The following is a 57671-nucleotide window of genomic DNA, read 5'->3' as shown; positions in this document are numbered from 1 at the left end:
CGCCAGCAAGTTGCCGCGCTGGTGGCGCGACGAAATGGGTTTGTCACGCAGCTTCGTGATTCTGCCGCTGATGTTGAATTTTCATCCGGTCGGCTTCATCTACGGCGATTGGGATGCCTCGTTGCCGCTATCGAAGATCGCGCCGAATGAAGTGGCATTGCTCGACGATCTGCGCGCCATCATCGTCAAGGCAATCGAACATCGCTGCCATATGGATCCGACCTGGGCGCGTGCCATGCATTAATTGCACGCGTTTTGTGCAAACCAACCGGAGTCGCTATCATGAGGCCACTCCGGTTTTTCTTTAGCGTGCCATGGCCCGGCTTCCCCGACTTGTCGTTCCCCATCAACCGCACCACGTCATCCAGCGTGGCGTGGATCGGCAGGTTATTTTTCACGACACCGCAGATCATCTGTTCTTCCTCGCCTGCCTGCGGGATGCTGCGCGGCGGTTCCAGGTCGCCATTCATGCCTACGTGCTGATGCCCAACCATCTGCATCTGCTGGTAACGCCCGCCGATCAAACCGGGCTGGCACGCATGATGCAATGGATCGGTCGCCATTATGTGCCGCATTTCAACCAGAAATACCACCGCAGCGGCACCTTGTGGCAGGGGCGCTATCGTACCGCTGTCCTCGATGCCGAGCGTTACCTGATGCTATGCAGTCGCTATATCGATCTGAATCCGGTGCGAGCCGGGCTGGTTGCGCATGCGGGGGAGTATCCGTGGTCAAGTTATCAACATCATGTGGGGATCAAATCCGATGCCTTGGTGACGGACCATGCCCTGTATTGGGCGCTAGGCAATACACCGTTCGAGCGGGAGGCGGCCTACAAACGTTTGATCGAAGAAGGTCTGGACGAGCAGGAAGTGCGCATGCTTAGCGAGGCAACCTTGAAAGGATGGGCGCTGGGGTCGGATCAGTTCAAGAATGGTCTCGAAAAGCAGGCCAAGCGACGGGTTCAGCCATCGCGTCGTGGCCGCCCGGCGAGAGATGTGCTCGTCAAGGCACTTTAATGGCACGTTGATAAGCCATTTGATGAGAATGGTTTTCATCTTCCGTGTTTTCTCGCATCATTATTGGACTTAACTCTGTCCCCAAATAAAATTGCACCAAATTGACCCTTATTTAATTTGACTCTGACCCCTTTTATTCGAGTTGAATTTGCGTTTACGCTGCACTATTCTTCAGGCTCTTGAAAAGTAGTGGAGAAGTATTATGCACGCGCAAGGTTTGTACGATCCGGCCAATGAACACGATGCCTGCGGCGTAGGTTTCGTCGCCCACATCAAAGGTCAGAAGAGCCATTCCATCATCGAGCAGGGTTTGCAGATCCTGAAGAACATCGACCATCGCGGCGCTGTGGGTGCCGACAAGCTGATGGGCGACGGCGCGGGCATCCTGATCCAGATTCCCGATCAATACTATCGCGCGGAAATGGCGAAGCAGGGCGTGACGCTGCCGCCAGCCGGTGAGTATGGTGTCGGCATGATTTTCCTGCCGAAGGAACATGCATCGCGCATCGCTTGCGAACAGGAACTCGAACGTGCGGTGCTGGCGGAAGGCCAGGTCGTGCTGGGCTGGCGCGATGTGCTGGTCGACAAGGACATGCCGATGTCGCCGACCGTGCGCGAAAAAGAACCGATCATTCGCCAGATTTTCATCGGTCGTGGCCAGGACATCATGGTGACCGATGCGCTTGAGCGCAAACTGTTCGTCATCAGAAAGGCTTCCGGTCATGCGATCCAGGCGCTGAATCTGCTGCACGGCAAAGAGTTTTTCGTGCCATCGATGTCGGCACGTACCGTCGTCTACAAAGGTCTGCTGCTGGCCGATCAGGTCGGTGAATACTATAAAGACCTGCAAGACCCGCGTTGCGTCTCCGCACTGGCGCTGGTACACCAGCGTTTCTCGACCAATACCTTCCCGGAATGGCCGCTGGCGCACCCGTATCGCATGTTGGCGCACAACGGCGAGATCAACACCGTCAAGGGCAACTTCAACTGGATGCGTGCACGCGAAGGTGTGATGAAATCGGCCGTGCTTGGCGACGATCTGCAGAAGCTGTTCCCGCTGATCTATGAAGGCCAGTCTGATACCGCCTGCTTCGACAATGCGCTCGAATTGCTGGTGATGGCCGGCTACCCAATCCCGCAAGCGATGATGATGATGGTGCCGGAAGCGTGGGAAAACCACACGCTGATGGATGACAGCCGCCGCGCCTTCTATGAATACCACGCCGCGATGATGGAACCATGGGACGGCCCGGCCGCCATGGCCTTCACCGATGGTCGCCATATCGGCGGTACGCTGGACCGCAACGGCCTGCGTCCTGCGCGTTACATCGTCACCGACGACGATCTTGTCGTCATGGCATCAGAATCCGGCGTGTTGCCGATTCCTGAATCGAAAATCATCAAAAAATGGCGTCTGCAACCGGGCAAGATGTTCTTGATCGATCTGGATGCCGGGCGCATCATCGACGACAAGGAACTGAAAGACACCTACGCCAATGCCAAGCCGTACAAGCAATGGATCGAGTCGGTTCGCATCAAGCTCGACGAACTGAACAAGGAAGAAGTCGAAGCCAAGAATACGACCAAGCTGCTCGATCTGCAGCAGGCGTTCGGTTACACCCAGGAAGATCTGAAGTTCCTGATGTCGCCGATGGCCGTGAACGCTGAAGAAGCGACCGGTTCGATGGGTAACGATTCACCGCTGGCCGTCATGTCCAACAAGGACAAGACCCTCTACAACTATTTCCGCCAGTTGTTCGCGCAAGTGACCAACCCGCCGATCGATCCGATCCGCGAAGCGATGGTCATGTCGCTGGTATCGTTCATCGGTCCGAAGCCGAATCTGCTCGATACCAACAACATCAACCCGCCGATGCGCCTCGAAGTATCGCAGCCGGTGCTCGATTATGCCGACATGGCCAAGCTGCGCCATATCAGCAAGCACACGGGCGGCAAGTTCAAGTCTTACGAACTGGATATCTGTTATCCGGTCGCTTGGGGCAAGGAAGGCATCGAAGCACGTCTGGCATCGTTGTGCGCGCAAGCCGTGGATGCGGTCAAGTCCGGTCACAACATCCTGATCGTGTCGGACCGTCATGTCGGTGAAGATCGCGTCGCCATTCCTGCGCTGCTGGCGACATCCGCAATCCACCTGCATCTGGTCAGCAAGGGCCTGCGTACCTCGACCGGTCTCGTGGTCGAAACCGGTTCGGCGCGTGAAACGCATCACTTCGCGCTGCTGGCAGGTTACGGCGCGGAAGCCATCCATCCGTACCTCGCGATGGATACGCTGAGCGAGATGTCGAAGGACCTGCCGGGCGATCTTGCACCGGAAAAAGCCATCTACAACTTCCAGAAGGCCGTCGGCAAAGGCTTGATGAAAGTCATGTCGAAGATGGGTATTTCGACCTACATGTCGTACTGCGGCGCGCAGATTTTCGAAGCCATCGGCCTCAACAAGGCGCTGGTCGAAAAATACTTCAAGGGCACAGCGTCGAACGTCGAAGGTATCGGTGTGTTCGAAGTCGCCGAAGAAGCGCTGCGTCTGCATCATCTGGCATTCAGCAACGATCCTGTACTGGCCAATGCGCTCGACGCCGGTGGCGAATACGCCTTCCGTATCCGCGGTGAAGAACACATGTGGACGCCGGATGCGATTGCCAAGTTGCAGCACTCGTCGCGTTCCAATAACTTCAACACCTACAAAGAATACGCGCAGATCATCAACGATCAGTCCAAGCGTCACATGACCTTGCGCGGTCTGTTCGAATTCAAGTTCGATCCTGCCAAAGCCATTTCGCTGGACGAAGTCGAACCGGCCAAGGAAATCGTCAAGCGCTTCGCCACCGGTGCGATGTCGCTGGGTTCGATCTCGACCGAAGCGCACGCCACGCTGGCGATCGCCATGAACCGTATCGGCGGCAAGTCGAACACGGGTGAAGGCGGTGAAGATACACGTCGTTATCGCAACGAACTGCGCGGCATTCCGATCAAAGAAGCGACCACGCTGGCTGCCGTGATCGGCAAGGATGTGGTCGAAGTCGACATGCCGTTGCTGGCAGGCGATTCGCTGCGTTCGAAGATCAAGCAGGTAGCGTCGGGCCGTTTTGGTGTAACCACTGAATACCTGACCTCCGCAGAGCAGATCCAGATCAAGATGGCGCAAGGCGCGAAGCCGGGTGAAGGCGGTCAGCTGCCAGGTCACAAGGTTTCCGAGTACATCGCCAAGTTGCGTTTCTCGGTGCCGGGTGTGGGCCTGATTTCACCACCACCACACCATGATATTTATTCGATCGAAGATTTGGCACAGCTGATTCACGATCTGAAAAACGTCAATCCGAAAGCGGATATTTCCGTCAAGCTGGTATCGGAAGTCGGTGTCGGTACGGTTGCGACCGGTGTGGCCAAGGCCAAGGCAGATCACGTTGTGATCGCCGGTCACGATGGCGGTACGGGTGCATCGCCACTGTCGTCGGTCAAGTTCGCCGGCTCGCCGTGGGAACTCGGTCTAGCAGAAACGCAGCAAACGCTGATCCTCAACGGTTTGCGTACGCGTATTCGCGTGCAGGCCGACGGTCAGATGAAGACCGGTCGTGACGTTGTGATCGCCGGCCTGCTGGGCGCGGATGAAATGGGCTTCTCGACGGCACCACTGGTGGTCGAAGGCTGCATCATGATGCGCAAATGCCATCTGAATACCTGCCCGGTTGGCGTGGCGACGCAAGATCCTGTTCTGCGCGCCAAGTTCGCCGGCAAGCCAGAGCACGTGGTCAACTACTTCTTCCACATTGCCGAAGAAGCGCGTCAGATCATGGCGCAACTGGGGATTGCCAAGTTCGACGAGTTGATCGGCCGTTCCGATCTGCTCGACAAATCAAAAGCGATTTCGCACTGGAAGGCCAAGGGACTGGACTTCTCGCGCATGTTCTATCAGCCGGAAACGCGCAATGGCGAAGCACGCTATCACGTCGAAGGTCAGGATCACGCACTGGAGAAGGCACTCGACAACAAGCTCATCGCGCAAGCCAAGGCGGCGATCGACAATGGCGAGAAAGTGTCCTTCATCTCGACCATCAAGAACGTCAACCGTACGGTCGGCGCGATGCTGTCGGGCGAAGTGGCCAAGAAATACGGTCACGAAGGTTTGCCGGATGACACCATTCACATCCAGTTGCAAGGCACGGCAGGCCAGTCGGCCGGCGCGTTTCTGGCGCATGGCATTACGCTGGATCTGGTTGGCGAAGGTAACGATTACGTCGGCAAGGGTTTGTCGGGCGGTCGCATCATCGTGCGTCCGAATACCGAATTCCGCGGTCGTGCGGTCGATAACATCATCAGTGGCAACACCGTACTCTACGGTGCGATCTCGGGTGAAGCATTCTTGAACGGCGTGGTCGGTGAGCGTTTCGCCGTGCGTAACTCAGGCGCTGTTGCGGTCGTTGAAGGCACGGGCGATCACGGTTGCGAATACATGACGGGCGGTACGGTCGTCGTGCTGGGGGAAACCGGCCGTAACTTTGCTGCGGGCATGTCGGGCGGTATCGCATACGTCTACGATCCGGCTGGCGAATTCGCTGCCAAGTGCAACATGGCGATGGTGTCGCTGGACAAGGTGGTCTCGGCGGCCGAGCAGGAAGGCAAAGGCGAGCGCGGTTCGTGGCACAGCCTGACGCGCGGTGGCGAATGCCAGACCGACGAAGCCATCCTCAAGGGCTTGATCGAACGCCACTTCAAGTACACGGGCAGCACACGTGCACGCGCCTTGCTGGATAACTGGAGCAATGAACGCGCGAAGTTCGTCAAGGTTTTCCCGTCCGAGTACAAGCGCGCCCTGGCTGAAATGCATGCGGCCAAGGCCGAGAAGACGGTAGCCACGGCGGCGGCAGTCTGAGCGAACGACACATCGATGTCTGTCACTCGTCGGCTGAGCCAGGCGGTGACAGACAAAGTTTAGAAGCGGTTTAGAAGCGAGAAAAACATGGGAAAAATTACCGGCTTTATGGAATACCAGCGCTTGAAGGAAGCAAGCGAGGAACCCCAGAAACGCCTCAAGCACTACAAGGAATTCACGGTTCACCTGAGCGACGCAGATGCCAAGGTACAGGGCGCGCGTTGCATGGATTGCGGTATTCCGTTCTGCAACAACGGTTGCCCCGTCAACAACATCATTCCTGACTGGAACGATCTGGTTTACACAGGCAACTACAAGCAGGCGCTCGACACCCTGCATTCGACCAACAACTTCCCCGAGTTCACCGGTCGCATCTGCCCGGCACCATGCGAAGCGGCATGCACGCTCGGTATCAATGAAGACCCGGTCGGCATCAAGTCGATCGAGCACTTCATCATCGACAAGGGCTGGGAAAACGGCTGGGTCGTGCCACAGGTGCCTGCTGTCAAAACCGGCAAGAAGATCGCTGTTGTCGGTGGTGGCCCTGCAGGCATGGCGGCAGCACAGCAACTGGCGCGTGTCGGGCACGATGTGACCGTGTTCGAAAAGAACGATCGTATCGGTGGTTTGCTGCGCTACGGCATCCCTGACTTCAAGATGGAAAAATCGCACATCGATCTGCGCGTCAAGCAGATGGAAGCCGAAGGCGTAACCTTCCGCACGGGCGTGTTCATCGGCAAGGACTTCCCTGCCGACATCATCAATTGGTCCAAGGAAACTATTCATCCTGATCAATTGAAGAAGGATTTCGACGCCGTCATCATCACCGGCGGTGCCGAGCAGCCACGCGATCTGCCGGTGCCCGGCCGTGAGTTGAAGGGCGTGCATTACGCCATGGAGTTCCTGCCGCTGCAGAACAAGGTCAATGCCGGCGACAAGCTGAAAGACCAGATCATTGCAACCGGCAAGCACGTCATCGTGATCGGTGGCGGCGATACCGGTTCGGATTGTGTCGGTACGTCGAACCGTCATGGTGCGGCGTCGGTCACGCAATTCGAATTGCTGCCGCAGCCGCCGGAAGAAGAAAACAAGCCGCTGGTCTGGCCTTACTGGCCCACCAAGCTGCGCACATCGACTTCGCATGAAGAAGGTTGCGAGCGCGATTGGGCGGTCGCCACCAAGCGCCTTGAAGGCAAGAACGGCAAGGTCGAGAAGCTGATCGCCGCACGTGTCGAGTGGAAAGACGGCAAGATGGTCGAAGTGCCGAATTCGGAATTCGAACTGAAAGCCGATCTGGTGTTGCTGGCAATGGGCTTCGTTTCGCCGGTGCAGAGCGTGCTCGATGCCTTCGGTGTAGACAAGGATCAGCGCGGCAACGCCAAGGCCACGACAGATGGTGAAGGTTGCTATCGTACTTCGGTGGACAAGGTCTTCGCTGCGGGCGATATGCGTCGCGGTCAGTCGCTGGTTGTGTGGGCGATTCGTGAAGGACGCCAATGTGCGCGTGAAGTCGACGCGTTCCTGATGGGTGAATCGGTACTGCCACGTTGATTGCTGCCCACGTTTTCAGAGAAAACACGAGGCAATAAACAGGGTGACTGGCAATCCAGTCATTTTCAAAAAAGCTGTCGTATCGTGAGATGCGACAGCTTTTTTTATGTGCAGTCGCACCAAAACGATCGGTCCCCGGCGCTAGCGCGCAAGGAGCTGCGCGCCGCTCCCCCTGGTGATCTTTTCATTTGGAAGTTGTAAAAATGACGGCGTGAAATGCGCGCCGCGCATGGGGGCGTTGGGGTGCCGCGTAAATTCATTTTGGGAAATACGTGGTGGGCTGCGCAGAGAGACGATTGCGACCTTCTCGCTTAGCCTGATATAGCAGTCGATCCACTTCTGCCAGCATATCGGTGGCGGATTGCATGGATGGCGTGGTGGATACGACTCCAAGGCTGGCGGTGACCACCTGCTGCGGCGATGCGGCATGAGGGATCGCCAGATTCATGATGGCTTGCCGGATTCGTTCGCCGATGAGAATAGCGCCCTCCAATTGCATGCCTGGAAGAATACACACGAACTCTTCACCGCCGTATCGTGCCGTCAGATCGTTGGGTTGTCTGACCGCAGCAACGATCGCGGCTGCCACGCGTCTCAGACAATGATCGCCGCTCAGATGCCCGTAATGGTCATTGAATGCCTTGAAGTGGTCAATATCGAGGAGAACAAGTGACAACGGTGCATGAAGAAGAGTGGCGCTTTTAAATTCTCTTGCAAGAATGTCGTCGAAGTGCCGGCGATTGGCAATGCCGGTTAATGCATCCGTAATGCTCAACTGATAAACCCGATGGTTCAATTGAATCAGCTCGGTTTCGACGCGTTTGCGGTCAGTAATATTTCTGACAATGGAACAGTTATATTGCTTGCCGTCGAAGCACACAAACGTCGCATTGACCTCAATCGGCAAATTCTGGCCGTTCTTGGTTGTGTTGACGGTCTCGAGCCTGACCGATCCCTGCTCTTCAAGCTCTTTCCAGTGCGCATGCCAGCGCGTCTCATCGAAGTTCGGATCCACATCACACACGCGAAGCTGACGTAACTCTTCGCTGGTGTAGCCAAGAAATTCGGTGGCGGCCTTGTTGCAGAAAACATAGCGACCATCGCGGTCGAGCCATATGATCATGTCCGTCACGGCGTCGAGTGAGTAACGTATCAGCCGGGCATCCAGCTCGTGAACCGTCGAATCCCGAGCTTCGGAGATGGCGGATGCGAGGACATTGGGTGTGGATGTGAGCGACATGCTTGATCTTTATGTTTTGTCGAGGCAATCATCCTGCATTCTGCAGAGCCTTTGCAACGGTGCGAGATTCGGCTTGGGGTGATTTCTGCAAAATTGTTGCAAATAAAGATCAGTGGGACGTTCCGGGTAGCGATTTGGTGCTGGCCCCTAAACGGGAAGTTTGCGCCGGAAGGAAAAGCAATTCTGTAATCTGCACTACAATATCGGCATTCCGTTTTCCGAGTCATCTGTGAGCAACCTCGTAGAAATCCGCAACCTGCACTTCAGCTATGGCGATCGCCCGATCCTGTCGGCGCTCGACATGGTTTTCCCGCGTGGGAAAGTCGTGGCGGTCATGGGTGGTTCCGGTTCTGGCAAGACCACCGTATTGCGCCTGATTGGCGGACAGTTGGTGCCGCAAGCCGGTGAGGTGATGGTCGATGGCGCGCGCGTGGATGCGCACGACACGACGGCTTTGTATCGCCTGCGGCGCAAGATGGGCATGCTGTTCCAGCATGGCGCCTTGTTCACCGACATGTCGGTGTTCGAGAATGTGGCCTTTCCTTTGCGCGAGCATACCGATCTGCCGGAAGAGCTGATTCGCGATCTGGTTTTGATGAAGCTGCATGCAGTCGGTCTGCGCAATGCCGCGCAACTCAAACCGTCTGAAATTTCAGGCGGCATGGCGCGCCGTGTGGCGCTGGCACGTGCGATTGCGCTCGATCCGCAACTGATCATGTATGACGAACCGTTTGCCGGTCTGGACCCGATTTCAATGGGCATGACGGCCAATCTGATTCGTCGTCTCAACGATGCCCTGGGTTCGACGACCATTTTGGTGTCGCACGATGTGCATGAATCGTTTTCGATTGCCGATTACGTGTATTTCCTGTCCAAAGGCGCAATCGTGGCACATGGCACACCGGAAGAAATGCGCGTTTCCAGCGATCTGTACGTGAAGCAATTCGTTAACGCCGAGCCGGATGGACCGGTGCCGTTTCACTATCCAGGGCGTTCGCTGGCGGATGATCTGGGGTTGGGAGACCGCCCATGATTGCCGGCGTATTGCAAGGGCTTGGCCGCAATGTGCGCGAAACGGTCGCCAATGTCGGTTATGCCACGCGCACTTTCTTTGCGTTGATTTTCGCATTCGGCAGCGCGTTTCGCCGCCCACGCCTTGTCACGAGCCAAGTACATTTCATCGGCAACTATTCGCTGGTGCTGATCAGCGTATCGGGCTTGTTCGTCGGTTTCGTATTGGGTTTGCAAGGCTATTACACGCTGAACAAATACGGTTCCGAACAGGCGCTGGGTCTGCTTGTCGCACTGTCGCTGACGCGCGAGCTCGGCCCGGTCGTGACGGCATTGCTGTTTGCGGGACGTGCCGGTACGTCGTTGACTGCGGAGATCGGTTTGATGAAGGCGGGCGAACAGCTTGCGGCGATGGAAATGATGGCAGTCAATCCGCTCAAGCGTGTACTCGCTCCGCGTTTCTGGGCCGGCGTCATTGCCATGCCGATCCTCGCCGCCGTTTTCAGCGCGGTCGGCATCATCGGTGGCTATCTGGTCGGTGTGCAGATGATTGGTGTCGATGAAGGGGGGTTCTGGTCGCAAATGCAGGGTGGCGTCGATTTCTGGAATGACATCGTCAACGGCGTGATCAAGAGCGTGGTATTCGGCTTTGCCGTGACATTTGTCGCCTTGTACCAAGGATATCAAGCGCAGCCGACGCCTGAAGGTGTGGCACGAGCAACCACGCGCACTGTCGTGATGGCGTCGCTGGCGGTGCTGGGACTCGATTTCCTGCTGACGGCCTTGATGTTCAGTTGATGATATGGCGAGCGACATGCGTATCGCTCGCATTGATGTGTTGTGAATGCGCCACGATCAGAGCGATGTGATGCATTTTCCCCTATTTGAGGTATGAGCTTATGCAACGGAAATCATTAGACTTATGGGTTGGACTGTTCGTGCTGTTGGGCGCGGCCGCCTTATTGTTTCTGGCGCTGAAAGCGGGTAACACCAGTTCGTTGTCGTTCCAGCCCACCTACTCGGTGGTGACGCGCTTCGACAATATTGGCGGACTCAAGCCACGCGCGCCGGTCAAGAGTGCCGGTGTTGTGGTGGGTCGCGTTGGCGATATCAGTTTCGATGACAAGACTTTCCAGGCAACGGTAACGCTCAACATCGAGACGCGCTACAAGTTTCCCAAGGACTCGTCCGCCAAAATCCTGACATCCGGTTTGCTGGGTGAGCAATACATCGGTCTCGAAGCTGGTGGTGATCCCGATGATCTGGTCGCGGGCGACAGAATTACGATGACACAATCGGCCATGGTGCTGGAGAATCTGATCAGCCAGTTCCTCTTCAGTAAAGCGGCCGAAGGGAAAGAAGAAAACAAATGAAAAATATCACAAAAGCATTCCTTTTTGCCGCCGCACTTTTTTTGAGCGGCTGCGCCAGCACCAATGGCAACCAGACGGCTGATGATCCGTTTGAAGGTTACAACCGCGCCATGTTCGAATTCAACGATACGGTTGATCGTGTCGCACTCAAGCCTGTGGCATCGGCCTATCGCGATTATTTGCCATCGTTTGTGCAAACTGCCGTGCATAACTTCTTCAGCAACATCGGTGACGTCTGGATCATGGTCAACAACTTTCTGCAAGGGAAAGTGGAAAACGGCGCGAGCGATGTGATGCGCGTGGCCGTGAATACGACCTTTGGCTTGGGCGGCATTCTCGATATCGCTTCGGAAGCCGGCATTACCAAGCACAACGAAGACTTTGGCCAGACACTGGGCAAGTGGGGCGTGAAATCTGGCCCCTATGTCGTGTTGCCATTCTTCGGTCCTTCGACCTTGCGTGATACGGCCGCGTTGCCCTTCGACATTTATGGTGATCCTTGGACTTACACGACGCCAGTCAGTGCGCGCAATACCGGTGCAGCGATTCGCGTGGTGGATACGCGTGCCACCCTGCTCAAGGCCAGCAACCTGATGGACGATGCGGCGCTTGATCGCTATGCATTCATGCGCGATGGTTATTTGCAACGTCGCCAGAGTCTCGTGTTTGACGGTGCGCCGCCACCGGCAAAGTACGAAGACGATTTCTATCAGCCGTAATCGCGGCTACAACAAGGCAATACAGCAACGGCGGGCAGCTACATTCGGTTACAGTTACGCCGGCCCTTGCGCTGAACCTCATTCGGCACAAACAGTCGAAATGTCCTGAAAAGCATCGTCGATAGGCTGCGGATTTTTTACTGCAGAAAACTTGGCGACGGTTTTCAGGCGCGCGTGGCGCAGTTGCCTGCTAACGAACAGATTGGGTATCTCATGAATCAATTTCTGAAAAAGCTTTCCTTTGCCTTTGTGGCACTTTCCTTTGCTGGTTTCGCCTCTGCTGCGGTCGAAGCACCTGATGCGCTGGTCAAGCGCCTGAGTGAAGAGATTCTCGCTACCGCGAAGAGCGACAAGCAAATTCAGGCCGGTAGCCAGACGCGTATCCAGCAAGTTGTGGATGAGAAAATCATTCCGCATGTGGACTTCCAGCGTACGACCGCGCTTGCAGTTGGCCGCTCTTGGCGCCAGGCAACCCCTGAGCAAAAAACACAACTGACGGACGAATTCAAGAAGTTGCTGACTTTCACTTACACGGGGGCAATTTCCCAAGTCACCAACCAGAAATTCGAGTATCTGCCGTTCCGTGCGGCAGCGGATGACAAGGACGTGGTCGTCAATACGCGTGTCGTGCAGCCACGCGGCGAGCCGGTTCAACTCAGCTACCGTTTGATCAAGTCGGATAGCGGCTGGAAGATTTACGATATCAACGTATTGGGCGCCTGGCTGATCGAGAGCTACAAAGGCAGTTTCGCGACTGAAATCAACAAGTCCGGTATTGACGGCCTGATCGCTTCGCTGAAAGACCGGAATGCCAAGCTCGCTGCCAACGTCGCCAAATCGGGTGGCAAGGCTGTGACGTCGCCGAGCAAGGCTGAAGAAATCGCCAAGTAATCTTTGCCTTCGTTATTAAACAGTCAAACCGCAAACACGATGTTTCAAGCCCCTGCCGACCTGACATTCAAGCACGCACGCTTCGCTCTGGAAGCAGGCTTGCGTGCAATCGGCAGCGGCGTTTGCGGTGTGGATCTGGGGGGCGTGACGGCCGTGGATTCATCTGCGGTCGCGGTACTGCTTGCATGGCAGCGTGCTGCAAAAGAACGCGGCGCCATGCTGGCTCTGCATAACATGCCAAGCAGTCTCGACAGTTTGCTGGCGCTTTACGATGTGCGCCCGCTTTTGCAGGCTGGTGCGGCGCGCGTCGATCTGCCGCATCATTGATCCTGTTTCCTCTTCCGTTTTTCGGCGAGATAGTCCTCGTCGGCCTCATCAATCCGGGGTATTTTCCCGGAATCTAATATAATCGAGGGTTTCGCCGCTGGTTGCCGCATTTGCGGCTGCCGTGTTTCCTGCATCATTTCCGCTCAAGTGTGTTCCTGGCCGCCATGGCTGCAATTCAAGTCAATAACGTCGAAAAGCGCTATAAGGCATTGCAAGCCTTGAAAGGCGTCTCGCTGTCCATCGAGGAAGGCGAGTTCTTCGGTCTGCTCGGTCCAAACGGTGCCGGCAAAACCACGCTGATTTCCATCATGGCCGGCTTGAATCGGGCGGATACGGGCAGTGTGAGTGTGCTCGGCCACGATACGGTGACCGATTATCGTCAGGCGCGCCGCCTGCTCGGCGTGGTGCCGCAGGAACTGGTGTTCGATCCGTTTTTCACCGTGCGCGAAACCTTGCGCATGCAGTCCGGGTATTACGGATTGAAGAACAATGATGCGTGGATTGACGAAGTCATGCATCACCTCGATCTGACGGTCAAGGCTGATACCAATATGCGCGCGCTGTCGGGTGGCATGAAGCGTCGTGTGCTGGTGGCGCAGGCGCTGGTGCACAAGCCGCCGGTCATCGTGCTCGACGAGCCGACTGCCGGCGTCGATGTGGAGTTGCGCCAGACATTATGGAAATTCATTTCGCGCCTCAATCGCGATGGCCATACGGTTGTCCTGACCACGCACTATCTCGAAGAAGCGCAAGCGCTGTGCAATCGTGTCGCCATGCTCAAGGCCGGGCAGGTGGTCGCACTGGACTCGACGGCGGCGCTGATTCGTCGCATCTCCGGTTCGCAACTGGTAGTGCAACTGGCATCGGGCAGCTTGCCGGATGGCCTTAAGCCACTGGTTTCCCATCCCGAAGAATTGTTGAGCGGTCGCAAATATACGCTGCGCATCAATGATGTTGCCGAGGTCGAGCCGGTGCTGGCGACGTTGCGCCAGTCGGGCGCGGTATTGGAAGACATGCAATTGCAACAAGCCGATCTGGAAGATGTGTTCATCCAGATCATGGAGGATCAGAAGTGACCGGTTTCCGCACACTGTTCTACAAGGAAATGCTGCGTTTCTGGAAAGTCGCGACGCAGACCGTTGCCGCACCGATTCTGACCGCCGTGCTGTATCTGCTGATCTTTGGCCATGTGCTGGAAGACCATGTGCAAGTCTATCCGGGCGTGAAATATACGGCATTTCTGGTGCCTGGGCTGGTGATGATGAGCGTATTGCAGAATGCTTTTGCCAATTCGTCGTCCTCGCTGATCCAGTCAAAAATCACCGGCAATCTGGTATTCGTGCTGCTGACGCCGCTGTCGCACTGGGAAATGTTCAGTGCGTATGTGCTGGCGGCAGTGACGCGCGGCCTGATCGTTGGCGCCGGCGTGTTTCTCGTGACGGCCTGGTTTGCTGACATGCATTTCGTTGCGCCGTGGTGGATTGCGATTTTCGCTTTGCTGGGGGCCAGTATGCTGGGCACGATGGGCTTGATCGCCGGCATCTGGGCGGAAAAATTCGATCAGCTTGCTGCCTTCCAGAATTTCCTGATCATGCCGGCCACCTTTCTGTCTGGCGTGTTCTATTCGGTGCATTCGTTGCCGTCATTCTGGCAAAACGTCTCGCATCTGAATCCGTTTTTCTACATGATCGACGGTTTCCGCTATGGCTTCTTCGGACAGTCGGACGTGGATCCATTGATCAGTTGTGGCGTGGTGGCCTGTTTTCTCGCCTTGCTGGTTGCTTTTGGCGTGTCGTTGCTGCGCAGTGGCTACAAACTGCGGCATTGATACAGCATTGAACACGTCATCCCATTTATCATTACCCCTTCTTTTGAAAAGGCAGACCCATGTTGCCCACCCCTGAACTGGTAAAAAGCTATATCGCAGCAGGCCTCGATTGCACGCATCTGGAAGTCAGCGGCGATGGTTCGCATTTCGAAGCGGTGATCGTGTCCGAGACATTTGCAGGCAAGCGCCTGATCCAGCGTCATCAACTCGTTTATGCGGCGCTCGGCGATCGCATGAAGGCCGAAATTCACGCGTTGTCGATGAAAACGCTGACGCCCGAAGAATTCCAGAAATAATTCCCCTGAGCGGCATGTTGCCGCTCCGACTTTCCTGCAGGGATTCCAGTCAAGATGGACAAGCTTTTGATACAAGGCGGTCATCGCCTCTCCGGTGAAATCGCCATCGCCGGCGCCAAGAATGCGGCATTGCCGATTCTCTGTGCCGGTTTGCTGACCGACGAAGCGGTCGAACTGCATAACGTACCGCGCCTGCAGGATGTGGCGACCATGCTCAAGCTGCTCGAACAGATGGGTCTGAAGGTCAAGCAGGATGGTGAAACCGTCATCCTCAATGGCGATGCCATCGACAAGCTCGAAGCGCCTTACCAGTTGGTCAAGACCATGCGTGCTTCCATTCTCGTGCTGGGCCCGCTGTTGGCACGGTTTGGCGAAGCACGTGTGTCGCTGCCCGGCGGTTGCGCCATCGGTTCACGTCCCGTCGACCAGCACATCAAGGGTTTGCAGGCGATGGGCGCGGAGATCACCATCGAAGCCGGTTACATCCATGCACGTGCCAAGAAACTCAAGGGCACACGCATCGTCACCGACATGATCACGGTGACAGGCACCGAAAATCTGCTGATGGCGGCCACGCTGGCGGAAGGCGAAACCATTCTCGAAAATGCCGCGCGCGAACCGGAAGTCACCGACCTGGCCAATCTGCTGGTGGCAATGGGCGCGAAGATCGAGGGCATCGGCACCGATCGCCTCGTGATTCAAGGCGTTGACAAGCTGCACGGTGCAACGCACTCCGTTATTCCAGACCGCATTGAAACGGCGACCTTCCTGTGTGCGGTAGCAACCGTTGGTGGCGACGTGACCTTGCGTAATGCACGTGTCGATACACTGGATGTCGCACTCGACAAGTTGCGCGAAGCCGGCGCCGTCATTACCACGGGCGAAGACTGGATTCGCGTGCAGATGGCATCGCGCCCGAAAGCAGTCAGCTTCCGCACCACCGAATACCCGGGTTTTCCGACCGACATGCAGGCGCAATTCATGGCGATGAACTGTGTGGCCGAAGGCAGCAGCCGTGTGGTCGAAACAATTTTCGAAAACCGCTTCATGCACGTGCAGGAAATGAATCGCCTCGGTGCGGCCATCACGATCGAAGGCCACACAGCCATCATCGATGGTGTCGACAAGCTGGTCGGCGCGCCGGTCATGGCAACCGACTTGCGCGCATCGGCTTCACTGGTGATTGCCGCGCTGGCGGCAGAAGGCGAAACCTGCATCGATCGCATCTATCACCTGGATCGCGGCTACGACCGCATGGAAGTCAAACTGTCCGCCGTCGGCGCGCACATTCAACGAGTCAAATCATGAGCAACACTTCGCAACAACTGACGCTGGCGCTGTCGAAGGGCCGCATTTTCGAAGAGACCTTGCCGCTGCTCGAAGCCGCAGGCATTACGGTCAGCGAAAACCCTGAAAGCTCACGCAAGCTGATCCTGCCGACCAACGATCCGAACGTGCGGGTCATCATCGTGCGTGCGTCCGACGTGCCAACCTACGTGCAATACGGCGCGGCCGATTTCGGCGTGGCCGGCAAGGATGTGTTGTACGAGCATGGGGGCGAAGGCTTGTACCAGCCTATCGATCTGAATATCGCCAAGTGCCGCATGTCAGTTGCGGTACGTAGTGGCTTCGATTACGAAACTGCCGTGCGCCACGGGGCGCGTTTGCGCGTCGTGACGAAATATGTGCAGACCGCACGCGAGCACTTTGCTTCCAAGGGCGTACACGTGGATCTGATCAAACTGTACGGTTCGATGGAGCTGGGGCCACTGGTCGGACTGGCCGATGCGATCGTCGATCTGGTCAGCACGGGCAGCACCTTGCGCGCCAACGATCTGGTCGAAGTCGAGCAGATCATGGATATTTCTTCACGTCTGGTCGTCAATCAGGCTGCGTTGAAACTTAAGCGCGAGCGTTTGCAGCCTATCCTCGAAGCCTTCGAGAAAGCATCCAAGCGCAATAGTTGAAAAGATTGCGCGTCGCGCGCTAGCGATTCGCTGCTATTGTTTGCATTACCCTGAGTCTCCGTTTTTTCGTTTTTATTTTTCTTCATGGTCTGAGCGAGAACCAAGATGCCCATACAGATTCGCAAGTTTGATTCCAGTCACCCGGATTTCCAGAAACAGTTGAGCGATGTGCTGGCTTTCGAGGCTTCGGAAGACGAAGCTATCGATCGTGGCGCGATGCAGATTCTGGAGCACGTCAAGCGCGAAGGCGACAAGGCGGTGCTCGAATACACCAAGCGCTTCGATCATTTGGATGCCGACAGCATGGCCGCGCTGGAAATCTCGCAGGCCGAATTGCAGGCCGCGCTCGACCAACTGACGCCCGAACGCCGCGCGGCGCTACAGGTGGCGGCAGATCGGGTGCGCATTTATCACGAGCGTCAAAAAAACGAAATTGGTTCCAACGGCTTTACCTATACCGAAGCCGATGGCACGGTGCTGGGTCAGAAAGTCACGCCACTCGATCGCGTCGGTTTGTACGTGCCGGGCGGCAAGGCAGCGTATCCGTCGTCGGTGCTGATGAATGCTATTCCCGCCAAGGTAGCTGGTGTGCCGGAAGTCATCATGGTGGTGCCGACGCCGAATGGCGTAAAAAATGAATTGGTGCTCGCTGCGGCGGCCATGTCCGGTGTGGACCGGGTGTTCACGATTGGTGGGGCGCAGGCAGTCGGCGCATTGGCCTACGGTACGGCAACGATTCCGCAAGTGGACAAGATCGTTGGCCCCGGCAATGCGTATGTGGCGGCAGCCAAGCGTCGCGTGTTCGGTACGGTTGGGATCGACATGATCGCCGGCCCTTCGGAAATCCTGATCGTCTGCGACGGCACCACCGATCCTGACTGGATCGCGATGGACCTGTTCTCGCAGGCCGAACACGACGAGCTTGCGCAATCGATCCTGATCTGCCCGGATGAAGCCTACCTCGACAAGGTTGCTGCAAGCGTGAATCGCCAATTGGCCGACATGCCGCGCAAGGAAGTGATCACGACCTCGCTGACCAATCGCGGTGCGCTGATCAAGGTGCGCGATATGGACGAAGCCTGCGAGATCGCCAACTTCATCGCTGCCGAGCACCTGGAAATTTCGAGCGAAAATCCACAGCAGTGGGCAGACAAGATTCGTCACGCTGGCGCGATGTTCCTCGGTCGTTTTTCGTCCGAATCGCTAGGCGATTATTGCGCTGGGCCGAACCACGTGCTGCCGACCTCGCGTACTGCACGCTTCTCGTCGCCGCTCGGTGTGTATGACTTCCAAAAGCGTTCGAGCATTCTGCAAGTCAGCGAAGGTGGCGCGCAAACGCTGGGCAAGGTGGCTGCCGAACTCGCCTATGGCGAAGGTTTGCAGGCACACGCCCGTTCTGCCGAATATCGACTGAAGTGATGACGCGACGGATACGCGCATGAGCGACTGGTGCAATCGCATCTTTTGTGAAGATGCGCTGACCGGTCTGGCGCGCATTCCCGATGCCTCCGTCGATCTGATCCTTGCCGATCCGCCTTACGGTCTCGGCAAGGATTACGGCAATGATTCCGACAAGCTCGCTGCCGAAGCCTATCTGCAATGGATGGAGCAGTGGATCGATCTGGCGCTGCCCAAGCTCAAAGCCACCGGTAGTCTCTACATCTTTCTGACGTGGCGCTATTCTCCCGAGATTTTTGTCATGCTGAAAAAGCGCATGACGATGATCAATGAAATTATCTGGGATCGCCGCGTGCCGTCGATGGGCGGCAGCGTGCGGCGCTTTTCATCGGTGCACGACACCATTGGCCTGTTCGTGCGCGCCAAGGATTACTACTTCGATCTCGATGCGGTGCGCGTGCCCTATGATGCGCAAACCAAGAAGGCACGCTCGCGCGCTTTGTTTGCAGGAGCCAAGTGGCTGGAGCTGGGCTACAACCCCAAGGACATCTGGAGCGTTTCACGCCTGCACCGCGAACATAAGGAGCGCGCCGATCATCCGACACAAAAGCCGCTGGAAATCGTCGAGCGCATGATCAAGGCGTCGTGCCCGCCGGGCGGTGTAGTGCTCGATCCTTTCATGGGTAGCGGCACGACGGCGGTGGCAGCGGTGCGGTGCGGTCGCCAGTACGCCGGGTTTGAGTTGAATGCCGATTATTGCGCGTTGATTGAAACGCGTTTGGCATCGCTGGCTGATTCGCAGATTGACGCAGAAGCGTCGGCCAACCCAATAAATCCAACGCTGGAAAAGACCGGATTGTCCTGATGCAATTTGCATGGCGCGGTGCATGCAGAATCGACAAGTTGCCGAGGCGATGCACCAAATTTGCGAAAAAAATGTCTTGCAGATGGCTTTCCAGGCTGGAACGCAAAGTGCTTGCTGAAAATTTGGGTAGAATGCCACTAGTCGCAAGTTATTGTTCTCCGTGTGATCGCTGTGCGGTCCACTGAGGCAATCAACAACCTAGAAATACCAATTGGCACTTTGCCCTTCGTCATCACCGATCATCGTTTTCTCTCATGTCCACGCCACGTACCGCTGAAGTCACGCGCAATACCAACGAAACGCAAATCCGCGTTGCCATCAATCTCGACGGCACCGGTCAGCAAAAGCTCAACACGGGCGTGCCGTTTCTCGACCACATGCTGGATCAGATTGCGCGTCATGGCTTGATCGATCTGGATATTGATGCCAAAGGCGATCTGCATATCGATGCGCACCACACGGTGGAAGACGTCGGCATCACGCTCGGTCAGGCATTTGCCAAGGCCATTGGCGACAAGAAGGGCATTCGCCGTTACGGCCATGCTTACGTGCCACTGGACGAAGCCTTGTCGCGCGTGGTCATCGATTTTTCGGGACGTCCCGGTCTGGAATTCCATGTGCCGTTCACACGCTCGATGATCGGTGCTTTTGATGTCGATCTCACCAGCGAATTTTTCCACGGCTTCGTCAACCACGCATTGGTGACGCTGCATATCGACAACCTGCGTGGCGTCAATGCGCACCATCAGTGCGAAACCGTGTTCAAGGCATTCGGCCGCGCGCTGCGCATGGCGATCGAACTCGATCCCCGCGCTGCGGGAACGATCCCGTCGACCAAGGGCAGCCTGTAAGTGCGCGCCCGCTTCGAAACATTGCAGTCAACATCATCGGTATGAACAAGATCGTGGTAGTGGATTACGGCATGGGTAACTTGCGCTCGGTAGCGCAGGCCCTGCGTCAGGTAGCGCCGGAAGCCGATGTGCGTATTTCCGGCGAGGTCGCCGATATCCGTTCTGCGGATCGTCTGGTGTTGCCGGGGCAGGGCGCAATCCCAGACTGCATGCGTTCACTGCAGGATTCCGGCGTAAAAGAGGAAGTGCTGAAGGCGGCGGCCAGCAAGCCGTTGTTCGGCGTTTGCGTAGGCGAACAGATGATGTTCGACTGGAGCGAGGAAGGCGATACGCCGGCGCTTGGTTTGTTTCCTGGGAAGGTTGTGCGCTTCCGCTTTGAAGACCGCGTGCAGGAAGACGGTTCGCGTTTCAAGGTGCCGCAAATGGGCTGGAACCGCGTGCGCCAGACAATGTCCCATCCGCTGTGGGATGGTATTGCCGACGAAAGTTATTTCTATTTCGTACACAGCTATTACGCGCAACCGGAAGAGCGGGCGCATGTGGCTGGCGAAACGCCGTACGGCGCGCCGTTTTGCAGCGCGATTGCGCGCGATAACATTTTTGCGACGCAGTTTCACCCCGAGAAAAGTGCTTCGGTCGGTCTACAGTTGTACAAGAATTTCGTGCACTGGAATCCGTGACCGGACTTTCCTTACCGTTTTCATTTAACACTTAATCCATCGCTACCATGCTGCTCATCCCTGCCATCGATCTCAAGGACGGTCATTGCGTTCGCCTCAAACAAGGCGATATGGAACAGGCAACCGTATTTTCCGAAGACCCTGCCGAGATGGCGCGGCATTGGCTGATGCAGGGCGCGCGTCGCCTGCATCTGGTCGATCTGAACGGTGCTTTCGCGGGCAAGCCGAAGAACGAGGCTGCCGTGAAATCCATCCTGCAGATGGTGCGTGAGTTTGCCGAAGAAAATGGCATCGAGGAAATTCCCGTGCAGCTTGGCGGTGGTATTCGCGATCTGGATACCATCGAGCGTTATCTCGACGATGGCTTGTCGTACATCATCATCGGTACGGCCGCGGTCAAGAACCCGGGTTTCCTGCATGATGCATGCAGTGCGTTTCCGGGCCAAATCGTCGTTGGCCTTGATGCCAAGGATGGCAAGGTGGCGACCGATGGTTGGAGCAAATTGTCCGGTCACGAAGTCATCGATCTGGCGAAGAAATTCGAGGATTACGGCTGCGAGTCGATCATCTACACCGACATCGGCCGCGACGGCATGATGGGTGGCGTGAATATCGACGCGACGGTCAAACTGGCGCAAAGTATGACGATTCCCGTGATCGCTTCCGGTGGTGTTCACAATATCAAGGACGTCGAGGCACTGTGTGCCGTGCAGGACGAAGGCATCGAAGGCGTGATTTGCGGTCGTTCGATTTACGAAGGCACGCTAGACTTGCGCTCGGCGCAGGAGCGCGCCGATGTACTGAGCGGTATCGATCCCGAAGCCGCAGGATCCGACGAATGACACTGGCAAAACGCATCATCCCTTGTCTCGATGTAACCGCAGGTCGCGTCGTCAAGGGTGTCAATTTTCTGGAGCTGCGCGATGCCGGCGATCCAGTTGAGATCGCCAAGCGTTACGACGACCAGGGCGCTGACGAGATTACCTTTCTGGACATCACGGCGACTTCCGATGGGCGCGACCTGATTCTCGACATCATTGAAGCCGTAGCGTCGCAAGTTTTCATCCCACTGACCGTTGGTGGTGGCGTGCGTGCGGTGGAAGATGTGCGCCGTCTGCTGAATGCAGGTGCGGACAAGGTCGGTATCAACAGTTCGGCCATCAGCAATCCGCAATTGGTGGCCGATGCCGCGCAAAAATACGGCTCGCAATGCATCGTCGTTGCCATCGATGCCAAGCGCAACGATCAGGGTGGCTGGGAAGTGTTTACGCATGGCGGCCGCAAGGCTACGGGCCTTGATGCTGTCGAGTGGGCGAAGAAGATGGAAAATCTTGGTGCGGGTGAAATCCTGCTGACAAGCATGGACCGTGACGGCACGAAATCCGGTTTCGATCTGGAGCTGACACGTTCGGTATCGGATGCGATCAGCATTCCTGTCATCGCATCAGGCGGTGTCGGTGGCTTGCAGGATTTGTCGGATGGCATCAAGCTCGGTCGTGCCGATGCGGTGCTGGCAGCCAGCATTTTCCACTACGGTCAGCACACGGTGCAGGAGGCCAAGCAATTCATGGCCGGGCAAGGTATTCCAATGAGGTTGTCATGAGCAGCAATGCCAAATGGTTGAACAAGGTTCGCTGGGACGAGCATGGTTTGGTTCCCGTGATCGCGCAGGAAGTCGGCAGCAACGACGTGCTGATGTTCGCCTGGATGAATCGCGATGCGCTGGCGCGCACGGTTGAAACTGGTGAGGCAGTCTATTGGAGCCGTTCGCGCAAGAAGTTGTGGCACAAGGGTGAAGAGTCCGGTCACACTCAGAAGGTGCATGAAATTCGCCTCGATTGCGATGAAGATGTCGTGCTGCTGAAAGTGACGCAGGCGGGCGATGTGGCTTGTCACACGGGGCGTCATTCGTGTTTCTTCCAGAAATTCGAAGGCGATGCCGGCAGTGGCGACTGGCAAACCGTGGAGCCGGTCCTGAAAGACCCGGAAGCGATTTACAAGCATAACGACAAGAAATAACAGAAGAGATAAGGCCTGTCATGAGTGACATATTGCGCCGTGTGGCGGACGTCATCGAATCGCGCAAGCCGGCCGCCGGCGGCGATCCCGAGAAATCCTACGTTGCACGTCTCTTTTCCAAAGGCGATGATGCGATCCTGAAAAAGATCGGCGAAGAAGCCACCGAAACCGTGATGGCCGCCAAGGACGCACGCATTTCCGGCGACAAGTCCAAGGTGCTGTACGAATGTGCGGATCTCTGGTTTCATTCGATGGTCTTGCTGGCGCAATTCGATCTGACGCCGCAGGATGTCATCGATGAGCTGGCGCGCCGTGAAGGCGTATCTGGCATCGACGAAAAGGCCGCACGTCCGAAATAAGGGCGTCGCATAAAGCCTGACGTAGAACGCATCAAAATAAAAGGAGCGCAATTTGGACAACTGCATTTTCTGCAAGATTGCTGCAAAACAAATCCCGTCGAAGCTTATCTACGAAGATGACGACGTACTTGCTTTTCACGATATCAATCCCGCGGCACCCGTGCATTTCCTGATCGTGCCGAAAAAACACATCGCCACGCTGGCCGATTGCACGAACGAAGATGCGGCTCTGCTCGGCAAGATGTCCCTGTTGGCGCCTAAGCTCGCCGAACAACTCGGTTGTGGTTACAACGCGGCAGGCGATGGCAAGGGTGGTTTCAAGACCTTGTTCAACATCGGTCCGGATGGCGGGCAAGAGGTGTACCATCTGCATATGCATGTACTCGGTGGTCCGCGGCCCTGGGGCCGTTCGATGGCCTGATCGCATTTCACTCATCGCACATAAACGGCAGCGCTCTCAAGGAGAATTCAATGGGTTCATTTAGCATCTGGCACTGGCTGATCGTTTTGCTGATCGTCGCACTGGTGTTCGGCACCAAGAAACTGGCCAACATGGGCTCGGATGTCGGCAAGGCCGTCAAGGGCTTCAAGGACGGCATGAAGGGCGAGGAAGAAGAAGCCGCGGCCCGCAAGGAAGCCGCACAGGTCGCCGACAAGACCACGGTTGACGTCGAAGCCCGCGAAAAGTCCAAGCAGTGATGCGCATGCCGACCGCAACGTGCGGACGGCAGACGCATCCTGAAACGATACGCACATGATCGACATCGCCTTTTCCAAACTGGCCATCATTGGTGTAGCGGCGCTCGTCTTCATCGGCCCGGAACGCTTGCCGAAAGTGGCACGCATGGCCGGTACGATGCTGGGCCGTGCGCAGCGCTACATCAATGACGTAAAGGCGGAAGTCAGCCGTGAGATGGAGCTCGACGAACTGCGCAAGATGCACAAGGATGTGCAGTCGGCCGCCAGCGATGTCGAAAACACCATCTCGCGTAATTTTTCGCAGGTCGAGCAGGAAGTGCATTCGGTCTGGAACGATGCGCCGTCGACCGACAGCAATCCCTTGATGGAGCCGCCGACCTTCGATCAGGTGACCGAGAAATCGAAAAATTTCCGCAAGAAAAAATTGGCACACACTTCGGCGCTGCCTTCCTGGTACAAGCGCCAGACCGGACGGCGTTCGCATGTGATCTCGGGCGCCGCACGAGTTGCCAAGTACCGTCCTGCGAGCGGCGATCGTGCTGCACGCTCTTTCTTTCAATGATTGCGGATGCCTGCGCTCCGTTCATCTCTTCCCGTTTTAGCGCGCCTAGTGCGTGAATGAAGATCATCCATGAGCGGCAACGAAGAATCATTCATTTCTCATCTCGTCGAGTTGCGCAGCCGCTTGATGAAGGCGGCCGTCGTCGTGATCGTGGTGTTTCTGTGTCTGATGCCGTGGGCAGGCACCATCTATGATTTCCTGGCGTGGCCGATGATGCAGGCACTGCCGCAGGGCAGCAAGATGATCGCGACGGGCGTCATCACGCCATTCCTGATTCCGGTCAAGGTCACGATGCTGCTGGCCTTCATTCTGTCGCTGCCTTGGGTCTTATATCAGATGTGGGCGTTCGTCGCGCCCGGTTTGTACACGCATGAAAAGAAGCTGATTGCACCGCTGGTGATTTCATCGTCGTTGCTGTTCATGGCGGGCGTTGCCTTCTGCTATTACTTCGTGTTCGGCGTCATCTTTCACTTCATCAACAACTTCGCACCGCATTCGATTTCGGTGGCACCGGACATCGACAGCTATTTCGGTTTCGTCATGACGATGTTCATCGCCTTTGGCCTGACCTTCGAGGTGCCGGTAGTCGTGATCGTGCTGGTACGCATGGGGCTGGTCTCGGTACAGAAGCTTCGGCAGGTGCGGCCATATGTGATTGTCGGCGCGTTCGTGATTGCCGCCATCGTCACGCCGCCGGATGTGATGAGCCAGTTGCTTTTGGCCGTGCCCTTGTGTTTACTGTATGAGGTGGGCTTGATTCTGGCTCCGATCTTCGAGAAGGCGACGCGTGCGCCGGCGGAAGAAACCGAGTCGCTCTAAAAGCCCCCCAGGAGAATCATCGCGCCATTCTGGCGAGATGCTGTATCGATGCCGTAGGGTTTGTGCAGCGCCAGTTAGGCTTCGCGCAGCCATACGATCAGCGGCCACGCATCCTTGAACGTCGTCAGCAGCTTTTGTTCGAGCGCTTCACCATCCTTGATCACGTCGATTTCAATCCACACGATGAAGCTTTTCAGCTTTAGATAGTCCGCATACGGGCCATCTGCATCGAATCCCTTCGGTGGACGTATCAGTTTGCCTTCCGCCTGCAAATCACCGAAGGTTTGCGCCAACTTCTTATTTTTGAGTACCTTGGTAAAGCCGTTTGGATCATCCACGACATGCTGACGAATCGCGCGCAAGCGATCGGCAGGCGGCATCCATTCACCCGCAGCGATCAGCAGCTTGCCTTGTGCATCGATATGGAAGTAGTACGAGGGCCCGCCACCCTGACTGGGTTTCTTGAGGCCGCTGGCGTTCAGTGCCGCTGAGAAAGTGGTCTTGTAAGGCGCCTTGTCTTTGGCAAAACGCAGATCGCGATTGATCCGAAACAGGGCTTTCTTCGGGTTGATGTCGGCAATGGCCGGATCGAAGCGGCTGATATTTGCAATCAGCCGGATCACCAGTTGCAGAAATTCCGCGCGCAGAATGTCGTAGCGCGGCTTGTTCATCACGAACCACGCGCGGTTGTTGTTTTCCGAAAGTTCGGACAGGAAGCCGGTCAGGTCGCGAACGTGCATGGTGTTTGTCGGTTTCCTCGTCTTATTCGCCGAGATTGCGCGACTGCGCACGGGGGCGCTGGCCGATCACGATATCGACAGAGGTTTCCTGGTTGCGACGCAGGATGACGGCCTTGGTCTTGGTGCCGGGTTTCAGTTGTGCAATATGCGTGAGCATGTCGGCCATGTCGGCAATCATGGTGCCGTCGATCGAAATCAGGATGTCGCCCGGACGGATGCCTGCCTTGTCTGCCGGACCGCCCTTGAGTACGCCCGCAATGATGGCACCATTGGTTTTCTTCAGGCCGAAGCTCTCGGCCAGTTCGGGCGTGATGTCCTGCGGTTCTACGCCGATGTAGCCGCGTACTACCTGACCATCCTTGATGATCGCATCCATCACGGATTTGACGGTGGTGACGGGGATGGCAAAGCCGATACCGAGCGAACCGCCGCTACGCGAATAGATCGCCGTATTGATGCCCAGCAGATTGCCATGGACATCGATCAGCGCGCCGCCCGAGTTGCCGGGATTGATGGCCGCATCGGTCTGGATGAAATTTTCGAAGGCATCGAGAATGCCGAGGTGGTTGCGGCCCAGCGCCGAGATGATGCCCATCGTCACTGTCTGGCCGACGCCAAACGGATTGCCGATCGCGAGTACCACATCGCCGACGCGCGCTTCTTCGACATGGCCGAGCGTAATCGCCGGCAAATCCTTCAGATCGATCTTGACTACGGCCAGATCGGTTTCCGGGTCGGAGCCGACCACCTTGCCTTGTGCCTTGCGGCCATCGGCCAGCGCAACTTCGATTTCGTCGGCCGATTCGACGACGTGGTTGTTGGTCAGCACATAGCCTTCCGAACTCACGATCACGCCGGAGCCGAGACTGACTTGCTTGTCCTGCTCTTCATCCAGGCGATCGCCAAAGAACTTGCGGAAGAACGGGTCATCCATGAAGGGATGCTGGCTCGGCGCGGCATTCTTGCTGGTGAAAATGTTGACAACCGAAGGCATGGCGAGCTTTGCCGCTTCGCGGTAAGAGCCTTGCGCAGGCGTTGCGCCCGCCGGTGCTTCGAGCATCGGCACGGAACTGCCGCTACGCACCTTGTGTGCCGCACCGGACAGTGTGCCTGTCCATTCCGGCTTGAGGGTCGTTACAATAAAAAGGATGGCCAAACCGACCGTGACGGTTTGTGCAAATAACAGCCAGAGACGTTGCATAAAGGGTAGAAACAATGAGTCAGAAAACGATAGACCGGGCAGCACTTGCTGCCTATTTGGCAAGTACGCTTGATATTACTCGTTTTCGGGATTTTTGCCCAAACGGGCTCCAAGTTGAGGGGCGTCGCGAGATTGGCAAGCTGGTCAGTGGCGTCACAGCGAGCATGGCCTTGATCGATGCTGCCATTGCGCATGGGGCCGATGCGATTCTGGTTCATCATGGCTATTTCTGGCGCGGCGAAGACGCGCGCGTGGTCGGACAAAAACATGCGCGCTTGAAAGCCTTGTTGAGTCACGACATCAATCTCTTTGCTTATCACTTGCCGCTCGATTCGCATCCCGAGCTTGGCAACAATGCGCAATTGGCCAAGCTGTTCGGCTTTGCGGCAGAAGGTCGTTTTGGTGACGACGACCTTGGCTGGTTGGGAGCGGTCGAAGACGAGACGATTACGACGGTTGGTGCGCTGGCGCAGCATGTGGAAAGCAAGCTGGGACGCAAGCCTCTACTCATTGGCGATCCCGAGCAATCGATTGAAAAGGTGGGCTGGTGCACGGGTGCGGCACAAGGTTTTCTTGGCGATGCCATCACTGCTGGCGCATCGATTTATCTGAGCGGCGAGGTGTCAGAGCCAACCGTCCATCTGGCTCGCGAAAGCGGGGTGGCCTATCTGGCTTGTGGTCATCATGCCACCGAGCGTTACGGCATCAAGGCGCTCGGCGAGCATGTGGCCAGCCTGTTCGGACTGGAGCATCATTTTGTGGATATCGATAACCCTGTTTGAACGCGAATTAACCAATCCGAATCGGGCGATGTTACAAAGCTGTTACAGCTTTGCCGGCTATGGTATAACTTACGCCGTAGTAAGGATGGATTCGGCTGTACTCCGCAGCAAGAAAAACATACTGGGGGACGAATGCTGCACGAGGTAACGGAAAAACCTGTAAAGGTTTTGTTGGTCGAAGATGATGCCGTCACACGACGCGTTCTCTCTCTGGCCATTGAAAACGAAAAGTCGCTGCGTTTGCAAGCATCACTGGATTCGCGTCAGGCAGCATTGAGCTGGCTTGAACAGCAGACAGTCGATATTCTCGTTGTTGATCTTGGTTTGCCCGATGGTTCTGGCATCGATGTCATTCGTTTTTGCACGGATCGCAATCCCTCGGCTCATATCATGGTCATCACGACCTCGAGTGACGAAGATAATGTGATTGCCAGCATTGAGGCCGGTGCATCAGGTTACATTCTCAAAGACGCCGGACGTCTCGATATCGTGCAATCGATTCGCGAACTCTTAAAAGGTGGTTCGCCGATCAGTCCGACGATTGCGCGCAAGTTGCTCGCCAAGATGCGCGGCAGTCGTCCGGAAGGTGATGCGACGATCGAAGGTGAAAGCGAACCAGAGGTCTCTCTTACCAAGCGCGAAAGCACGATTCTCGAATTGATCGCACGAGGGGATAGCTATAGCGAAGTGGCGCGGCAGTTGTCGCTTTCTGTAGGGACGGTGCAGACGCACATCAAAAATATCTACGACAAGCTGTCTGTCCATTCGCGTGGTGAAGCCGTCTATGAGGCCAATCGTCGCGGTTTGTTGCAAATGGATCGCCTGAAGTCACGATAGAAATTAAAAAGGGCAACCTATTGGTTGCCCTTTGTATTTACTGTTCCGTTTTTTGTTCCTGTTTTTTCAGCGAGTCGCGGATTTCGCGTAGCAGTACGATATCTTCCGGCGTCACAGCTGGCGCCTCCGGAGCAGGAGGTTCTGCACGCTTGGCCTTGTTCAGCAGGCGAACCATCTGGAAGATGATGAAGGCCAGAATCAGGAAGTTGAGAAAAATCGTCAGGAAGTTGCCGTAAGCGAAAACAGCGCCGGCCGCCTGGGCTTCAGCCAAAGGCAAGCCATAGGGTTGACCGTTAAGTGGAATGTAATAGCTACTGAAGTCGAGGCCGCCAAAAATCTTGCCAACGATCGGCATGATGACGTCCTTGACCATCGAATCGACAATCTTGCCGAAGGCACCACCGATGATGACAGCCACTGCCAGATCGACTACGTTGCCCTTGACGGCAAACGCCTTAAATTCCTGCATCATGCCCATGGCAATTCCTTTCCTGTTTTTCCAAGTTGTTTATAAAAGTACATTGCTGCCTATCGTAAGGAGAGGGCAGTGCATCGTCAATTCGTAATTCCCAAAAAACAGTGAGAGTGTTATTTTGCCAATCGGTTGCGAAAAGAATTAAAGAAGTCACCGCCATCGCAGCGTCAAATTGACAAGACATCACGGATTCACATTTAATACGGCATTTGCTTGGTTTTGCAGCAGCATCAGGGTTCACTGAAAGCTTCGTACGATCGCATCTTGACTACTGAATTGGAGTTGATATGAGTAACGAAAAGCAGGTTGACCCCGGTCGACGCGGCTTGCTGGTTGCAACATGTGCAGCGGGAGGCGTGGCTGGACTGGCTACGACGGGCATGTTTGTCTCTACTTTCCAGCCCTCGGAACGCGCCAAGGCTGCCGGCGCTCCGGTGGAGGTTGACCTGACCGGTCTTGCCCCTGGCGAGATGCGTACCGTCGAATGGCGCGGCAAGCCGGTCTGGATCCTCAAGCGATCCGAAGAGATGGTCAATTCGCTCAAGCAGACCGATAACCAGGTCGCCGACCCCAAGTCTGAACGTAATCCTGATGAGTTGACGCCCGAATACGCGCGCAACGAATATCGCTCCATCAAGCCCGACTTGCTGGTCGCCGTTGGCATTTGCACGCATCTCGGCTGTTCGCCTGTTACACGTTTTGCCACGGGGCCGCAGCCTTCTTTGCCGGATGACTGGCATGGCGGGTTTTTGTGCCCGTGCCATGGTTCCACCTTCGATCTGGCCGGTCGTGTCTACAAGAACAAGCCTGCGCCCGATAATCTGGAAGTGCCGCGCCACATGTATCTCAGCGAAACCAAGCTGGTGATCGGCAAGGATGAGAAAGGGGAGGCGTGATCATGGCATTCCACGAAAAACAATTACCTGCCGATGCCACCGTTGCCGACAAGGCGCTTGGCTGGATCGATGCGCGCTTTCCGCTGACCTCGACATGGAAGGCGCATCTTTCCGAATACTATGCGCCGAAGAATTTCAACTTCCTCTATGTATTCGGTTCGCTGGCGCTGCTGGTGCTGGTGATTCAGATCGTCACCGGCATTTTCCTAGTCATGCACTACAAGCCGGATGCCAATCTCGCCTTTGCTTCGGTCGAATACATCATGCGCGATGTGCCGTGGGGCTGGCTGGTGCGGTACATGCATTCGACGGGAGCATCGGCGTTCTTTGTCGTCGTCTATCTGCACATGCTGCGCGGCTTGCTGTATGGCTCGTATCGCAAACCGCGCGAGCTGGTATGGTTGTTCGGTGTTGGCATCTTCCTGTGTCTGATGGCGGAGGCCTTTTTTGGTTATCTGCTGCCGTGGGGACAGATGTCGTACTGGGGCGCACAGGTGATCGTCAATCTGTTCGGCGCGATCCCGTTTATCGGTCCTGATCTGTCGCTGTGGATTCGCGGTGATTACGTGGTGTCGGATGCAACGCTGAATCGTTTCTTTGCCTTTCACGTAATCGCGATTCCGCTGGTGTTGATCGGGCTGGTGGTCGCGCACATCGTGGCACTGCATGAGGTCGGTTCGAGTAATCCGGATGGGGTGGAGATCAAGGAAAAGGTCGATGAAAAAGGCGTGCCGCTGGATGGCATTCCCTTCCATCCCTACTATTCGGTGCACGATCTGTTCGTCGTCACGATCTTCCTTGCGGTCTTTTCGGCAGTGGTGTTCTTCGCGCCGGAAATGGGCGGCTACTTCCTTGAATACAACAACTTCATTCCAGCAGATCCGCTGAAGACGCCGCCTCACATCGCACCGGTCTGGTACTTCACGCCGTTCTATTCGATCCTGCGGGCGACGACGTCGGAGTTCATGATTTGGCTGGCGATTGGTGTCGCGGCTTATGTTGCGCTGATCATCGTCAAGACGACGATGGCACGCAAGTTCAAGATCGCTGCCGCGGTGATCGGTTTGATCGTAATCGCCGCCATGTTCATCTTCGATCCGAAATTCTGGGGCGTGGTGTTCATGGGCGTATCGGTGATGATTTTGTTCGGTCTGCCGTGGCTCGACCACTCGCCTGTCAAATCCATTCGCTACCGTCCGGGCTGGCACAAGTACATCTACATCGTGTTCGGTATCGCTTTCCTGATTCTCGGGTATCTCGGCGTGCAGGCGCCGACCACGATAGGGACGCTGGTTTCCCAGGTTTGCACGTTCATCTACTTCGGCTTCTTCTTGCTGATGCCGTGGTGGAGCAAGATGGGAACCTTCAAGCAGGTGCCCGACCGTGTCGTTTTCCATCCGCATTGAGCGCCGGAAAGGAACAGGAATCATGAGATTGCTGAAAAAAATCGCTGCGGCACTGATACTTTTACCCGGGTTGGCCCTGGCGGCGGAAAGCGATTTCCCGCTTGATCGTGCCCCGGATCACACACGAGATTTGGGCGCATTGCAGAATGGCGCCAAGCTATTCGTCAACTATTGCCTGAATTGCCATGCAGCGTCGGCCATGCGCTATAACAAATTGCAGGAATTGGGGCTGACCCCGGAACAGGTGAAAAACAACCTGTTGTTCACTTCCGACAAGATCGGCGACATGATGACCATTGCCATGTCGCCCAAGGATGCGAAGGCCTGGTTTGGTGCTACGCCCCCCGATTTGTCGGTAATTGCACGCGCCAAGGCCTCAAGTGCGGGTTCTGGGCCCGATTGGTTGTATACTTACCTCCGGACTTATTACAAAGATGACACTCGGACAACAGGCTGGAATAATATGGCCTTTCCCAACGTAGGTATGCCGCACGCGTTGTGGGAGTTGCAAGGTATCCGGGCTGCCAAGTTCGTTGACGAAAAAGATCCGCACGATCCCTCCAAGACTGTGCACAAGTTCGTTGGCTTCGAGCAGCTCACGCCTGGCAAGATGTCTGCAGCGGAATACGACAGGGCTGTAGCCGATCTCGTCTCATTCATGTCATGGATGGCTGAGCCTGCCCAGCACACGCGCAAGCGTCTGGGCGTGTGGGTCTTGTTGTTCCTCGGTGTCTTCATCGTGATCACCTGGCGTTTGAATGCTTCCTACTGGAAGCACGTCAAGTAGCTTTTGTGCCCGCCTTGTGCGGGTATTCGTTCTCGGGTGAGGCGTTTTCGTCTCACCTTTTTGTTTCTAAGGAACTGCAAAAAGATGATGGTTCTCTACTCGGGTACAACCTGCCCTTTTTCTCAGCGTTGCCGCCTCGTCCTGTTCGAAAAAGGCATGGACTTCGAAGTACGTGACGTGGATCTGTTCAACAAGCCCGAAGATATTTCGACCATGAATCCTTACGGTCAAGTACCGATTCTGGTCGAGCGCGATCTGGTGCTGTACGAATCCAACATCATCAACGAATACATCGATGAACGTTTCCCGCATCCGCAGTTGATGCCGGCTGATCCGCTGATGCGCGCGCGTGCACGTCTGATGCTGTTCAACTTTGAAAAAGAATTGTTCGTCCACGTGCACACGCTGGAAAACGACAAGGGCCGCAGCGGCGACAAGGTGCAGGAAAAGGCACGCAATGAAATCCGCGATCGTCTGACCACGCTGGCACCGCTGTTCCTCAAGAACAAGTACATGCTGGGCGACGAATTCTCGATGCTCGATGTCGCCATTGCGCCATTGCTCTGGCGTCTCGATCACTACGGTATCGAACTGTCGAAAACCGCTGCACCGCTGATGAAGTATGCAGAGCGTATTTTCTCGCGTCCGGCCTACATCGAAGCATTGACGCCTTCCGAAAAGGTCATGCGTCGTTAAGACCTAGCGGTGCATCGGGCGGCGTACTGCGGCCTGATGCATCTCGCTCTATTTCCCGATAAGGCAGGTCGTTCGCATCATGTCTGAAACTTCCACCAAACCCTATCTGCTGCGCGCCATTTACGAATGGTGTACCGACAACGGCTATACGCCTTACATGGCCGTCGTCGTCGATGCCAACACGCGTGTGCCGATGGAGCATGTCAAGAACGGCGAGATCGTTCTCAATATCAGCTTCAGCGCCACCAGCGGACTGAAGATGGAAAATGACGTCATCCGCTTCAGCGCACGTTTCGGCGGCATTTCCCGCGACATCTTGGTGCCTGTTGACAATGTTGTAGCCATCTACGCGCGCGAAAACGGGCAAGGCATGGCATTCGAGCCAACGATGCGTGATGACGATGTTGAATCGGAAAATGGCGACGACACGTCGCTACCGGCAGCCGCCGCTGATATTCCTGCCGCACCTGTACTGACGTCAGTACCTAACTCTCAGCAAGAGCCGCGCAAAGAAGCTGAGGAGGGAAATGACGACCCGGAACCGCCAAAAAAAGGCGGCCGCCCCACGCTCACGCGAGTGAAATAGCGTAGAATACCGCTCTTCATTTGCCGGCTTAGCTCATCAGGTAGAGCACATGATTTGTAATCATGGGGTGGCGGGTTCGAGTCCTGCAGCCGGCACCAATTACTCATCCGAGGGGTTCCTCGGGTGACCAAAAAACCCGCAATGGCTAAGGCGTTGCGGGTTTTTTATTCCAATTTTTTCTAACGAAATCCAACCAAAGCCGGGGGCATCCGGGGGCACATTCGGGGCATTTGGTACATAATGCTTTTCCTCAAAAATAAATGCCCCCATTTGGGGATGCCCATGCCTTTAACAGATGTCGCAGCACGTAAAGCAGCTCCTCGCTAGAAGATATATCGTTTAGCTGGCAGTGGCGGTATGTATCTAGAAATCTCTCCAAGCCGCGGTACATATTGGAGGCTGAAATATCGAATTAACGGCAAAGAGAAGCGCCTTGTGTTGATTTGCATCGAAAACTGCCCGACGTTTAGAACACAATCCTACTTAAAAAATTAGTAGGAGATTGGAGTGGTCGACGTGGCATTACTAGGAATTATTCGACGCTGGCACCTTCGTGACCATGTGTCACTAAGAAAAATATCCAGGTGACTGGGCATCTCTCGAAATACCGTCCGGCACTATCTACGCGCTGAAACCATTGAGCCAGCCTACGCTGATCGGCGTTCCCCGACATCCCTCGACAAATACGCGTTTAAGCTTTCAGCCTGGTTAAAGACTGAAGCGACGAGTTCGCGTAAGCAACGACGCAGCCTCAGACAAATGCATTTGGATTTTCGAGCGTTAGGATTTGAAGGGGCTTACGACCGCTTCGCAGCATTCGCCTGACAGTGGAAAGTGGATCAGTTGGAGAGGGGCAACTCGGCGAATAAATCAACAAGTGGAAGGTGGATCAATTTGAGGCGGTCAATTCTGCGAGCAAATCAACAAAGTTGTCTCGCCTAAATTTATAAAGTTGCAAATTGAAGTAGGTGAAATCCGACTTCAATTTGCGATGTCGTCTGGCGTCAAAATCCCTCAACAACCCTTCTTGAAGTGCTATCTTGTTGCTCCATCTCGCGTGGTTGGTGGCTTTGCTACCACAATAGCGGATATGGATGATGGACGCGTGACATCAGCAGATGGAGACGTCCTGTGTTGCGTCTATTGATTTACGACACTTTTATTTTTCGCTAAATCGTTTGTGGATATCAGATGACGAAACGTATTCTTATTGCTGATGATGATGTGGATATTGCCCATTCACTGGGCGAGTTACTTCGCGAGGCTGGCTATGAAACTGCCTCTGCCACATCAGCAAAAGCAGCGTTCTCCATGCTTGGGGAACGGCATTATGATTTACTGCTGACCGACATCAACATGCCTGAGATGAATGGCTTTGCACTAAAAAAAGTAATTAAGCAAAGCGAGACACTCAACAATGTGCCTGTCATTTTCATGTCTGGTTACTCGCCTGAGATAGAGCGCGCCCCTAGCCTAGTGCTGACAAAGCCGTTTAACCATAATGATTTGCTGTCAGTGATTGAATTGACGCTAATGCCGGAAACTGCACATTGAGGAAACTACATGCAAAGGGATTTGCATGTATTTAGGATTTAAATCTCCCGGTACTTTTTAAGTCTTTGTCTGACGCAATAACGGCGATTCCTCTGACGAGATAAGCCAATACATGCTTATAAACTAATGGCCAACGTAGATTCATCTACGAAGATGTCATAAAGGATAAGGCAATGTATTCCTCCGCTTCTGCGACTCCCTTTTACTACCGCCATCCTGGCCCACTCCATGCGATTCTGCTAGCGGGGATCGTTCCACTTTTTCTCGGTGGCTTGTTGGGCGACATTGTCTATTACAAGACCTATCAAATTCAATGGATCAACTTCGCATCCTGGCTGAATGCGGGAGGGTTGTTGTTCTGTGGGTTGGCTTTGTTATGTGCACTTGGACAGCTTTTCACGGCGAGCAGAAAAGGCGGCCGCCCGTTGGCGCAAGTTCTATTGCTTGCAGTGACATGGGTACTTGGATTGTTCAACGCGTTTGAGCATGCCAAGGATGCTTGGGCCGCAATGCCGTCCAGTTTGATTCTCTCTGCGATCGTGGCCATTCTGGCCGTTATCGTCGCTTGGATTGGCTTAAGTGTTCCACGTGTCGGGAGTGTGAAATGAAATATCGACTTACTCTCGCAGCAGCAAGCATCGTTTTAATGAGTGCCTGCAGTGAAAACGCTGATAGTGTGCAGTCGCGAGGCCCTGACCCTAAATTGCCAGAGCCCCAGCAGCGCATTCTGCCGTCGATGAAAATTGCTCAGCCTGCTGAGTGGGGTGATCAAAAGCCGACGGTGCCCGAGGGCTACAGCATCAGCGCGATCGCGACGGATCTAAGAATTCCACGTCAGACATTGATATTGCCCAATGGCGATATCCTTGTTGCAGAAGGACGGGGTGGTAACGCCGCAAAACTGAAGCCTAAAGATGTGATCGCCGGCTACATTAAAGCGCAGGGTAATACCAAGGTCAAAGGTGGTAATCGTCTGACCTTACTGCGTGATGCAGACGGAGATGGAACTTACGAGATCCAAACAGTATTCGCCGACAACCTCAATGCGCCTTACGGCTTGGCTTTTGCAAACAATAAAATTTACGTCGCCAACCAGGATGAGCTTGTCAGCTTCGATTACAAGGACGGAGAGACCAAGGCAAGCGCGCCGCCTGTCAAAGTCGTCGCCTTACCTTCTGAAATCAATCATCACTGGACCAAGGCAATGACCGTCAGTAAGGACGGCCGTTTCTTGTATGTAGGTATCGGATCCAACAGCAACATCACCGAACGCGGAATGGAAGCGGAAGTGGATCGGGCGATGGTATGGCAGATCGATGCAAATACCGGTAGCTATAAGCCGTACGGGACAGGGCTGCGTAACCCGACCGCGATGGCGATCCAACCACAAACCGGACAATTATGGACGGTCGTCAATGAACGTGATGAGTTGGGCCCTGATCTGGTACCGGATTATCTGACCTCGGTGCGTGAGGGTGGTTTCTACGGTTGGCCATATAGCTACTGGGGTCAAAACGTTGATCCTCGGGTGAAGCCGGAAAATCCGGAGAAAGTCGCTGCGGCAATCAAACCGGATTACAGTTTGGGTTCGCACGTTGCCGCTCTCGGCTTGAGTTTTTCTCTGCCAGCGATGGGAGAAAAATTTGCTGATGGTGCTTTTGTCGGCGAACACGGTAGTTGGAATCGCGATCAGCCCGTTGGATATAAAGTCATTTTCGTTCCGTTTAGTAATGGAAAACCTTCTGGTGAACCTATCGATTTTGCGACGGGTTTCCGCGGTGAGGATGGAAAGACACGCGGGCGACCGGTCGGCGTCACGGTTGATCCACGTGGTGCTCTGCTTATCGCAGATGATTTATCCAATACGATATGGAGAGTGACTCGAACCCGATAACTCGATAACGCTGTCTCATATGAAGCCGTACCAATGTGTACGGCTTTTTTCTGAGAAGATCAGCGCAATCATTCAGCCAACAACTTACTTAGCGACATTGCCTGCCACTAAATGCAAAAAAAGATCGCCAGACGTCGCGTTATGCCTTTTCGTGCCAAGCCGGTATTTACGCTATTTGTTTTGGGTGTGTCGATATCCATTGTGCATGCGCAAGAACAAGACTCACCATCCTCGCAGACCCTCCCTGAGATTGTCGTCAGTGGCAGTCGCTCTGAAAGCAATCGTTTTGATGTGCCTGCGGCCGTTGATGTGGTGCAAATCAATGGGTTTGCAGCGCAATCGCCGCTGGTAAATCTGTCGGAAGTGCTCGGCGTGGTGCCGGGTATCCAGATACGCGAGCGGCAGAATTATTCTCAGGATTTGCAAGTTTCCATTAGAGGATTTGGAACGCGCTCAACCTTTGGTGTTCGTGGTGTACGCATTTTGGTTGACGGGATTCCGGCAACGATGCCGGATGGGCAGGGCCAGTCTTCGAATGCGAGTTTGGCGTCTGCCAGTCGTATCGAAGTTCTTCGGGGCCCCATGGCCCAGCTATATGGCAATTCGGCCGGCGGCGTATTGCAAGTCTTTACCAAGGAGCCGCCGCTGAAACCTGAGGCGTCTTTCTCATTGGGCGCAGGATCCGATAACCAACGTGTGATTGGTGCATCGATTGGTGGGGGGAGTGCGGCCCTGGGCGGCACTTTGGATGTTACCCAGTTCTCGACCGATGGTTATCGGGATCACAGCGCAGCCAGACGTAACACGCTAAACGCAAAAATTGTCGCGAAGCCCTCTACGGATACCAAGATTACAGCGGTGTTCAACAGTATTGATCAACCGCTCTCGCAAGATCCACTTGGGCTGACGCGCGCTGATTTTCAGATGAATCCTCGGCAGGTTACACCAGGTGCCATCACGTTCAATACACGCAAAACGGTTACGCAACAGCAGATGGGGCTGGTGGTCGAACAGCGCTTAAGCAGTCATGATGTACTGAATGCTCGGGTATATGGCGGGAAACGCAATGTGTTTCAAACCTTGGCCTTTCCAGGTGGTGCACTGGTTCAGGCTGGTGGGGTTATTGATCTGGATCGTGGTTACGGCGGTATTGGCCTCGACTGGAGACATCAAACAGAGTTCAACGGACTACCGCTGAACTGGACTCTTGGGGTGGAAATTGATTCCCTGAGTGAGCGACGTCGCGGCTTCGTCAATAATAATGGTGTGGCAGGCGCTTTACGGCGCGACGAAAAGGACAAGGCTAAAAATACGGATGTGTTTGCGCAAGTAGACTGGACTTTTGCGCCGAATTGGCGCGCCATTGCTGGCGTACGCTTAAGTCGCGTCAGGATGTCTGTTGATGATGACTTTGTTGTGCGCAATCCCGATCCCACTTTGGATAACCCAGATGATAGCGGGGAGACGGTTTATACCCAAACCAGTCCGGTTATTGGCGTGGTTTGGAGTGCCAGCGATAACTTGAATATCTATTCCAACCTGGGGCAGGGATTCGAAACACCCACGCTCGCAGAACTGGCCTACCGAGCTAACGGTACGGGCCCGAATCTCGGCTTGCGCGCATCGACGAGTACGCACGCAGAAATTGGTGCAAAAATCAGGCAGGGTCATCATCTGCTGGACTTGGCTGTATTCCATTCCCGTAGCAAGAATGAAATCGTGCAGCAGCAATCGCAGTTCGGTCGCGCCATTTTTCAGAATGTCGATGGTGTCGAACGTCGAGGAGCTGAGGCATCATGGCGTTCGGAGTGGAGTAGCCAACTTTCGACTAGTGTGGCCTATACGTGGCTTGAGGCTCGTTTCCGAAAGGCGTTTAGCAGCAGTGCAGGCATAACTGATGCTGGAAATAGATTACCTGGCGCTCCCCAGCACAGCCTTTATACCGAGCTCCAGTACCGCTGGTGGAACACATTGACAACGGCCGTGGAGATGCGTGCCGATAGCAAGGTCTATGTGAATGATGCAAATAGCGATGCTGCAAGCGGCTATACACTCTTTAACTTAAGAGCTGGTTATGTTTTCAATATGAAGGCAACTAAGGTGATGTTGTTTGGACGGATTGATAATGTCTTTGACCGGGCCTATGCGGGGTCAGTGATTGTGAATGAGGGCAATCAAAGGTTCTTTGAAGCCGCACCTGGTCGCCGCTTTTATGTAGGAGCGCGAACAGAATTTTAAGCGTCTGATGCTGTGGCACACCGGAATGGTAGCGCTCCAGCAAAGATACTTCTAGAACAGCATCCCTGATACAAGCCCTATTAAAGTGGCCATCAGAACGACGAGCCACGGTGGTGCCTTAAGGGAATGCAAGCAAAAAAAGGCGAGCAATGTCCATCCCAAGTCTATCGGCGTGTAGATGGCATTTGTCCAGACTGGGTCGTAAAGTGCGGCCAGCAAAAGTCCGACCACTCCGGCATTGACTCCGCCTAATGCGGATTGCGCTTTGCGATTACGGCGAATTTCCTCCCAGAATGGTAGGGTGCCCAGAATCAAAAGAAACGATGGAACAAACACCGCAAACAGACACATGCCCGCACCGGTCATCCCATTCGGTACCACTGACATCACTGTGCCTAGGAACGCCGCAAAAGTGAAGAGCGGACCGGGCAGTGCTTGTGCAGCGCCATAACCGGCCAAGAAAATATCGTTTTCCACCCAACCTGTAGGTACTACGGCAGTCTGAAGCAACGGCAGGATAACGTGGCCACCACCAAAGACAAGTGAACCAGCTTGGTAGAAAGAGCTAAACACGGCCAAAGATTCATTCGAACTTGAATGCGCTGCAATTGGCAGTGCAATCAATAGCATGAGAAACAGGCCGAGGAGTACGCCTCCCGTCAGTTTGGAAACAGGGACTTGGAGTCTGTCATGTGACCTCCGTGCGTCGGCGCGAAACAGCACCATGCCGGCAATGGCAGACAGAATGATGACTAAGACTTGTCCCCACGGATTGGGATAAATAAGCAAGCTGCAAGCGGCGATAGCCATGATTGCCTTCCGGGCGGTGCCGATGCACAGGGTTTTCGCCATGCCCCAAACCGCTTGTGCAACGACTGCAACGGCCACGATTTTTAAGGCATGTAGGGCGGTTGAAGAAATCGCATTTCCCCAAATGGTTATGCTCAATCCGAACAACATCATTGCAAGGGCTGATGGGAGCGTGAAACCAACCCAAGCTGCGAAGCAGCCTAAAACCCCGCCCCGAGACAGACCAACGGCGAGTCCAACCTGACTGCTTGTTGGTCCGGGAAGAAATTGCGCAAGCGCGACAACATCAGCATAGGACTGCTCCGTAAGCCAGCGGCGATGGGTAACAAACTCCGCTCTGAAATAACCCAAATGGGCGATGGGCCCTCCAAATGAGGTGCAGCCTAGCCTCAGAAAAACAAGAAAAATCTCCCATAAACTACTGTCGCTGGATGCTTGAGTGTCCATTGGAAAGCGGTTGACCTGAAACAAGAAAGGTCTGAAGTATAAGCGTGGATCGAATTAAGCTGATGCCATCAGCGTCGTCGGGGGATGATAGCGAACAACGCAGGTATTGCCATAAGAAAAAGTCCCGATGTGTTGATTGGCATCGAAAACTGCCCCACTTTCCGAATAAATTGCATCCATATTGACCCACGTTTAGAACCGATTGCTGCTTGCAATGTGAGTAAGAGATTGACGTGGCATTACTTGGCATTATTCGAGGCTGGTCTTTTCGCGACCAGGTCTCATTGAGAGGAATCGCAAAGACATATCTTCGCAGCAAGCTGTGTCCTGCCTTAAGTCGCTTGTTCATTGTCGAATTCTGCTGAATTGGCTCGTAGAGTGATGCCGCTCACAAACGCGTGAACTGAAATGTGCGAGAGTGGTTCTCTAGTTCTGTTGAATGATGTGCTGCAACCGAGGGAGGCAATATGGCAGTTAGTGTTTTTGATATCTTCAAAATCGGTATCGGCCCCTCCAGCTCTCATACCGTCGGGCCGATGCGTGCGGCGCGCATGTTTACATGTGTGCTGACGGAAGAGGGGCTGCTGAAGAACGTTGCGCGTGTGCAAAGTGCGATGTTTGGCTCGCTCGGCGCCACCGGGCGCGGCCACGCGACGGATACGGCGGTGTTGCTTGGATTGTCCGGACATGAGCCGGATACAGTAGATGTAGAGCAGGTCGAGCGTTTTCTGGCCAGCATCCGGAATGAGCAAGCTCTGATGCTGGGAGGCACTCACCGGATCGATTTTTGTGAGGCAGAGGATATTTCTCTGGATGGCATGAAGACCTTGCCGTATCACGCCAATGGCATGCGCTTCACCGCCTTCGATGTGCAGGGAAAGCCTCTCGTCAGCAAGGTCTACTATTCGGTTGGAGGCGGCTTCGTGGTTAGCGAAGAAATGGCGCAGGATCATGAACGCGGTCGTTCTGTCGCGCCAAACCTGGATGTGCTGCCATTACCTTTCCATAGCGGCGCGGATTTGTTGCGGATCGCTGCAGAAAATACCTGCACTATTGCGCAGATCATGTTGCGTAACGAGTTGCACTGGCGTGACGAGCAAGAAGTTGTGAGGCGCTTGCTTACTATCTGGCGTGTCATGCAGCAGTGCGTGGCGCGCGGGTGCCGTACCGAAGGTGTGTTGCCCGGTAAGTTCAAGGTGCGACGGCGTGCGGCTTCCCTGGCGAAGCGCCTGCGCGAATCGCCGTCCGCTGCGGCAGATCCGCTGGCGGTGATCGATTGGGTGAATGTCTATGCATTGGCAGTCAATGAGGAAAATGCTGCCGGTGGCCGTGTGGTCACCGCGCCGACCAACGGTGCTGCCGGCATCGTCCCGGCGGTGCTGCACTACTACATGAACTTTGTCGATGGGGCGAATGAAAAAGGCGTGGTCGATTTCCTGCTGACGGCGGCGGCCATCGGTATGCTGTACAAGGAAAATGCGTCGATATCAGGTGCGGAGGTTGGATGTCAGGGAGAGGTGGGCGTCGCGTGTTCAATGGCTGCAGCCGGCCTGTGTGCGGTGATGGGCGGCACGCCAGAGCAGGTGGAAAATGCCGCAGAGATCGGCATGGAGCATCACCTCGGCATGACCTGCGACCCCATCGGCGGCTTGGTACAAATCCCTTGTATTGAACGCAACGCGCTGGCATCGATCAAGGCCATCAACGCGGCCCGCATGGCCTTGCATGGAGATGGCGTCCACTACGTCAGTCTGGATCAGGTGATCAAGACCATGCGAGAAACCGGCGCCGACATGATGACCAAGTACAAGGAAACTTCGCGTGGCGGGTTGGCGGTGAATATCATCGAGTGCTGACGCGCGACAGAAGATGATGGTTGGCGATTAACGTGGGAAGGGCGCGGACGCATTGCCCTGATGCCATTTGCATCCTATAGACATGAGACAATCGCGGCTGCGGTTGCGATACCCGAAGATTCAGGGATAGTTGGTGGCGAATACATGTCTCGCTTGCAAGGTGGGCAAATGGGCTTAAGGCTTGCCTAATAGTGCACTTGCACGCCGTGAAAGACGTCAATGACGGATTTCTGAAGCGAGGTTTCTTGCTCGACATTTCCAAGGTTTTTATTCCTTCATTATCGACCACCGGTTATTGCCGTATTGCTCCCTCGTTGTTTTGTGCTGCCATGCCGGCGGATCATGTATCGCGTCATCGCTAAATTAGCTTGCGCAGCATTTTTGGAAATTCTTCATGGAAATCAAAGTCAACTTTCTCGACAAGCTTCGCCTCGAAGCCAAGTTCGATGACTTCACGGTCATTGCCGATCAGCCCATTCGTTACAAGGGCGATGGCTCGGCACCGGGCCCGTTCGATTATTTTCTGGCGTCGTCCGCGCTGTGTGCCGCGTACTTCGTGAAGCTGTACTGCAACACGCGCAACATCCCCACCGAGAACATTCGCCTGTCGCAAAACAACATCGTCGATCCTGAAGACCGTTATCAGCAGATCTTCAAGATTCAGGTCGAATTACCGGAAGATATTTCCGATGCCGATCGTCGTGGCATCTTGCGCTCCATTGAGCGTTGTACCGTCAAGAAAGTGGTGCAGGCCGGGCCGGAATTCGTCATTGAAGAAGTAGCGAATCTGGATGCGGATGCGCAAGCGTTGCTCACCCTGACGCCGGCTGCGGATGCCAGTACCTACATCACGGGCAAGGATTTGCCACTGGAGCAAACCATTGCGAATATGTCGAGTCTGTTGGCCGGACTGGGCATCAAGATCGAGATCGCGTCGTGGCGCAATATCGTGCCGAATGTCTGGTCGCTGCATATTCGCGATGCGCATTCGCCCATGTGCTTCACCAACGGCAAGGGTGCAACCAAGGAAAGCGCCTTGGCGTCTGCCCTTGGCGAGTACATCGAGCGCATCAGCAACAATCACTTCTATGCCGGTGCCTACTGGGGCGAGGAAATTGCCAATGCCGAATTCGTGCATTACCCGAACGAGCGCTGGTTCAAGCCGGGCCGCAAGGATGCATTGCCGAAGGAAATTCTCGATGACTATACGCGCCCGATCTACAACCCTGATGGTGAATTGCGTGGTTCGCATCTGATCGATACCAATTCCGGCAATGTGGCGCGCGGCATCTGCTCGTTGCCCTTCACGCGCCAGTCGGATGGCGAGACCGTGTACTTCCCCTCCAACCTGATCGAAAACCTCTATGCCAGTAACGGCATGAGCGCCGGCAATACGCTGGCTGAAGCGCAAGTACAGTGTCTCTCCGAGATTTTCGAGCGTGCGGTCAAGCGGGAAATTCTCGAAGGTGAAATCGCCTTGCCGGATGTGCCGCAGGACGTGCTGGCGAAATATCCGCGCATCGTGGCTGGTATCAAGGGGCTGGAAGAGCAAGGCTTTCCCGTGCTGGTGAAGGATGCATCGTTGGGCGGCGTCTATCCCGTCATGTGCGTCACCCTGATGAATCCGCGTACCGGTGGCGTGTTTGCCTCGTTTGGCGCGCATCCGAGTTTCGAGGTGGCACTGGAACGCAGCCTGACCGAATTGATGCAGGGGCGCAGTTTTGAAGGCTTGAACGATTTGCCACGTCCCACCTTCGCCAGCGAGGCGGTGACGGAGCCCTACAATTTTGTCGAGCACTTCATCGATTCGAGTGGCGTGGTGTCGTGGCGCTTCTTCAGCGCCAAATCCGATTACGACTTCGTCGAGTGGGACTTTTCTGGTGAGGGCGCCAATTCCAATGTCGATGAAGCGGCGACATTGATCGGCATTCTTGGAGAAATGGGTAAGGAGGTCTACACCGCGGTGTATGACCAGTTGGGGGCAACGGCGTGTCGTATTCTCGTGCCCGGCTATTCGGAGGTCTATCCCGTCGAAGATCTTGTCTGGGACAACACAAACAAATCGCTGCTGTTCCGTGAAGATATTCTGAACCTGCATGGCCTGGACGACGACGCGCTGGAAGCATTGCTGGATCGTCTGGAAAACAACGAGCTTGATGAGTACGGCGATATCGCCACGCTGATCGGCATCGAGTTTGACGAGAATACCGAATGGGGGCAGTTGACGGTGCTGGAGTTGAAGCTGCTGATCAATCTCGCCCTGCAGAAATTCGAGGAAGCACACGAACTGGTGGGCGCCTTCCTGCAATACAACGACAACAGCGTCGAACGCGGGCTTTTCTATCAGGCCATGAATGTCGTGCTCGAAGTGGTGCTCGATGACGAGATGGCATTGGACGATTACGTCGTCAACTTCCGCCGCATGTTTGGCAACGCGCGCATGGATGCCGTGCTGGGTTCGGTAGACGGCAGTGTGCGTTTTTACGGACTTGTGCCGGTTGGCATGAATCTGGAAGGGCTGGACCGGCACCAGCGTTTGCTCAACAGCTATCGCAAGCTGCATGCCGCGCGCGCCAAAGCCGCGAGAGTTTGAGTGTAGTGGGCGCGATGCGCAAGGCGAATGTCTTAATAAAAAGCCCGATCCTTGGATCGGGTTTTTTGTTGGACGGCTGGAATATCAGCCTTGCAGATACGCGCACACCTCTTCAGGCGATGCGCCGGTCGCCGCCATCGCGCGGCGCAGGTGTTCTGGAGTGCAGCCAAATTTGGCATTCCAGTACTGGCGTTCCCAGTCGTCATTGCTGGTAACGGGCAATTGCTCGGCGGGCTCGTAGTAAAAAGTGTCGTGGAGCATGGCATTCTCCTCAAGATTTTGGCTTACCTTACCTTGATGTCCATGCCCGCTTCCGTTCGAAATCCCACAAAAGGAGGGGAATTGCATGTCCATGGCTGGTTCGTGCCCACGCTAACCAGATGGAGATAGGCAGCGAGCAGGAGTTGTGCCAAACTCGCGCGATTGCGAATTTGCCAGTCATTTTTACCGTCAAGAGCCAATCCCATGCACGCCATTAGTACGACTGAATTGTTCCTGATTGCCATGGTGCTGATCTTCAGCGTTCCCTACCTCATCTGGCGTGTTTTTCGTACCGACTACTACGCGCCGCTGGTGGTGGTACAGATCATCGCCGGTATTTTGCTCGGGCCCGGTGTCATGGGCTCGGCTTATCCAGAGTACTACCAATTTGTTTTCACACCTGCCGTCATCCAGTCGCTCAACGGGATCGCTTGGTGGGCAGTCATGTTGTTCGTGATGATTGCCGGCGTGGAGCTCGATTTGCGCAAGGCGTGGGAACATCGCCGTGAAAGTTGCATCACGGCGGGCCTCGCACTTGGCAGCCCTTTGCTGTTTGGTTGCGTTGCCGCTGCCGGCATGCTGATGTTCAACGGCTGGATGGGGTCGCAGGCGCAAACCTGGCAGTTCGTGCTGGGCGTCGGCATGGCATGTGCCGTGACGGCATTACCGATTCTGATCCTGTTGATGGAAAAGCTGGACGTATTGCGCCAGCCGATCGGTCAGCGCATCTTGCGCTATGCCAGTCTGGATGACATTGCCATCTGGGGCGTGCTGGCAATCATTCTGCTGGACTGGACGCGTGTCGGTCGTCAGGTTGCCTTCCTGTTTGTCTTCATTGTGGCGACGTACCTCTTCCGCAAGTTGATGCGCCGCCTGCAGGAGCGTGATCGCTGGTATGTGGCATTGATCTGGCTCGCCGCATGTGGCCTGGCGGCAGACTGGGCCGGCCTGCATTACATGGTCGGCGCCTTCCTTGCCGGCGCGGTCATGGATGCCGAATGGTTCGATCAGGAAAAGATGGACATGATGCGTCATCACGTCCTCATGGTCATCATGCCGGTGTTCTTCCTCAGTACTGGCTTGCGCACCAATTGGGATGTCGGTGGGGCGATGGTGTTTGCCGCTGCCGCCGTTTTGCTGGTTGCATCCGTTTCGGGCAAGCTGGCCGGCATTCATCTGGCTGGCCGCATCCTCAAGTGGGAAAAAGGCGAAGCGTCGATCATCGGCTGGCTGCTGCAAACCAAGGCGCTGATCATGATCATCTTCGTCAATATCCTGCTCGACAAGCACATCATCACGAGTGAAACCTTTACCGCCTTGCTGCTGATGGCGATTGGCAGCACGATGCTTACCGTGCCGATGGTTTATCCTAAGTTGCAGAAGTTGCGATCGCTTATCCAGCGATCGAGCTGATCATTCCGCCCATCAACAAAAAAGCCTGCGCGATGCAGGCTTTTTTGTTGCAGCGAGCAGTTCTATGCGCTGCCAGAAGATTTCATACCCTGCCAGCGCGGCGTCAGCGTATGCGACAAGGAAAACAGATCCAGCACGCGTCCCACGGTGTGGTCGATCATCTCGTCAATCGACGCAGGGCGATGGTAGAAGCCGGGTAGCGGCGGGAAGATGATGCCGCCCATTTCGGTCACGGCGGTCATGTTGCGCAGATGCGCGAGGTTGAAGGGCGTTTCGCGCACCATCAGCACAAGGCGGCGGCGTTCCTTGAGCACCACATCGGCAGCACGGGTAATGAGATTGTCGGACAGGCCATGTGCAATTGCGGCCAGTGTCTTCATCGAGCACGGTGCGACGACCATGCCGTCAGACTGAAACGAACCGCTCGCAATCGAGGCGCCTACGTCGCGCACGTTATGCACGACATCGGCCATGGCTTCAACATCGCGGCGATTGAGGTCAAGTTCCTGATGCAGGTTCAGTACACCTGCTTCGGAAATCAGCAGGTGGGTTTCCACCGTGCCGAGTGTGCGTAGCGCCTGCAACAGGCGCACGCCATACACGGCACCCGTGGCGCCGGTGATCGCGACGATCAACCGGGTCTTGCCAGCGGTGCCGTGTGTTGTCACATCAGGCTTTCAGCAGGGTTGCCAGTTCGCCGGATTCGAACATCTCGGTCATGATGTCCGAACCACCAATGAACTCGCCCTTCACGTACAACTGCGGCACGGTTGGCCAGTTCGAGTATTCCTTGATGCCCTGACGTACTTCATCGTCGTCCAGCACGTTCACGGTGATCAGGTCGGTCACACCGCTTTCCTTCAGGATGTGGATGGCCTTGCCTGAGAAACCGCACTGCGGGAATTGGGCGGTGCCTTTCATGAACAGCACGACCGGGTGTTCGGTGACGGTCTGCTTGATCCAGTTTTGTACGTCGTCGCTCATTTGTTGCCTCTAAGTGTTGGGTGAATACAGCGTCGGGTCATTACGAGGAATGATTGCCGCCATTATAGAAAAATCCGCCTGCGCATGCCGAAATGGCTGCGTTTTGCTTCAACCTTTCAATTTTGCAAAGGCGGCGGCCATCGCGCCGGCCGCTTCGGGCTGGCGGGATTGGTGGTGCTGCGCCATGCGGCTGCGGTCGTTGCGGTCACTGCGTTGCTGGGGTTGCGATCCCGGCTGCGGCGCGCTGTCGGACAAGCGCATCGTCAGCGCAATGCGTTTGCGCTTCTCGTCCACTTCCAGCACTTTCACCTTCACGACCTGACCGGCCTTGACGACCGTGTGCGGGTCTTTCACGAAGGTGTTGGACAGCGCCGAGATGTGCACAAGGCCATCCTGATGCACGCCGATATCGACAAAGGCGCCGAAGGCCGCGACGTTGGTGACCACGCCTTCGAGGATCATGTCGGGCCGCAGGTCGCGAATTTCTTCCACGCCTTCCTTGAAAGTCGCAGTCGTGAACTCGGGACGTGGATCACGGCCCGGTTTTTCCAGTTCCTTGATGATGTCGGTCACGGTCGGCACGCCGAACTTGTCGTCAGCGTACTTGGCCGGGTTCAGCGACTTCAGCAACTTGCTGTCGCCGATGATGCCTTTCACATCCTTGCTGATATCGGACAGGATTTTCTCGACCAACGGATACGATTCCGGGTGAACGGCAGACGCATCCAGCGGATTCGCACCATTCATCACACGCAGAAAGCCGGCTGCCTGCTCGAAGGTTTTCTCGCCCAAGCGCGGCACCGACATCAGATCGGCGCGCGAGGCAAACATGCCCTTCATGTCGCGATAGCTGACGATGCTTTGCGCCACGCTGTTATTGAGGCCGGACACGCGCGCCAGCAGCGGCGCAGAAGCCGTGTTCACATCGACGCCAACCGCGTTCACGCAGTCCTCGACCACGGCATCCAGCGAACGCGCCAGTTGCGACTGGCCGACATCGTGCTGGTACTGGCCGACACCGATCGATTTCGGATCGATCTTTACGAGTTCGGCCAGCGGGTCTTGCAGGCGGCGCGCAATCGAGACGGCACCGCGAATCGAAACGTCCAGATCAGGCAATTCGCGTGAGGCGAATTCCGAGGCCGAATAAACCGATGCGCCGGCTTCAGACACGACGATCTTCGTCAGCTTGAGTTCCGGGCATTGCTTGATCAAGTCCTGCGCCAGCTTGTCGGTTTCGCGCGAAGCGGTGCCGTTGCCGATGGAGATCAGCGCGACGTTGTGCTTGGCAGCCAGTAGCGCCAGCGTATGCAGCGAGCCATCCCAGTCGCGGCGTGGTTCGTGCGGATAAATGGTGGCCGTATCGACGACCTTGCCGGTTGCATCGACCACGGCGACTTTCACGCCCGTACGTAAGCCCGGATCGAGGCCCATCGTGGCGCGCGGGCCGGCAGGTGCAGCCAGCAGCAAATCTTTCAGGTTGCGGGCAAAGACGTTGATCGCTTCGACTTCCGCCTTCTCACGCAAAGCCGTCATCAATTCCGTTTCCAGATGCATGAAGACCTTCACTCGCCACGTCCAGCGCACGGTATCGGCCAGCCATTTGTCGGCAGGGCGGCCCTGATTGCTGATGCCGAAGCGCGAAGCGATGCGGCCTTCGCATGGGTTATGCGGGGCATCCCACTTCGGTTTTTCTTCTTCGGTATCGAGACGCAGGTTCACGTTCAGCATCTCTTCGCGGCGACCACGGAACAGCGCGAGTGCGCGGTGTGAGGGAATCGTGGACAGCGTTTCCGAGTAATCGAAGTAATCGGCAAACTTGGCACCGGCATCCTGCTTGCCATCGGCCACTTTCGATTCGACGATGCCATGCTCATTCAAGTATTCGCGCAGCGTCTGCAGCAGTTCCGCATCTTCGGCAAAACGCTCCATCAGAATCTGGCGCGCGCCGTCGAGCGCCGCCTTGGTATCCGGCACGCCCGGATTCTCCACATCGTCGACCTTGAAGGCAGGTTTCAGATATTTGGCCGCTTCTTCTTCGGGATTCAGTGCAGGGTTTGCCAGCAGCGCATCGGCCAGTGCGGTCAGGCCCGCTTCGGCAGCGATCTGCGCCTTGGTGCGGCGCTTGGGTTTGTAAGGCAAATACAAGTCTTCCAGACGCGTCTTGTCTTCCGCATGCGTAATCGCATCCAGCAGCTCTGGCGTCATCTTGTTCTGTTCGTTGATGGACGCAATGATCGCCGCGCGACGGTCTTCCAGTTCGCGCAGATAGCGCAGGCGCTCTTCCAGCAGGCGCAACTGCGTATCGTCGAGACCGCCGGTTACTTCCTTGCGGTAACGCGCAATAAAGGGAACGGTGGCACCTTCGTCGAGCAGAGCGACGGCAGCTTGGACTTGCGCAGGCCTGGCCGCCAGTTCGGCAGCCAGGCGTTGTTCGATGGAGGGCAACATGACAACTTCCGGTGATGAAACGAAGCGCTAGATGATACGCAAATCAGGCGGGGAGTGTCAGTCTTGACAAGATGGTGAAAATATAACGGGTAGGTCTTATGCAGTTTTCCTTGTTGATTTCTTTGCTACAGGCTTTACTGATGGTTCGGATGTGAGAGCTGTTTCTTCGATTTTAATAGCCTGAGCAGCAGCAATTTCCAAGCGTGTAACGCGATCAAGTTTAAGGAGTTCCGTTCCTTCGTTGGTAAGCGACCAATAGGATTCATTGTCTGAAACGGCGTGCTTTTTCTTACTCGGTTCAACCAAATCAAAACTGGCAAGATCAGCAAAAAACAGTTTCATATGATTTATTGCGAGAGGGGCTTTAGTAGACATCTCCATATTCGAATCTGGTTTGTTCATTAACGCTAGATAAGTTGATGCGCCGCTTGTGGATATTTCAATCATCATCTCTGGTGCAAGTTGAGAAAAAACCTTGAATAAAGTTGTTTCTACTTCGATGTCCCAATCAGACTTTCCACGCTCTCTCAGATAAAGCATCTTGGGAATGGCTTTGAGTGTTCTAATGCGTTGTTGCAGATGGCTTTTTCGATCTATTGCTTCTTGATTATGCGCGACTTCAAGCTGCAAACGCAGCTCGGCGTTCTCTTTAGACAATCGTGATAATTCTTGTGTTACTTCTGGGCCAGAGATTGTATTTGATCTACTCCAGCCTACTCTTGGGGTTGTATTGAAGGCTTTCATTAACGCTATTGAGACTTTGCCATGCAGATCATCGGCGCTCTTCCAGAAACCCACGGGTCGTTGTTTGACCTTATTCTTGAAAGCTAATAGCGCAGCAATTTTCTCATCTTCTTTCTCAGTGTTTTTTGCTAGCGGTTCAACTGACGAGTCAACAATAAAGCCAAGAACTGGAATGTTTTTGGAAATTGCATAGTCATATTCTTTTTCTGTGTAACTAACACCCCCGGTAACCGAGCCATAACGATGTCCTGCAATCAGCACGTAATAGTCGGTTTCATCAATTTGACGCGCAATGATTTTCCACTGCTCTTCATCGGCTGCACTGAACATCTCCATCCCAACCGGGATGTGTCCCATCTCAAGAATTGCTTTAATTACCTGCGCTCGCTCGTCTTTCAAGTCGTCATAAGTTGAGCTGACGAAGATCTGATACTTAAGCATGATTTTCTTTCTATGTTGAAACGGTTGCTCGATTTTAAGGTAGGAGACTAGAGGCGATTTCCAGGAGTATGGTCGTTATCGCAACGAAAAATCTACTCGACTCACTTTCGCATCCTTACTTTCTGCATCCTTATCCGCATCACGCTTGGTAGCCAGGATAAAGATCCGCGCATCCTCCACCTTGCCTTGTTCGAGCAACCAGTCCTTCACGTTCTGCGCACGACGATTGCCAAGTGCGGTCAGGTCATCATCACTGATGGTGGTGTTCTCAATCATTAGTGCTTCCATCTCGGCGACGGGAATGTCTTTTTGCAAGCCGACCATGTTGCGCGGCTTCTTGAATTTTTCATCCTTGTAGACCCGTTTCAACAACGCCGGATACTCCTCTGCCGAGACGGTGACGGTATCGGTGTCGCCGGACTGGCCTTTGCCGACCATGTCTTTCAGTTTGACTGCGCGCACCTTGCGATCAATAGATGCGCGTTTCAGTCCTTCCCGGTCTGTTTCGGGATCGACGCGGCCCGTAATTTCGAGCTTGAGGGCGGGGCGGTCGGTCAGCATCTTGGCAATGGATTGGAGCTTGTCTTCGCCGCCGTCGGGAATGCGGGCGCGGCCGGCGTCAAAGTCCAGATGCGAGAGTTCTTCGCCGCCGCCGAACAGCGAGCCGATCAGCGCGAATGGTGCGGTGACGGCCTTGGTGATGACGTTGACGATGACTTTGACGATCAGGCCGCCGACCGAGAATTGCGGATCGTCGAGCGAGCCGCCAATCGGCAGGTTGATGTCGATGACGCCATTGCGATCACGCAGCAGCGCCAGCGCAAAACTCACGGGCAGATTGCCCGCGCTTGAACCTTCGACCTTGTCGCCCAGCGTCAGTTGTTCGAGGATCAGGCGGTTCTGTGCGGTGAGGGTGCGGTCTTCGACTTTGTAGGCAACGTCGAACGAGAGTTTGCCTTTCTGAATACCGTAGCCGATGTAGCGGCCCGAATAGGGCGAGAGCGGGGCGAGTTCCATGCCGCGCACTTCGGCCTTGACGTCCAGCGACAGATCACCTTTGAGCGGATTGATATTGCCCGCCACGGCGAGTGGTGCGCTGTTGACCAGGCCTTTCAGATCGACATTGGCGCGGCTGTTCGGATCGGACGACAAGCCCGAAACAGCACCGCCGAATTTCATCAGGTTGGCCGTGTAATTCGGTTTGATGAAGTTGTCGGTAAAGCGTACCTGACCGTTACGTAGCAGCAGCTTGCCGATCTTGATGGGCGGGATGTCGCTGACGGGTTTGGGCGTGCCGGGCACGACAGCGGTGGCGGTGTTGGTACCGCTCAGGCTCTTGTCGCGTTCGACGACCGGCTGCGCTTCGGTGACGCTCTTGCTTTCCTCTTCCGGTTTGCGGCGCACATCTTGCAGGTTGATGCGGCCATTCGGATCGATGATCACGCGTGCGAAGAAGTCATTGAGCGCGACCTGATCGATGTTGAGTGCCAATGGCGCGAACTGCACATCCATGCCCGTGAAGTTCAGGGTTTTCCAGCGCAGGAAATCGTTGGTGGTCAGCTTATCGACCGTCGCCAGATCGCCCACACTCAGGTTGCCCTTGAAGCCGCCAACCATGCGGTCACCCTTGCCCTGATCCAGCTTCAGATTGCCCTTGCCCGAGACGTTGGCGCGCGTGAGCAGGATGTTGACCTGATCGGTGAAGTAAGGTTGCGCCTGCATGATGTCGACCTGATTGAAGTCGAGCGCCAGATCGGCATGCAGCGGTGCCATGCCGACCGTACCTTTTGCCGCGAGCTTGCCGGATTTATTGACGGCGGCTTGCAGATCGAGCTGCGCGCGTGCGGCATTCGCGGTGGATAGATTCTGCATGTGCAGCGACAGTGGCGCGATGGTGGTGACGGCCGGGCGTGCGAGCGTTCGGTCTTCGAGGCGCGCATTCCAGTTGTCGATAGCGATGCGATTGATGGTGACGAGGTAAGGCGCATCCGTCTTGCCGGATTGTTGCGTGCCTGCCTTATTCGCTGTGGTGGTTGTTTTTGTTGAAGTGGCGGCTGGATTCGCCTGCTTGGCGGCGGTGCGTGGTTTGCCTTGCTGCATGGCGAGATTGGCGCTGTCGGATGCGACTTCATCCACGCTGACAGTTTTTTTGCCGGTATCGACGACGGTGTTGTGTACTGTCAGATTGAATTTCTCGACACCGCCTTGCATCGGGCGCGCTGCCTGGCTGTCATCGAACTGGATAGCGGCATTGCGAATGCTGAGTTCGGCGAGTGCAATGGTGCGTGTGGCCGGTTTTTCTGTAGAGGATGGCGCAGCGGCTTGCGTGGTTTGTGCCGGTTGCGCTTCCGGTTTTGCGGTTTGCGTGACTTCCGTCGCTTTGGCGGCGTTTACCGATTTTGCTGTCGATGGCGTCAGAAGATTGTCGAAATTAAAGCGGCCATTCGCGTCACGCGCGACATTGGCCTGCATGCCATCGAGCGACAGGCGTGCGATATCGATGCGCTGATCCAGCAGCTTGGCATCTTTCAGCGTGATGGCAAGCTCCGGCAACTTGAGCAGGCTGCGATCCTGGCTGTCATTGACTTGCAGCGATTTCAGTTTGATATCGCCATCCAGTACTAATGCTGGTGCAGCATCCTTCTTTTGCTGAAATTGCGCGACCAGTTTCAGATCGAGCTTGACGCTCGGCACCTTGAAGTGCGGCGTGCCGGGAATGTACTTGAGGTAGGTGGTCAGATCGAGATCGTCGGCATCCAGATCGACAGTGGCGATCATCGGATCGGCGAAGGGCAGCGTGCGGCCCTTGATCAACAGCGGCGTGCCGTTGACCTGCGCGCTCAGCAGCGGTTCGACGAATACGTCGACTTGCGAGGGCAGCGAGGAAATGAAGGGCACGCCAAGCTTCAGGTCGCTGATCTTGTGTAAGGTTTGTGCCGCCTGATCGTCGAGTTCGAGCTGGCCGTTCTCGATTTCGATATTGAACAAGGAGAAGCGTGCCGGCTCGGGAGAAGGCGGCTGGCTGTTGGCGAGGGTGACGATGTCGTCGATGCTGGTGGTGCCGTCTTCCTTGTGCACCAGATGCACATAGGGTGCATCGATGCGAAGTTGTTTGACGATGGGCGCGAAGCGCAGCAGCGATTGGAACGAGAGTGTGACGTTGAGCGCATCGAAGGAGGCGAAGGTTTTATCGCCAGCCGGTTCCAGCATCTTGAAGTCATGTACCGCCACATGCATGGTGTACGGATTGACTTCGATCTTGCCGATGGTGGTTTGGCGATGCAGTGTTTCGCTTAGGCGTTGCTCGGCTTGCGATTTGATGATGCCCGGCAGCGCGAAGAAACCGAACAGACCGATCAGGACGATGAAGGCGAGCACGCCGAAGAAGGTTCGTCGTACCGCACGTTTGCCAGTGAAGTTGCGAAGAGATTGCTGCAACCTGGAAGGGGAGCTGGACATGGCGCACCGGCGGTAGATGAGGGTGTGGGGATTTTACCAGTGGCGCGTAGGAATTATTGTCTTTTGGTTACGGTTTGCTGTGGGTGGGGCAGGGGCGCAACGGTTGTGCAAACAAATGAAAATTCTGGTGTCGGTGCCGCGTTGTGTTGTTCAGGGGGAGAGTCAGGGTATTGGCTGCGGTGGCGCTGGCCGTTGTTGGTGAAGAGGTGGTTTCTTCGGAGAGGTGTGCCGGGGGTAGCCCGGCGGCTACTCACTTTTCTTGTCTCGTCAAGAAAAGTAAGCAAAAGAAGGCGACCGCAGGTACGCAGCCCCTTCGGGGTTCCCGCTGTTGTCACGCCCAAATCGGGAAACGGGCGAAACTCACACTGCGTGCTCAGACAGCGTCCGTTTCTGATCCGATATGGACGTGGCATCAGCGGCTGCGTACATGCGGATTCGTTGGGCTTGGCAGATGTTTTGTAAGGCTGGAACAGTGAGTTTGAAAAGAAAAAGCGATGGCCAATTATTGGTCGTCGCTTTTTCTTGGGGAGTGTGATGCGGAGTGCTGGGCTGAGTCTTTGTCGTGGCTTTGGCTGCAGAAAATCAGTAAAACAATGGGCCGAGGCCACCGATCAGGATGGTCAGCAGGCCCAGCATCAGATTGACGCCGACCAGTTTGCGGATGGTTGCCATGGCAGCGCCACCGGCAGGCCAGTCCTGCGCGGCGACGGCACGTTTCAGACGACCGAAGGGGGCGAAGAAGATATGCGCGAAGATCAGCATCATGATGACGCCGATGAGGAACATCGCGGTTACTGGCAGTGGCGGTTTGCCCATTTGCGCCATCATGTAGATGCCGCTGCCGAGGATGAGCGCGACCGATAGCCACACCCATTTGAAGAAGCGTGTGAATACGCCGGCCAGCAATGTCAGGCGCAACGGTGGTTCGAGCGTGACGGCGACCGTGGGGCGCAGGGCATTGTGGGCGAAGAACATGCCGCCGACCCAGACCGTGAAACCGAGGATGTGCAGAAATTTGGCTATCAACATGCTGTTTTCTCGCAATTAAACGCACCAGCAGGGCTGATGCGAGGTGGTGATCTATGGGAGGCGCAATGCGTTCAAGCCTCGAACGCAGAATACGCGATTATCCTTTGGTATCGTCCGGGAACTGGTAAATGCCGCCAGCCGACGCGCCAGCATCTTTCTTGCCCGCACGCAGATCACGGTAGACGGCCGCACGCATGATCAGCATGGCGACGATAGGCGCGGTCAGCAGGACGAACAGCGTGATGATGATTTCATGAATCACCGGACGCGATTGCAGTGCCGTGAAGTAGATCATCGAGGCGATCAGCAGGCAGCCGGCACCGAGGGTAACGGTAATCGCCGGGCCATGAATGCGCTGGTAAAAACTCGGCAGGCGCAGCAGACCCAGCGCACCGATCAGCACGATACTGCCGCCGAGGACCAGCAGGATCGATACCGGGATGATTGCCCAGAGGGGCAGGGTGACGGTTTCCATCATTCGATGATCTCCCCGCGCATCATGAACTTGGTCAGCGCAATGGTTGAAACGAAGCCCAGCAGAGCCACCAGCATTGCTGCCTCGAAATAGATCAGGTTGCCGAAGCGGATGCCGAACATGATCGCCAGCAGCATCGCGCACATCCACAAGGTGTCGAGCGCGAGCACGCGGTCATGCACGGTGGGGCCGATCAGCAGGCGAATCGTGCAGAGCACCATCGCGGCGATCACGCAGAAAAAGGCAAAGCCGATCGCCATGTGCAACACGGTCATCATTTGGCGGTCTCCTCTTCAAAGATTTCGATCAGCGGCTGTTCATAGCGCGTCTTGATCGTCTCGACCCACCATTGTTCATCGTGCAGATCGAATACGTGCAAGGCCAGGTCGTTGCTGTCCGGCAGAATCTCGACCCAGACGGTGCCAGGTGTCGAGTTGATCAGACAAGACAGCAGCGCCATGCCATAAGGATTCTTGATGTCGAGCGGGATCGTGATGAAACGCGAATTGAGACCATCGCGCTTGCTCGACAGAATAAGCCAGCTCACGTTGAGGCACGAACGTACGATTTCGACCAGCGCCATGCCGAGCAGGCGCACCAGCGTCAGCGGCCGTCGCAGCTTGGGGTAGCCGAGCGGGACCAGCGGCTTGACCAGCAATGGCACGGCGATGCCAATGGCGGCACCGAGCAGAATGTCGGACGGTGCAAGACTTTCGTTAAGCAGCAGCCAGAACAGCAGCAACACAACGGACATCAGCGGAAAAGGCAGCCAGCGCTTCATGGCAGGTCTCCCGGTTTGATGACGCCGGGCACGGTCGGTGCACTGCGTACTTTTTCAACATAGTTCGCAGGGCGATGCAGATCGTGGCTGGTGCGTTCCAGATAGTCGAACATCGGTCCGGCGCGCAAGGTCAGCACGATGCACAGCAACAGCAGCAAGGTGATCGAGGCGACTTCGGTGATGTGCAGCTTCGGAGCAGTAATCGCGCCCGAGGCCCAGAATGTCCGCACGCCAAAGCGCATGAGGGCGATGATGGCAGTCAGGCCGGAGAATACGATCAAGCCCATCAACGTCCACGTCGTCGCGGTAATCACGATGTCGGTGCTGTCCGGATTCAGCAGCGCATGGAACATGCTGAATTTGGCGATGAAGCCGGGCAGTGGTGGCAGGCCGGCAATGATGAGCGCGCAACCGCCGAATGCCAGACCCAAGAAGGCGAGTGCGCCGGGGATGCCGACGCCGGCTGTTTC

The 57671-nt window shown here is 55.5% G+C and carries 56 protein-coding genes, 1 tRNA gene and 3 pseudogenes (1 of these 60 running past the window's edge); 44 read left to right on the top strand and 16 right to left on the bottom strand.

The features are described from left to right. The 4 genes from QZ725_RS06850 to QZ725_RS06835 all read left to right on the top strand — a co-directional run. Positions 1-244, top strand: partial view of an HDOD domain-containing protein gene (locus tag QZ725_RS06850; RefSeq protein ID WP_293777726.1) — the 3' end only. Its footprint begins 1250 nt before the window's first position; the window shows 244 of its 1494 coding nt (coding positions 1251-1494); its start codon lies off the left edge, out of view; the stop codon is at positions 242-244. A gap of 70 nt (positions 245-314) precedes the next feature. Continuing rightward, positions 315-1019 carry a transposase gene (locus QZ725_RS06845; RefSeq protein WP_293777724.1) on the top strand — a complete coding sequence of 235 codons (705 nt, stop codon included), beginning with the start codon at positions 315-317 and terminating at the stop codon, positions 1017-1019. 202 nt (positions 1020-1221) lie between these two features. After that, positions 1222-5910 carry a glutamate synthase-related protein gene (locus QZ725_RS06840; RefSeq protein ID WP_293777721.1) on the top strand — a complete coding sequence of 1563 codons (4689 nt, stop codon included), beginning with the start codon at positions 1222-1224 and terminating at the stop codon, positions 5908-5910. Positions 5911-5997: 87 nt separating this feature from the next. Beyond that, complete coding sequence (locus QZ725_RS06835; RefSeq protein ID WP_293777718.1) at positions 5998-7461, top strand: glutamate synthase subunit beta; 1464 nt, start codon at positions 5998-6000, stop codon at positions 7459-7461. Positions 7462-7717: 256 nt separating this feature from the next. Here QZ725_RS06835 and QZ725_RS06830 read toward each other — a convergent pair whose 3' ends face one another. Beyond that, entirely contained in the window at positions 7718-8701 is a 984-nt protein-coding gene (locus QZ725_RS06830; protein ID WP_293777715.1) for a GGDEF domain-containing protein, read from the bottom strand. A gap of 229 nt (positions 8702-8930) precedes the next feature. Here QZ725_RS06830 and QZ725_RS06825 point away from each other — a divergent pair, with 229 nt between their 5' ends. From QZ725_RS06825 to tatC, 23 genes are all read left to right on the top strand, one after another. Further along, on the top strand, positions 8931-9734 hold the full coding sequence (locus QZ725_RS06825; RefSeq protein ID WP_293777712.1) for an ABC transporter ATP-binding protein: 804 nt from the start codon (positions 8931-8933) through the stop codon (positions 9732-9734). Beyond that, on the top strand, positions 9731-10510 hold the full coding sequence (gene mlaE / locus QZ725_RS06820; RefSeq protein WP_293777709.1) for a lipid asymmetry maintenance ABC transporter permease subunit MlaE: 780 nt from the start codon (positions 9731-9733) through the stop codon (positions 10508-10510). The genes QZ725_RS06825 and mlaE overlap by 4 nt, the downstream gene beginning before the upstream one ends. A gap of 101 nt (positions 10511-10611) precedes the next feature. Continuing rightward, positions 10612-11085, top strand: a complete 474-nt coding sequence (gene mlaD, locus QZ725_RS06815) for an outer membrane lipid asymmetry maintenance protein MlaD (RefSeq protein ID WP_293777706.1) — start codon at positions 10612-10614, stop codon at positions 11083-11085. After that, positions 11082-11804 carry a VacJ family lipoprotein gene (locus tag QZ725_RS06810; protein ID WP_293777703.1) on the top strand — a complete coding sequence of 241 codons (723 nt, stop codon included), beginning with the start codon at positions 11082-11084 and terminating at the stop codon, positions 11802-11804. The genes mlaD and QZ725_RS06810 overlap by 4 nt, the downstream gene beginning before the upstream one ends. A 213-nt stretch (positions 11805-12017) precedes the next feature. Further along, positions 12018-12695: a phospholipid-binding protein MlaC gene (locus tag QZ725_RS06805; protein ID WP_293777701.1), complete on the top strand. Its 678-nt coding sequence runs from the start codon at positions 12018-12020 to the stop codon at positions 12693-12695. 39 nt (positions 12696-12734) lie between these two features. Continuing rightward, positions 12735-13022, top strand: a complete 288-nt coding sequence (locus QZ725_RS06800) for an STAS domain-containing protein (protein ID WP_293777698.1) — start codon at positions 12735-12737, stop codon at positions 13020-13022. Positions 13023-13186: 164 nt separating this feature from the next. Further along, on the top strand, positions 13187-14098 hold the full coding sequence (locus tag QZ725_RS06795; protein ID WP_293777695.1) for an ABC transporter ATP-binding protein: 912 nt from the start codon (positions 13187-13189) through the stop codon (positions 14096-14098). Beyond that, positions 14095-14850: an ABC transporter permease gene (locus QZ725_RS06790; protein WP_293777692.1), complete on the top strand. Its 756-nt coding sequence runs from the start codon at positions 14095-14097 to the stop codon at positions 14848-14850. The genes QZ725_RS06795 and QZ725_RS06790 overlap by 4 nt, the downstream gene beginning before the upstream one ends. Before the next feature lie 59 nt (positions 14851-14909). Beyond that, positions 14910-15146 (top strand): BolA family protein, encoded by a 237-nt coding sequence (locus QZ725_RS06785; RefSeq protein ID WP_293777689.1) that lies wholly within the window; start codon positions 14910-14912, stop codon positions 15144-15146. Between the two features lie 54 nt (positions 15147-15200). After that, positions 15201-16454: a UDP-N-acetylglucosamine 1-carboxyvinyltransferase gene (gene murA / locus QZ725_RS06780; RefSeq protein ID WP_293777686.1), complete on the top strand. Its 1254-nt coding sequence runs from the start codon at positions 15201-15203 to the stop codon at positions 16452-16454. Beyond that, a complete protein-coding gene (hisG, locus tag QZ725_RS06775) occupies positions 16451-17113 on the top strand; it encodes an ATP phosphoribosyltransferase (protein WP_293777683.1) in 663 nt (220 codons plus the stop codon). Before murA ends, hisG begins: the two co-directional genes overlap by 4 nt. Positions 17114-17218: 105 nt before the next feature. Then, the gene (gene hisD / locus QZ725_RS06770) at positions 17219-18532 is read left to right on the top strand and encodes a histidinol dehydrogenase (RefSeq protein WP_293777680.1); all 1314 of its coding nucleotides are present in this window, start codon (positions 17219-17221) and stop codon (positions 18530-18532) included. A gap of 19 nt (positions 18533-18551) precedes the next feature. Further along, positions 18552-19376 carry a site-specific DNA-methyltransferase gene (locus tag QZ725_RS06765; RefSeq protein WP_293777677.1) on the top strand — a complete coding sequence of 275 codons (825 nt, stop codon included), beginning with the start codon at positions 18552-18554 and terminating at the stop codon, positions 19374-19376. Between the two features lie 254 nt (positions 19377-19630). Then, a complete protein-coding gene (gene hisB / locus QZ725_RS06760; protein WP_293777674.1) occupies positions 19631-20227 on the top strand; it encodes an imidazoleglycerol-phosphate dehydratase HisB in 597 nt (198 codons plus the stop codon). 41 nt (positions 20228-20268) lie between these two features. Continuing rightward, positions 20269-20907, top strand: coding sequence for an imidazole glycerol phosphate synthase subunit HisH (hisH, locus tag QZ725_RS06755; protein ID WP_293777670.1), 639 nt, complete (start codon positions 20269-20271; stop codon positions 20905-20907). Between the two features lie 47 nt (positions 20908-20954). Further along, complete coding sequence (hisA, locus tag QZ725_RS06750) at positions 20955-21749, top strand: 1-(5-phosphoribosyl)-5-[(5-phosphoribosylamino)methylideneamino]imidazole-4-carboxamide isomerase (RefSeq protein WP_293777667.1); 795 nt, start codon at positions 20955-20957, stop codon at positions 21747-21749. Beyond that, complete coding sequence (hisF, locus tag QZ725_RS06745) at positions 21746-22510, top strand: imidazole glycerol phosphate synthase subunit HisF (RefSeq protein ID WP_293777665.1); 765 nt, start codon at positions 21746-21748, stop codon at positions 22508-22510. The genes hisA and hisF overlap by 4 nt, the downstream gene beginning before the upstream one ends. Further along, entirely contained in the window at positions 22507-22926 is a 420-nt protein-coding gene (gene hisI, locus QZ725_RS06740) for a phosphoribosyl-AMP cyclohydrolase (RefSeq protein ID WP_293777662.1), read from the top strand. The genes hisF and hisI overlap by 4 nt, the downstream gene beginning before the upstream one ends. A 20-nt stretch (positions 22927-22946) precedes the next feature. Next, the gene (locus tag QZ725_RS06735; protein ID WP_293777659.1) at positions 22947-23285 is read left to right on the top strand and encodes a phosphoribosyl-ATP diphosphatase; all 339 of its coding nucleotides are present in this window, start codon (positions 22947-22949) and stop codon (positions 23283-23285) included. A gap of 52 nt (positions 23286-23337) precedes the next feature. Next, the gene (locus QZ725_RS06730; protein WP_293777656.1) at positions 23338-23706 is read left to right on the top strand and encodes a histidine triad nucleotide-binding protein; all 369 of its coding nucleotides are present in this window, start codon (positions 23338-23340) and stop codon (positions 23704-23706) included. Between the two features lie 50 nt (positions 23707-23756). Further along, positions 23757-23984: a Sec-independent protein translocase subunit TatA gene (gene tatA / locus QZ725_RS06725; RefSeq protein WP_293777653.1), complete on the top strand. Its 228-nt coding sequence runs from the start codon at positions 23757-23759 to the stop codon at positions 23982-23984. Between the two features lie 55 nt (positions 23985-24039). Beyond that, on the top strand, positions 24040-24546 hold the full coding sequence (gene tatB, locus QZ725_RS06720; protein ID WP_293777651.1) for a Sec-independent protein translocase protein TatB: 507 nt from the start codon (positions 24040-24042) through the stop codon (positions 24544-24546). A 69-nt stretch (positions 24547-24615) separates the two neighbouring features. Continuing rightward, positions 24616-25365: a twin-arginine translocase subunit TatC gene (gene tatC, locus QZ725_RS06715; protein ID WP_293777648.1), complete on the top strand. Its 750-nt coding sequence runs from the start codon at positions 24616-24618 to the stop codon at positions 25363-25365. Positions 25366-25439: 74 nt separating this feature from the next. Here tatC and QZ725_RS06710 read toward each other — a convergent pair whose 3' ends face one another. Both QZ725_RS06710 and QZ725_RS06705 read right to left on the bottom strand, forming a co-directional pair. Beyond that, entirely contained in the window at positions 25440-26105 is a 666-nt protein-coding gene (locus QZ725_RS06710) for a DUF2461 domain-containing protein (protein ID WP_293777645.1), read from the bottom strand. 22 nt (positions 26106-26127) lie between these two features. Further along, positions 26128-27306, bottom strand: coding sequence for a Do family serine endopeptidase (locus tag QZ725_RS06705; RefSeq protein ID WP_293777643.1), 1179 nt, complete (start codon positions 27304-27306; stop codon positions 26128-26130). Positions 27307-27320: 14 nt separating this feature from the next. Between QZ725_RS06705 and QZ725_RS06700 the strand changes: the two genes are divergently transcribed. Further along, the gene (locus QZ725_RS06700; protein WP_293777642.1) at positions 27321-28088 is read left to right on the top strand and encodes a Nif3-like dinuclear metal center hexameric protein; all 768 of its coding nucleotides are present in this window, start codon (positions 27321-27323) and stop codon (positions 28086-28088) included. Positions 28089-28220: 132 nt separating this feature from the next. Beyond that, positions 28221-28925: a response regulator transcription factor gene (locus tag QZ725_RS06695; protein WP_293777640.1), complete on the top strand. Its 705-nt coding sequence runs from the start codon at positions 28221-28223 to the stop codon at positions 28923-28925. A 37-nt stretch (positions 28926-28962) separates the two neighbouring features. On the opposite strand, the gene mscL is transcribed toward QZ725_RS06695, so the two are convergent. Further along, entirely contained in the window at positions 28963-29403 is a 441-nt protein-coding gene (gene mscL / locus QZ725_RS06690; RefSeq protein ID WP_293777638.1) for a large conductance mechanosensitive channel protein MscL, read from the bottom strand. 284 nt (positions 29404-29687) lie between these two features. Between mscL and petA the strand changes: the two genes are divergently transcribed. The 12 genes and pseudogenes from petA (at position 29688) to QZ725_RS06630 (ending at position 39457) form a co-directional block, all read left to right on the top strand. Further along, complete coding sequence (gene petA / locus QZ725_RS06685; RefSeq protein WP_293777636.1) at positions 29688-30296, top strand: ubiquinol-cytochrome c reductase iron-sulfur subunit; 609 nt, start codon at positions 29688-29690, stop codon at positions 30294-30296. Further along, positions 30296-31702 carry a cytochrome bc complex cytochrome b subunit gene (locus tag QZ725_RS06680; protein ID WP_293777908.1) on the top strand — a complete coding sequence of 469 codons (1407 nt, stop codon included), beginning with the start codon at positions 30296-30298 and terminating at the stop codon, positions 31700-31702. The genes petA and QZ725_RS06680 overlap by 1 nt, the downstream gene beginning before the upstream one ends. A gap of 22 nt (positions 31703-31724) precedes the next feature. Then, positions 31725-32489: a cytochrome c1 gene (locus QZ725_RS06675; protein ID WP_293777634.1), complete on the top strand. Its 765-nt coding sequence runs from the start codon at positions 31725-31727 to the stop codon at positions 32487-32489. A gap of 84 nt (positions 32490-32573) precedes the next feature. Continuing rightward, on the top strand, positions 32574-33185 hold the full coding sequence (locus QZ725_RS06670) for a glutathione S-transferase N-terminal domain-containing protein (RefSeq protein WP_293777633.1): 612 nt from the start codon (positions 32574-32576) through the stop codon (positions 33183-33185). Positions 33186-33264: 79 nt separating this feature from the next. After that, entirely contained in the window at positions 33265-33771 is a 507-nt protein-coding gene (locus tag QZ725_RS06665; RefSeq protein WP_293777632.1) for a ClpXP protease specificity-enhancing factor, read from the top strand. A gap of 22 nt (positions 33772-33793) precedes the next feature. Next, positions 33794-33869: transfer RNA gene (locus tag QZ725_RS06660), tRNA-Thr, on the top strand. Positions 33870-34101: 232 nt separating this feature from the next. After that, a pseudogene (locus tag QZ725_RS06655) lies at positions 34102-34212 on the top strand (Arm DNA-binding domain-containing protein); the annotation flags it as partial. 66 nt (positions 34213-34278) lie between these two features. Beyond that, positions 34279-34593, top strand: a pseudogene (locus tag QZ725_RS06650) (IS21 family transposase); the annotation flags it as partial. 369 nt (positions 34594-34962) lie between these two features. Then, the gene (locus QZ725_RS06645; RefSeq protein ID WP_293777631.1) at positions 34963-35325 is read left to right on the top strand and encodes a response regulator; all 363 of its coding nucleotides are present in this window, start codon (positions 34963-34965) and stop codon (positions 35323-35325) included. Positions 35326-35498: 173 nt separating this feature from the next. Beyond that, positions 35499-35933: a DUF2231 domain-containing protein gene (locus tag QZ725_RS06640; protein WP_293777629.1), complete on the top strand. Its 435-nt coding sequence runs from the start codon at positions 35499-35501 to the stop codon at positions 35931-35933. Beyond that, positions 35930-37219, top strand: coding sequence for a sorbosone dehydrogenase family protein (locus QZ725_RS06635; protein WP_293777627.1), 1290 nt, complete (start codon positions 35930-35932; stop codon positions 37217-37219). Before QZ725_RS06640 ends, QZ725_RS06635 begins: the two co-directional genes overlap by 4 nt. Positions 37220-37330: 111 nt before the next feature. Continuing rightward, positions 37331-39457, top strand: a complete 2127-nt coding sequence (locus QZ725_RS06630) for a TonB-dependent receptor (RefSeq protein ID WP_293777625.1) — start codon at positions 37331-37333, stop codon at positions 39455-39457. A 51-nt stretch (positions 39458-39508) separates the two neighbouring features. Here the strand turns inward: QZ725_RS06630 and chrA are convergent, their stop codons facing one another. Further along, entirely contained in the window at positions 39509-40714 is a 1206-nt protein-coding gene (gene chrA / locus QZ725_RS06625; protein WP_293777624.1) for a chromate efflux transporter, read from the bottom strand. Positions 40715-41181: 467 nt separating this feature from the next. Between chrA and QZ725_RS06620 the strand changes: the two genes are divergently transcribed. After that, positions 41182-42570 carry an L-serine ammonia-lyase gene (locus tag QZ725_RS06620; RefSeq protein ID WP_293777622.1) on the top strand — a complete coding sequence of 463 codons (1389 nt, stop codon included), beginning with the start codon at positions 41182-41184 and terminating at the stop codon, positions 42568-42570. 394 nt (positions 42571-42964) lie between these two features. Beyond that, a complete protein-coding gene (locus QZ725_RS06615; RefSeq protein WP_293777621.1) occupies positions 42965-45163 on the top strand; it encodes an OsmC domain/YcaO domain-containing protein in 2199 nt (732 codons plus the stop codon). Positions 45164-45247: 84 nt separating this feature from the next. On the opposite strand, the gene QZ725_RS06610 is transcribed toward QZ725_RS06615, so the two are convergent. Further along, positions 45248-45424 carry a DUF3606 domain-containing protein gene (locus tag QZ725_RS06610; RefSeq protein ID WP_293777620.1) on the bottom strand — a complete coding sequence of 59 codons (177 nt, stop codon included), beginning with the start codon at positions 45422-45424 and terminating at the stop codon, positions 45248-45250. 204 nt (positions 45425-45628) lie between these two features. On the opposite strand from QZ725_RS06610, the gene QZ725_RS06605 reads away from it, so the two are divergent. Beyond that, positions 45629-46837, top strand: coding sequence for a cation:proton antiporter (locus tag QZ725_RS06605; protein WP_293777619.1), 1209 nt, complete (start codon positions 45629-45631; stop codon positions 46835-46837). A 62-nt stretch (positions 46838-46899) separates the two neighbouring features. Here the strand turns inward: QZ725_RS06605 and QZ725_RS06600 are convergent, their stop codons facing one another. The 10 genes and pseudogenes from QZ725_RS06600 to QZ725_RS06555 all read right to left on the bottom strand — a co-directional run. Further along, positions 46900-47505, bottom strand: a complete 606-nt coding sequence (locus QZ725_RS06600; protein ID WP_293777618.1) for a UbiX family flavin prenyltransferase — start codon at positions 47503-47505, stop codon at positions 46900-46902. Between the two features lies 1 nt (position 47506). After that, entirely contained in the window at positions 47507-47821 is a 315-nt protein-coding gene (gene grxD, locus QZ725_RS06595) for a Grx4 family monothiol glutaredoxin (protein ID WP_293777617.1), read from the bottom strand. A 108-nt stretch (positions 47822-47929) separates the two neighbouring features. Next, a complete protein-coding gene (locus tag QZ725_RS06590) occupies positions 47930-50272 on the bottom strand; it encodes a Tex family protein (protein WP_293777616.1) in 2343 nt (780 codons plus the stop codon). Positions 50273-50368: 96 nt separating this feature from the next. Next, entirely contained in the window at positions 50369-51457 is a 1089-nt protein-coding gene (locus QZ725_RS06585; protein ID WP_293777615.1) for a DUF4062 domain-containing protein, read from the bottom strand. A 75-nt stretch (positions 51458-51532) separates the two neighbouring features. Further along, positions 51533-54916 carry a DUF748 domain-containing protein gene (locus tag QZ725_RS06580; RefSeq protein WP_293777614.1) on the bottom strand — a complete coding sequence of 1128 codons (3384 nt, stop codon included), beginning with the start codon at positions 54914-54916 and terminating at the stop codon, positions 51533-51535. A gap of 582 nt (positions 54917-55498) precedes the next feature. Beyond that, positions 55499-55945, bottom strand: coding sequence for a CopD family protein (locus tag QZ725_RS06575; protein ID WP_293777613.1), 447 nt, complete (start codon positions 55943-55945; stop codon positions 55499-55501). A 97-nt stretch (positions 55946-56042) separates the two neighbouring features. Beyond that, complete coding sequence (gene mnhG, locus QZ725_RS06570; protein WP_293777612.1) at positions 56043-56423, bottom strand: monovalent cation/H(+) antiporter subunit G; 381 nt, start codon at positions 56421-56423, stop codon at positions 56043-56045. Beyond that, on the bottom strand, positions 56420-56698 hold the full coding sequence (locus tag QZ725_RS06565; protein WP_293777611.1) for a K+/H+ antiporter subunit F: 279 nt from the start codon (positions 56696-56698) through the stop codon (positions 56420-56422). The genes mnhG and QZ725_RS06565 overlap by 4 nt, the downstream gene beginning before the upstream one ends. Next, positions 56695-57201 carry a Na+/H+ antiporter subunit E gene (locus QZ725_RS06560; RefSeq protein WP_293777610.1) on the bottom strand — a complete coding sequence of 169 codons (507 nt, stop codon included), beginning with the start codon at positions 57199-57201 and terminating at the stop codon, positions 56695-56697. The genes QZ725_RS06565 and QZ725_RS06560 overlap by 4 nt, the downstream gene beginning before the upstream one ends. Next, a pseudogene (locus tag QZ725_RS06555) lies at positions 57198-57671 on the bottom strand (cation:proton antiporter); the annotation flags it as partial. The pseudogene QZ725_RS06555 and the gene QZ725_RS06560, both read right to left, overlap by 4 nt.

This window comes from uncultured Oxalicibacterium sp., from assembly GCF_913776015.1.
In the GTDB taxonomy this organism is placed as follows: Bacteria; Pseudomonadota; Gammaproteobacteria; order Burkholderiales; family Burkholderiaceae_D; genus Oxalicibacterium.
The sequence above is the reverse complement of the archived record's forward strand: the minus strand, read 5'-3'. Positions and strand labels throughout refer to the sequence as shown.

Bases quoted from the DNA above. Each gene is read 5' to 3' on its own strand.
- QZ725_RS06810 (WP_293777703.1), top strand. From the start codon at position 11,082: ATGAAAAATATCACAAAAGCATTCCTTTTTGCCGCCGCACTTTTTTTG.
- hisH (WP_293777670.1), top strand. From the start codon at position 20,269: ATGAACAAGATCGTGGTAGTGGATTACGGCATGGGTAACTTGCGCTCG.
- QZ725_RS06590 (WP_293777616.1), bottom strand. From the start codon at position 50,272: ATGTTGCCCTCCATCGAACAACGCCTGGCTGCCGAACTGGCGGCCAGG.
- QZ725_RS06845 (WP_293777724.1), top strand. From the start codon at position 315: ATGGCCCGGCTTCCCCGACTTGTCGTTCCCCATCAACCGCACCACGTC.
- petA (WP_293777636.1), top strand. From the start codon at position 29,688: ATGAGTAACGAAAAGCAGGTTGACCCCGGTCGACGCGGCTTGCTGGTT.
- QZ725_RS06700 (WP_293777642.1), top strand. From the start codon at position 27,321: ATGAGTCAGAAAACGATAGACCGGGCAGCACTTGCTGCCTATTTGGCA.
- hisD (WP_293777680.1), top strand. From the start codon at position 17,219: ATGCCCATACAGATTCGCAAGTTTGATTCCAGTCACCCGGATTTCCAG.
- QZ725_RS06575 (WP_293777613.1), bottom strand. From the start codon at position 55,945: ATGTTGATAGCCAAATTTCTGCACATCCTCGGTTTCACGGTCTGGGTC.
- QZ725_RS06675 (WP_293777634.1), top strand. From the start codon at position 31,725: ATGAGATTGCTGAAAAAAATCGCTGCGGCACTGATACTTTTACCCGGG.
- hisA (WP_293777667.1), top strand. From the start codon at position 20,955: ATGCTGCTCATCCCTGCCATCGATCTCAAGGACGGTCATTGCGTTCGC.
- QZ725_RS06615 (WP_293777621.1), top strand. From the start codon at position 42,965: ATGGAAATCAAAGTCAACTTTCTCGACAAGCTTCGCCTCGAAGCCAAG.
- QZ725_RS06840 (WP_293777721.1), top strand. From the start codon at position 1,222: ATGCACGCGCAAGGTTTGTACGATCCGGCCAATGAACACGATGCCTGC.
- QZ725_RS06645 (WP_293777631.1), top strand. From the start codon at position 34,963: ATGACGAAACGTATTCTTATTGCTGATGATGATGTGGATATTGCCCAT.
- QZ725_RS06665 (WP_293777632.1), top strand. From the start codon at position 33,265: ATGTCTGAAACTTCCACCAAACCCTATCTGCTGCGCGCCATTTACGAA.
- QZ725_RS06580 (WP_293777614.1), bottom strand. From the start codon at position 54,916: ATGTCCAGCTCCCCTTCCAGGTTGCAGCAATCTCTTCGCAACTTCACT.
- QZ725_RS06785 (WP_293777689.1), top strand. From the start codon at position 14,910: ATGTTGCCCACCCCTGAACTGGTAAAAAGCTATATCGCAGCAGGCCTC.
- murA (WP_293777686.1), top strand. From the start codon at position 15,201: ATGGACAAGCTTTTGATACAAGGCGGTCATCGCCTCTCCGGTGAAATC.
- mnhG (WP_293777612.1), bottom strand. From the start codon at position 56,423: ATGATGGAAACCGTCACCCTGCCCCTCTGGGCAATCATCCCGGTATCG.
- QZ725_RS06765 (WP_293777677.1), top strand. From the start codon at position 18,552: ATGAGCGACTGGTGCAATCGCATCTTTTGTGAAGATGCGCTGACCGGT.
- mscL (WP_293777638.1), bottom strand. From the start codon at position 29,403: ATGGGCATGATGCAGGAATTTAAGGCGTTTGCCGTCAAGGGCAACGTA.
- QZ725_RS06705 (WP_293777643.1), bottom strand. From the start codon at position 27,306: ATGCAACGTCTCTGGCTGTTATTTGCACAAACCGTCACGGTCGGTTTG.
- tatC (WP_293777648.1), top strand. From the start codon at position 24,616: ATGAGCGGCAACGAAGAATCATTCATTTCTCATCTCGTCGAGTTGCGC.
- QZ725_RS06805 (WP_293777701.1), top strand. From the start codon at position 12,018: ATGAATCAATTTCTGAAAAAGCTTTCCTTTGCCTTTGTGGCACTTTCC.
- tatA (WP_293777653.1), top strand. From the start codon at position 23,757: ATGGGTTCATTTAGCATCTGGCACTGGCTGATCGTTTTGCTGATCGTC.
- grxD (WP_293777617.1), bottom strand. From the start codon at position 47,821: ATGAGCGACGACGTACAAAACTGGATCAAGCAGACCGTCACCGAACAC.
- hisI (WP_293777662.1), top strand. From the start codon at position 22,507: ATGAGCAGCAATGCCAAATGGTTGAACAAGGTTCGCTGGGACGAGCAT.
- QZ725_RS06735 (WP_293777659.1), top strand. From the start codon at position 22,947: ATGAGTGACATATTGCGCCGTGTGGCGGACGTCATCGAATCGCGCAAG.
- chrA (WP_293777624.1), bottom strand. From the start codon at position 40,714: ATGGACACTCAAGCATCCAGCGACAGTAGTTTATGGGAGATTTTTCTT.
- QZ725_RS06710 (WP_293777645.1), bottom strand. From the start codon at position 26,105: ATGCACGTTCGCGACCTGACCGGCTTCCTGTCCGAACTTTCGGAAAAC.
- QZ725_RS06585 (WP_293777615.1), bottom strand. From the start codon at position 51,457: ATGCTTAAGTATCAGATCTTCGTCAGCTCAACTTATGACGACTTGAAA.
- QZ725_RS06565 (WP_293777611.1), bottom strand. From the start codon at position 56,698: ATGATGACCGTGTTGCACATGGCGATCGGCTTTGCCTTTTTCTGCGTG.
- QZ725_RS06695 (WP_293777640.1), top strand. From the start codon at position 28,221: ATGCTGCACGAGGTAACGGAAAAACCTGTAAAGGTTTTGTTGGTCGAA.
- QZ725_RS06605 (WP_293777619.1), top strand. From the start codon at position 45,629: ATGCACGCCATTAGTACGACTGAATTGTTCCTGATTGCCATGGTGCTG.
- QZ725_RS06835 (WP_293777718.1), top strand. From the start codon at position 5,998: ATGGGAAAAATTACCGGCTTTATGGAATACCAGCGCTTGAAGGAAGCA.
- mlaD (WP_293777706.1), top strand. From the start codon at position 10,612: ATGCAACGGAAATCATTAGACTTATGGGTTGGACTGTTCGTGCTGTTG.
- QZ725_RS06800 (WP_293777698.1), top strand. From the start codon at position 12,735: ATGTTTCAAGCCCCTGCCGACCTGACATTCAAGCACGCACGCTTCGCT.
- QZ725_RS06830 (WP_293777715.1), bottom strand. From the start codon at position 8,701: ATGTCGCTCACATCCACACCCAATGTCCTCGCATCCGCCATCTCCGAA.
- QZ725_RS06635 (WP_293777627.1), top strand. From the start codon at position 35,930: ATGAAATATCGACTTACTCTCGCAGCAGCAAGCATCGTTTTAATGAGT.
- hisG (WP_293777683.1), top strand. From the start codon at position 16,451: ATGAGCAACACTTCGCAACAACTGACGCTGGCGCTGTCGAAGGGCCGC.
- QZ725_RS06610 (WP_293777620.1), bottom strand. From the start codon at position 45,424: ATGCTCCACGACACTTTTTACTACGAGCCCGCCGAGCAATTGCCCGTT.
- QZ725_RS06670 (WP_293777633.1), top strand. From the start codon at position 32,574: ATGATGGTTCTCTACTCGGGTACAACCTGCCCTTTTTCTCAGCGTTGC.
- QZ725_RS06795 (WP_293777695.1), top strand. From the start codon at position 13,187: ATGGCTGCAATTCAAGTCAATAACGTCGAAAAGCGCTATAAGGCATTG.
- QZ725_RS06620 (WP_293777622.1), top strand. From the start codon at position 41,182: ATGGCAGTTAGTGTTTTTGATATCTTCAAAATCGGTATCGGCCCCTCC.
- hisF (WP_293777665.1), top strand. From the start codon at position 21,746: ATGACACTGGCAAAACGCATCATCCCTTGTCTCGATGTAACCGCAGGT.
- QZ725_RS06640 (WP_293777629.1), top strand. From the start codon at position 35,499: ATGTATTCCTCCGCTTCTGCGACTCCCTTTTACTACCGCCATCCTGGC.
- QZ725_RS06630 (WP_293777625.1), top strand. From the start codon at position 37,331: ATGCAAAAAAAGATCGCCAGACGTCGCGTTATGCCTTTTCGTGCCAAG.
- mlaE (WP_293777709.1), top strand. From the start codon at position 9,731: ATGATTGCCGGCGTATTGCAAGGGCTTGGCCGCAATGTGCGCGAAACG.
- QZ725_RS06560 (WP_293777610.1), bottom strand. From the start codon at position 57,201: ATGAAGCGCTGGCTGCCTTTTCCGCTGATGTCCGTTGTGTTGCTGCTG.
- hisB (WP_293777674.1), top strand. From the start codon at position 19,631: ATGTCCACGCCACGTACCGCTGAAGTCACGCGCAATACCAACGAAACG.
- tatB (WP_293777651.1), top strand. From the start codon at position 24,040: ATGATCGACATCGCCTTTTCCAAACTGGCCATCATTGGTGTAGCGGCG.